The organism is Streptomyces sp. NPDC030165, from assembly GCF_055573595.1.
The window spans coordinates 18,103-58,693 of the sequence record NZ_JBVIBD010000026.1; the positions used below are offsets into that span (position 1 = coordinate 18,103).

The 40,591-nt window shown below is 70.3% G+C and carries 36 protein-coding genes and 3 pseudogenes; 14 read left to right on the plus strand and 25 right to left on the minus strand.

Features of this window, described 5'->3' with window-relative positions; all coding sequences use genetic code 11:
* Positions 1–358 precede the first annotated feature (358 nt).
* Both ACZ4Z1_RS35145 and ACZ4Z1_RS35150 read right to left on the minus strand, forming a co-directional pair.
* Positions 359–1,222, minus strand: a complete 864-nt coding sequence (locus tag ACZ4Z1_RS35145) for an IS5 family transposase (RefSeq protein WP_468490771.1) — start codon at positions 1,220–1,222, stop codon at positions 359–361.
* Complete coding sequence (locus ACZ4Z1_RS35150) at positions 1,206–1,463, minus strand: hypothetical protein (RefSeq protein WP_468490729.1); 258 nt, start codon at positions 1,461–1,463, stop codon at positions 1,206–1,208. The genes ACZ4Z1_RS35145 and ACZ4Z1_RS35150 overlap by 17 nt, the downstream gene beginning before the upstream one ends.
* A 194-nt stretch (positions 1,464–1,657) precedes the next feature.
* Between ACZ4Z1_RS35150 and ACZ4Z1_RS35155 the strand changes: the two genes are divergently transcribed.
* Together ACZ4Z1_RS35155 and ACZ4Z1_RS35160 are read left to right on the plus strand one after the other, a co-directional pair.
* Positions 1,658–3,088: a DNA-binding protein gene (locus ACZ4Z1_RS35155; protein WP_468490730.1), complete on the plus strand. Its 1,431-nt coding sequence runs from the start codon at positions 1,658–1,660 to the stop codon at positions 3,086–3,088.
* A 149-nt stretch (positions 3,089–3,237) separates the two neighbouring features.
* On the plus strand, positions 3,238–3,996 hold the full coding sequence (locus ACZ4Z1_RS35160; RefSeq protein WP_468490731.1) for a TnsA-like heteromeric transposase endonuclease subunit: 759 nt from the start codon (positions 3,238–3,240) through the stop codon (positions 3,994–3,996).
* Positions 3,997–4,317: 321 nt separating this feature from the next.
* Here the strand turns inward: ACZ4Z1_RS35160 and ACZ4Z1_RS35165 are convergent, their stop codons facing one another.
* The 3 genes from ACZ4Z1_RS35165 to ACZ4Z1_RS35175 all read right to left on the minus strand — a co-directional run bounded on the left by ACZ4Z1_RS35165 (position 4,318) and on the right by ACZ4Z1_RS35175 (position 7,439).
* Entirely contained in the window at positions 4,318–5,457 is a 1,140-nt protein-coding gene (locus tag ACZ4Z1_RS35165) for a PrpF domain-containing protein (RefSeq protein WP_468490732.1), read from the minus strand.
* Positions 5,457–6,365 (minus strand): isocitrate lyase/PEP mutase family protein, encoded by a 909-nt coding sequence (locus ACZ4Z1_RS35170; protein ID WP_468490733.1) that lies wholly within the window; start codon positions 6,363–6,365, stop codon positions 5,457–5,459. The genes ACZ4Z1_RS35165 and ACZ4Z1_RS35170 overlap by 1 nt, the downstream gene beginning before the upstream one ends.
* Positions 6,366–6,536: 171 nt before the next feature.
* A complete protein-coding gene (locus tag ACZ4Z1_RS35175; protein ID WP_468490734.1) occupies positions 6,537–7,439 on the minus strand; it encodes a LysR family transcriptional regulator in 903 nt (300 codons plus the stop codon).
* A gap of 116 nt (positions 7,440–7,555) precedes the next feature.
* Here ACZ4Z1_RS35175 and ACZ4Z1_RS35180 point away from each other — a divergent pair, with 116 nt between their 5' ends.
* Positions 7,556–8,968: an MmgE/PrpD family protein gene (locus ACZ4Z1_RS35180; RefSeq protein ID WP_468490735.1), complete on the plus strand. Its 1,413-nt coding sequence runs from the start codon at positions 7,556–7,558 to the stop codon at positions 8,966–8,968.
* Between the two features lie 208 nt (positions 8,969–9,176).
* Here the strand turns inward: ACZ4Z1_RS35180 and ACZ4Z1_RS35185 are convergent.
* From ACZ4Z1_RS35185 to ACZ4Z1_RS35220, 8 genes and pseudogenes are all read right to left on the minus strand, one after another.
* Positions 9,177–10,724, minus strand: a pseudogene (locus ACZ4Z1_RS35185) (reverse transcriptase/maturase family protein); the annotation flags it as partial.
* Complete coding sequence (locus ACZ4Z1_RS35190) at positions 10,618–11,073, minus strand: reverse transcriptase N-terminal domain-containing protein (RefSeq protein WP_468490736.1); 456 nt, start codon at positions 11,071–11,073, stop codon at positions 10,618–10,620. The pseudogene ACZ4Z1_RS35185 and the gene ACZ4Z1_RS35190, both read right to left, overlap by 107 nt.
* 984 nt (positions 11,074–12,057) lie before the next feature.
* Complete coding sequence (locus ACZ4Z1_RS35195; protein WP_468490737.1) at positions 12,058–12,297, minus strand: hypothetical protein; 240 nt, start codon at positions 12,295–12,297, stop codon at positions 12,058–12,060.
* Positions 12,298–12,525: 228 nt separating this feature from the next.
* The gene (locus tag ACZ4Z1_RS35200; RefSeq protein WP_468490738.1) at positions 12,526–12,993 is read right to left on the minus strand and encodes an NUDIX hydrolase; all 468 of its coding nucleotides are present in this window, start codon (positions 12,991–12,993) and stop codon (positions 12,526–12,528) included.
* 287 nt (positions 12,994–13,280) lie between these two features.
* The gene (locus ACZ4Z1_RS35205; RefSeq protein ID WP_468490739.1) at positions 13,281–13,787 is read right to left on the minus strand and encodes a hypothetical protein; all 507 of its coding nucleotides are present in this window, start codon (positions 13,785–13,787) and stop codon (positions 13,281–13,283) included.
* Positions 13,788–13,939: 152 nt separating this feature from the next.
* The gene (locus ACZ4Z1_RS35210; RefSeq protein WP_468490772.1) at positions 13,940–14,389 is read right to left on the minus strand and encodes a helix-turn-helix transcriptional regulator; all 450 of its coding nucleotides are present in this window, start codon (positions 14,387–14,389) and stop codon (positions 13,940–13,942) included.
* 474 nt (positions 14,390–14,863) lie between these two features.
* Complete coding sequence (locus ACZ4Z1_RS35215) at positions 14,864–16,942, minus strand: pectinesterase family protein (RefSeq protein WP_468490740.1); 2,079 nt, start codon at positions 16,940–16,942, stop codon at positions 14,864–14,866.
* 369 nt (positions 16,943–17,311) lie between these two features.
* Positions 17,312–18,079 carry an alpha/beta fold hydrolase gene (locus ACZ4Z1_RS35220; RefSeq protein ID WP_468490741.1) on the minus strand — a complete coding sequence of 256 codons (768 nt, stop codon included), beginning with the start codon at positions 18,077–18,079 and terminating at the stop codon, positions 17,312–17,314.
* Positions 18,080–18,224: 145 nt separating this feature from the next.
* Here ACZ4Z1_RS35220 and ACZ4Z1_RS35225 point away from each other — a divergent pair, with 145 nt between their 5' ends.
* The gene (locus ACZ4Z1_RS35225) at positions 18,225–19,130 is read left to right on the plus strand and encodes a LysR family transcriptional regulator (protein ID WP_468490773.1); all 906 of its coding nucleotides are present in this window, start codon (positions 18,225–18,227) and stop codon (positions 19,128–19,130) included.
* A gap of 401 nt (positions 19,131–19,531) precedes the next feature.
* Here the strand turns inward: ACZ4Z1_RS35225 and ACZ4Z1_RS35230 are convergent, their stop codons facing one another.
* Complete coding sequence (locus tag ACZ4Z1_RS35230) at positions 19,532–19,843, minus strand: helix-turn-helix transcriptional regulator (RefSeq protein WP_468490774.1); 312 nt, start codon at positions 19,841–19,843, stop codon at positions 19,532–19,534.
* Between the two features lie 405 nt (positions 19,844–20,248).
* Here ACZ4Z1_RS35230 and ACZ4Z1_RS35235 point away from each other — a divergent pair, with 405 nt between their 5' ends.
* Entirely contained in the window at positions 20,249–20,527 is a 279-nt protein-coding gene (locus tag ACZ4Z1_RS35235) for a hypothetical protein (protein ID WP_468490742.1), read from the plus strand.
* On the opposite strand, the gene ACZ4Z1_RS35240 is transcribed toward ACZ4Z1_RS35235, so the two are convergent.
* Entirely contained in the window at positions 20,504–21,253 is a 750-nt protein-coding gene (locus ACZ4Z1_RS35240) for a helix-turn-helix domain-containing protein (protein ID WP_468490743.1), read from the minus strand. The genes ACZ4Z1_RS35235 and ACZ4Z1_RS35240 overlap by 24 nt on opposite strands.
* Positions 21,254–21,259: 6 nt before the next feature.
* On the opposite strand from ACZ4Z1_RS35240, the gene ACZ4Z1_RS35245 reads away from it, so the two are divergent.
* Complete coding sequence (locus ACZ4Z1_RS35245) at positions 21,260–21,631, plus strand: DoxX family protein (RefSeq protein WP_468490744.1); 372 nt, start codon at positions 21,260–21,262, stop codon at positions 21,629–21,631.
* 67 nt (positions 21,632–21,698) lie between these two features.
* The gene (locus tag ACZ4Z1_RS35250; protein WP_468490745.1) at positions 21,699–22,841 is read left to right on the plus strand and encodes an NAD(P)/FAD-dependent oxidoreductase; all 1,143 of its coding nucleotides are present in this window, start codon (positions 21,699–21,701) and stop codon (positions 22,839–22,841) included.
* Between the two features lie 665 nt (positions 22,842–23,506).
* Here ACZ4Z1_RS35250 and ACZ4Z1_RS35255 read toward each other — a convergent pair.
* The 3 genes and pseudogenes from ACZ4Z1_RS35255 to ACZ4Z1_RS35265 form a co-directional block, all read right to left on the minus strand.
* Entirely contained in the window at positions 23,507–23,935 is a 429-nt protein-coding gene (locus ACZ4Z1_RS35255) for a DoxX family protein (protein WP_468490775.1), read from the minus strand.
* 415 nt (positions 23,936–24,350) lie between these two features.
* Positions 24,351–24,812 (minus strand): annotated as a pseudogene (locus ACZ4Z1_RS35260) (sigma factor); the annotation flags it as partial.
* The gene (locus tag ACZ4Z1_RS35265; RefSeq protein WP_468490746.1) at positions 24,809–25,168 is read right to left on the minus strand and encodes a VOC family protein; all 360 of its coding nucleotides are present in this window, start codon (positions 25,166–25,168) and stop codon (positions 24,809–24,811) included. The gene ACZ4Z1_RS35265 and the pseudogene ACZ4Z1_RS35260, both read right to left, overlap by 4 nt.
* Positions 25,169–25,516: 348 nt before the next feature.
* Here ACZ4Z1_RS35265 and ACZ4Z1_RS35270 point away from each other — a divergent pair, with 348 nt between their 5' ends.
* From ACZ4Z1_RS35270 to ACZ4Z1_RS35285, 4 genes are all read left to right on the plus strand, one after another.
* Positions 25,517–26,734, plus strand: a complete 1,218-nt coding sequence (locus tag ACZ4Z1_RS35270) for a cytochrome P450 (RefSeq protein WP_468490747.1) — start codon at positions 25,517–25,519, stop codon at positions 26,732–26,734.
* A gap of 44 nt (positions 26,735–26,778) precedes the next feature.
* Positions 26,779–28,290, plus strand: a complete 1,512-nt coding sequence (locus tag ACZ4Z1_RS35275) for a tryptophan 7-halogenase (RefSeq protein WP_468490748.1) — start codon at positions 26,779–26,781, stop codon at positions 28,288–28,290.
* Positions 28,291–28,434: 144 nt separating this feature from the next.
* Positions 28,435–30,516, plus strand: a complete 2,082-nt coding sequence (locus tag ACZ4Z1_RS35280) for an AfsR/SARP family transcriptional regulator (RefSeq protein WP_468490776.1) — start codon at positions 28,435–28,437, stop codon at positions 30,514–30,516.
* An 81-nt stretch (positions 30,517–30,597) separates the two neighbouring features.
* Complete coding sequence (locus ACZ4Z1_RS35285; RefSeq protein WP_468490749.1) at positions 30,598–31,581, plus strand: tetratricopeptide repeat protein; 984 nt, start codon at positions 30,598–30,600, stop codon at positions 31,579–31,581.
* Between the two features lie 354 nt (positions 31,582–31,935).
* Here ACZ4Z1_RS35285 and ACZ4Z1_RS35290 read toward each other — a convergent pair whose 3' ends face one another.
* From ACZ4Z1_RS35290 to ACZ4Z1_RS35310, 5 genes and pseudogenes are all read right to left on the minus strand, one after another.
* Positions 31,936–32,832 carry a methyltransferase domain-containing protein gene (locus ACZ4Z1_RS35290; RefSeq protein WP_468490750.1) on the minus strand — a complete coding sequence of 299 codons (897 nt, stop codon included), beginning with the start codon at positions 32,830–32,832 and terminating at the stop codon, positions 31,936–31,938.
* 188 nt (positions 32,833–33,020) lie between these two features.
* Positions 33,021–33,596: a restriction endonuclease gene (locus tag ACZ4Z1_RS35295; protein ID WP_468490751.1), complete on the minus strand. Its 576-nt coding sequence runs from the start codon at positions 33,594–33,596 to the stop codon at positions 33,021–33,023.
* 275 nt (positions 33,597–33,871) lie between these two features.
* Positions 33,872–34,231 (minus strand): hypothetical protein, encoded by a 360-nt coding sequence (locus tag ACZ4Z1_RS35300; protein ID WP_468490752.1) that lies wholly within the window; start codon positions 34,229–34,231, stop codon positions 33,872–33,874.
* Positions 34,232–34,493: 262 nt separating this feature from the next.
* On the minus strand, positions 34,494–36,002 hold the full coding sequence (locus tag ACZ4Z1_RS35305) for an aminopeptidase P family protein (RefSeq protein WP_468490753.1): 1,509 nt from the start codon (positions 36,000–36,002) through the stop codon (positions 34,494–34,496).
* Between the two features lie 112 nt (positions 36,003–36,114).
* Positions 36,115–36,472 (minus strand): annotated as a pseudogene (locus tag ACZ4Z1_RS35310) (hotdog family protein).
* Here ACZ4Z1_RS35310 and ACZ4Z1_RS35315 point away from each other — a divergent pair.
* Positions 36,430–36,996 (plus strand): SDR family oxidoreductase, encoded by a 567-nt coding sequence (locus ACZ4Z1_RS35315; protein WP_468490754.1) that lies wholly within the window; start codon positions 36,430–36,432, stop codon positions 36,994–36,996. The pseudogene ACZ4Z1_RS35310 and the gene ACZ4Z1_RS35315 sit on opposite strands and share 43 nt — an antisense overlap.
* A 25-nt stretch (positions 36,997–37,021) precedes the next feature.
* Here ACZ4Z1_RS35315 and ACZ4Z1_RS35320 read toward each other — a convergent pair whose 3' ends face one another.
* Positions 37,022–37,225 (minus strand): hypothetical protein, encoded by a 204-nt coding sequence (locus ACZ4Z1_RS35320; protein WP_468490755.1) that lies wholly within the window; start codon positions 37,223–37,225, stop codon positions 37,022–37,024.
* A 447-nt stretch (positions 37,226–37,672) separates the two neighbouring features.
* Positions 37,673–39,124 carry an amidase gene (locus tag ACZ4Z1_RS35325; RefSeq protein ID WP_468490756.1) on the minus strand — a complete coding sequence of 484 codons (1,452 nt, stop codon included), beginning with the start codon at positions 39,122–39,124 and terminating at the stop codon, positions 37,673–37,675.
* A gap of 130 nt (positions 39,125–39,254) precedes the next feature.
* On the opposite strand from ACZ4Z1_RS35325, the gene ACZ4Z1_RS35330 reads away from it, so the two are divergent.
* Positions 39,255–39,881 (plus strand): TetR/AcrR family transcriptional regulator, encoded by a 627-nt coding sequence (locus ACZ4Z1_RS35330; protein ID WP_468490757.1) that lies wholly within the window; start codon positions 39,255–39,257, stop codon positions 39,879–39,881.
* 438 nt (positions 39,882–40,319) lie between these two features.
* The gene (locus ACZ4Z1_RS35335) at positions 40,320–40,427 is read left to right on the plus strand and encodes a keywimysin-related RiPP (protein WP_468490758.1); all 108 of its coding nucleotides are present in this window, start codon (positions 40,320–40,322) and stop codon (positions 40,425–40,427) included.
* Positions 40,428–40,591: the final 164 nt, after the last annotated feature.

Consider the following 40,591-nt stretch of genomic DNA (forward strand, 5'->3'; position numbering starts at 1 on the left):
TCTTCCCCCCCCCCCCCCCACCCCCCCCCCCCCCCCCCACCACCCCCCCCCCCCCCCCCCCCCCCCCCCTCCCCCCCCCCCCCCCCCCCCCCCCTCGATGCGGGCCGCAGGTGCCCGCGGGCGGCTCAGGCCGGGCGAATCCGCAGGTAGCCCACGTGAAGTTCGCGGCTGGCGGCAGCCGTGCCATGAGCGCCGCGGAGACGGCCGCGGCGGGCGGAGCCTGGTGGATGAGGACCAAGGGCAGAATCAGCAGCGCCACGAGTGCGATAAGACGGTGTATGAGGGTGGCGCGTGCACCTGCGGCCTCATCGAGCAGCTCGGTGCCCCCTCCGAACGGGACGACTATTAGGGTCCGTCTTCAAAGGGATCTTGCCCAGAGCAGGAACGATGCGAGGGTGACCGCCGCTTCGTAGGAAGTGGCGGTCTTTTCGTATCTCGTGGCGATCCCGCGGAAGCCCTTGAGCCGGTTGAAGCAGCGCTCGATCAGGTTGCGTCGCCGGTAGGTCTCCCGGTCGAATCCTGGCGGTCGGCCGCCGTGGCGACCACGCCTGAGCCGGTGCCGTCGCTGGTCGGTCTTCTCGGGGATGGTGTGCGCAATACCGCGTTTTCGCAGGTAGGCCCGGAAGCCGCGGGAGCTGTAGGCCTTGTCTGCGATGACCTGGTCGGGCCTGCAGCGCGGTCGGCCCGGGCCGGTGCGGGGAACACGGATACGTTCCAGCAGAGGGCGGGCGCAGACACTGTCGTGGCACTGACCGGGCGCCACCCGGATCGCGAGCGGGCGGTCCTTGCCGTCGCAGGCCAGGTGGACTTTGGTGGTCAGTCCGCCCCGGGATCGGCCCAGGGCGTGATCGTCCGGTTCGTCCTGGCGATGACGCCCCCTTTTTCGGCCGGTGGCGGCGGCGTGCTGGTAAGCGCGGACGATGGTGGAGTCGATCTGCACCGGCCAGTCGATGTCTCCGGCCGCGTCGGCCTGGGCTTGGATCTGCTGCAGGGCCCGTGTGAAGACTCCGTCGAGGGCGTAGCGGCGGAAGCGGATGTACACGGTCTTCCACGGCCCGTAGCGTTCCGGCAAGTCACGCCACGAGACCCCGGTGCGGATCTTGTAGACCATCCCGTTGATGACCTGCCGGTCCCCCACGCGGGGCCGCCCCGTCGCGGCTCGGGGTATCAGCGGAGCGAGCAACTGCCATTCCTGGCCCGTGAGTTCATGACGACGTACCACGACACCATGATCCACCACCCGGGTGATCTTTGAAGACGAACCCTAGGACGCGGACCGGCCCGTCGATGAAGCCGTCACGACGGCGACGCTGCCAGAAGCCGACAGTGAACTTCAGCCGGTACAGGGCGGTGGTGGTCTTGCCGCTGCCGGCGGCACCGCGTACGACGAACACCCCCGGCTTGTGGTTGTTGATCACCGTGAGCTGCTCGCTCGTCGGCTGCGTCGGCCTGAGAACCTTCATCCGCGCGGTCCCTCCCCAAGACTCGCTCCCCTGTCCCCCCCTGAGGCCATGTTAGAAGCGCATGCCGCCAATTGGGCTGAAGATCAGACAAGCAGTCCGTCGCATAGTTCCGGATGGCGAGCACATCAGCCATTCGGGTGACGGTTGACCGATGTGTCTCTCCCCCATAGGCGGCAGATACTTGGCTGTCCGGCGTGGAGCAGCGGGTTGTCAACGAGCAGGGTGGAGTGCCCCATTACCTCGGCCTACTACGGACCGCTCCCCTGCAGGGAGAAACGACCTCGTCGCTGATCTGCCGCATCGCAATCCGCTATGGGCTGGAAGCGAAGACGTTGCGGTCCTGCTGGCACTGGCGCAACCACCAGCCCAAGCACGAGAGCGGGACCTGCCGGGCCGACGCCGAGGTGCTGCTGAACGCAGCCGGGCGGCAGCTCCTGGCAGGCCTGTGTGGCGTCAGGGGAGACGTGCTGGCGCGGGCGCTGCCGTCCTGGAGACAGGAGGACGCCAGGCTGCCCGCCAAAGAGGACGGTACGCCGGCGGCGGCGTGGCGGATCGGTGATGCGGTAGCCGGGCCGGTGGCATTCGGCTGCCGTTCATACGCCGCCCGGCGTACGGGGGCGGTCGTGCGGGTGGTGCGGTATGCCCCGCAGTGGGACCGGGTGTGCGCCCGGCACGGCCGGTGGCTCCTGGACGCGGACGCCGACCAGCCCCACGAGTACCTGAACGTGCGGCACCTGCCGGAAGTGGCCGCGGCGCAGCGGCGATGGACGGGGGTGACGCGGCGGGCCGTGCGGGCCAAGGCCGAGCCGGAGCGGGTGTTCGCGCTGGCGCAGGCGGTGGTGGCCCGGTGGTGGGAGCAGGCTTACGGCTGGGAGCGGGAGACGATCTGGCCGCGGCGCCTGCATCAGGTCGCGGGCGGGGATGCCGGCGGTGATCTGGAGCGGTGGCGGATCGTGGGGCGGGACGCGGTCGTCTTCCCTGACGTAGTGGCGGTGGCCGACGCACTGCTGGACCCGGCTATGGCCGAGCTGGTGTGGACCGACAGCGGCGCCGGACGACCGCGGGCGCTGCCCGCCGACGGGGCGTTCTGCCGGGTACTGGGCGAACGGCTGGGCCGGCCATGGCTGGGGCCGCTGGCCGCAGCGGACCACGGCGGGCCGCTTCTTCCGTGGATGGGCGGCGTCATCCGCCGGCGCCGCGGCGCCGGCGGGCCGCCCGGGTACGACAACGACCCGTGGTGGCTGCGGCAGGAGCACCGGGCGGCGGCCATGGCCGGGCAACTGCGGGTGCTGGGCAAGGAGCAGAAGGCATCCGGTTCGGGGACGATGTGGCGGGCTGCGGTGCCCGCCGAGCAGCGGATGCCGATCACCAGCACGCTCGACAGCGTCCAGGAGCAGTTGCTGCAGCTGCGTGGGGTGCACAGCGGGCCGACCGCCGATGTCGCCCGGCGGCTGCTGCGCGGCCTCGGCCACAGAGCCGGCCTGATCGAGAACGCCTGGAAGCGGACCGCTCTGGCGGCGGTGAACGGCGGCGTGCCCCTTCAGGAGGTGGCCCGGTGGGTGGGCATACCCGTCGAGGTGCTCAGGAAGGTGCTGACCGCGGACGGGCGGGAGGCGGGCGGCTGAGCACGGTGCGCCAGGGAGAGGTCGGCTGTTGGCTGATACGGCACTCGTTCGTGCCAGGAACACTGAAAACGGCTGTCCGGGCGGGCGGGAGCGGCTTGGCTGGCGCGGGTGACCAGCACAGGAGCAGCCCGGGGCCGGGCAGGGCGGGCGTGGACCAGGACGGCGGGTTCGAGGCGGTGTTCCTCGACCCGGTGGGACAGGCGGTGCAGCAGCGGTGGGTGGATGCCGCCATGACGGTGGCGTTCGAGGACCTGCCGTCGGTGTCGGCGTTCCCGGTGGTGCCGGGGCGGCGCTGGGGGCCGGGCCTGTGGTGGTCGGCAACGACTGGGCGGCACGTGGCCGCGGGGTCGAACGCGATGCGCACTCAGCTGATGGTGCTGGACCGTGATCGGGACGTGACGGGTCTGGCGGGGCGGCCGGTGCGGCTGCTGTGGTGTGACCGGCGCGGGCAGGTCCGTTCCTGGGTGCCGCAGCTCTTCGCCCGCTACCGCGACGGCACTGGCCTGCTGGCCGACTGTCCCAGCCGCCCCGATGCCGGCGGCGAACGCGCCCTGATCGCCGCCGAAGCGGTGGGCACGGCGTGTGAGGAGATCGGCTGGAGCTACCGGCGCCTGGCGCCGCTGGACGAGGTGCCGGCAGCGAATCTGAAATGGCTGGCCGGCTACCGACACCCGCGGCATCGGGGAAGAACGGGGCTGCTGGAGGCGGTGGTGGACGTATTCGAGCGGCCGCGGCCGCTCGTTGAGGGGGTGGCAGCGGTCGGCGATCCGGTTGAGGTGCTGCCCGTCGCGTTCCACGCCCTGTGGGCGGGACTGCTGGTGGCGGCGATGGATGTGCCGCTGCACGAACGCGTCCTGGTCGCTGTCCATGGCTGGAGCGGCCCAGGCAAGACGGGGAGTGCCGGGTGAGCGCGCGGCGCAATGCCCGGCCGGCGGTCAAGGTCGGGGCGCATGTCCGCTTCCGCGGCGTGAAGTGGCAGGTGGTCGCCCTGGTGCCGACTCGCACCAAAACGTCCTGCAGTTTTGCAGTTCAAGTCCCCGGCGTCTCGCACTCGCTGCGCCGCACGGCCCGACAAAGGCACACGCCAGAGCCCTGCCGCCAGAACACAGAGATGAGAGGCCGACGGACGCTGAGCCGCGAGTCGGCACCAGGCCCCCTCCGCACACCAACAAAACCCCCTCCAAGCGTCGCTTTCGGCCGCCGTCGACACGACATAGGGCCAGAGCGTTTTACGGGTAGAAGGCGCGACCCGCCATCAGCCGGCGCGCGGTCCGGCTGATCCCGAGCGACCGGAAGGTCACCTCCGGGCCGCTGGTGTCGTCATCGACGGTGACCGAGACGTCGGTGATCCCGGAGGGGTGGCCGACCAGCACCGCACCGGGCCGACGGGACTTCGCTGCGTCGTGGACGGTGGTGCCGCGGACGCGGGACGCGGCGGCGAGGCTGATCGAGGCGGTGACGGCGATGCTTTCGTGCAGACGGTTCATGAACATCAGGTGGAGCCGCAGGTCCATGTGCCCGGCCTCGGCTCGCTGTCCGTTCAAGGTACTGTACGAGAACGGCGGCGCGACGAGGCCGACGAAGGGCACCGCGGGGACGTCCGTGTCGCCGCGACGCCAATCGGAGCACAGGCCCATCAGGACGCAGGCCTTTCCGCGCGCCTCGCGTACGAGCGCGAGGAGATCGCGGTCGTCGTTGATTTCGGTGCGTTCGTCTCCGGTCAGTGCGAAGTCCTCGGCTCGCAGCCAGACGACCGGGTTGCCCGCGTCGACGATCGAGACGTCGATGACACGGCCGTCCTCCAGCGTGAGCTTGTCGACGGGGGCGCCGGTGGGGAGCAGGCGCCCGGTCATGGCGCCGATCGTGGCCGACCAGTCCATGACGATCTCGGCTCCGGTCCCTGGCACGCCCGGGATGGCCAGGTCGCCCGTCACCTCGGCGAGGCCGCCGGAGACCGGCACCCGCGCGACGAGGACCTTGCCGGTGTTGGTGTTGTGGATGCGGACCTCGGTCACGCCCTCGTGTGCGGGGACGAGGCGCTCGTCGATCGCGAACGGGCCCACGCCGGAGGAGATGTTGCCGCAGTTGCCGTTGTAGCTGACGCGGCCGCTTTCGATGTCGACCTGGGCGAAGGTGTAGTCGACATCGGCGTCCTCGCGGGTGGACGGCGCGACGATGGCCACTTTGGACGTGATCGGGCGGGAGCCGCCCAGTCCGTCGATCTGGAGGACGTCGGGAGAGCCCATGAGCCGGCGCAGCAGCGCGTCACGTGCCTGGCCGGCTGGGGGGAGGTCGCGTTCGTGGAGGTAGAGGCCTTTGCTGGTGCCGCCCCGCATGAGGACGAGGGGAACCGATGCCTGTCCGCCCATCAGGAGTCCTCCTTTCCCGTCGCCGGCCGGGCAGGAGACGGTGGTTCTGCGGTGACGAGCCGGTCGGGCCACTGGAGCCAGTCGTCCAGACCGACGGTGCCGAACAGCTCGGCCGGGCCGGCCGCGTCCCGGGGCGGCAGACCGGTCTCGCGCAGCCGGGTCAGTGCCGAGTCGACGGCCGCACTCGCAGCGGCGATGTTCACGAAGGGGTAGATGCCCAGCCGATAGCCCAGGCCGGCGTAGTCGGATGCCGTGAGCAGTGGGGTCCGGGAGTTGGCGATCACGTTGATCACCAGCGGGACGTCGATGCTGCGGGCGATCCGGTCGAGCTGGTGGCGGTTCTCGGGAGCCTCGACGAAGACCATGTCCGCACCGGCGTCGGCGAACCGGCGACCGCGGTCGATCGCTTCGTCCAGGCCGAGCGGGGTCAGGGCGTCGGTACGGGCGATGATCACGAGATCGTGGCTCCCCCGGGCGGCGACGGCGGCGCGGACCTTCCGTACGGCCTCTTCCTTGTCGACGACGGTCTTGCCGTTGAGGTGTCCGCAGCGCTTGGGGAAGACCTGGTCCTCGATGTGGACGGCGGCGGCACCGAGCCGGACGTGGGTCTCCACCGCGTGGCGGACGTTGAGCTCGTTGCCGTAGCCGGTGTCGATATCGACGATCAGTGGCAGCGAGGTGGCGCCTCGCAGGCGGACGACGTGTGCGGCGACCTCGCCGGCGGACATCAGTGCCAGATCGGGTCGGCCGAGCACGCTGACGGAAGCTGACGCTCCACTCACGTATGCGGCGGGAAACCCGGCGCGCTCCACCAGCGTGGCGGTCAAGCCGTCATAGACGCCTGGAGCGATGACCAACTCGTCGCCGTTGATCAGCTCACGCAGCAGGCGGGCGGGATGGGTGGTCAACTCCTCACTCCTTTCGTTACGAACGTCCCATTGAGCCCCGACGAGGCGCAGCCGGCTGCCGTACGGCGTGGGAAGCACGTCCTGCCGTACGGTGCGGGAAGCGTGTCCGACGGGCCCCACCAGCCTGCGGGCGCGGTAGCCGGCAAGGGAAATGACGGACGTTGGGCCGGTCTATGCGTCAGGCGCATGAGGGGTACGGAGGGTTCTCGTAACGAACGCACAGAAGCGGCGGGCGGCGGGGGTGGCCGGCCCGTCGGTGGCGGTGACGATCCCGACCTCCCGCTGCGCGCCGGTCTCGTGCAACGGGACTTCCACGGTGCCGGGGTGGAGCGCGGTTTCTGATCGGGACGCCGGAACGATCGCGATACCGGCCTCGGCCGCGACCAGGGCCCGCAGGGTGCTGAGCTCTGTGCCCTCCACGGCAAGCTGGGGCGTGAACGCCGCCTCGGTGCAGACTTGGTCGAGGATCTGCCGCACCCCGAACGCCCGGGGGAACGTGACGAAGCGCTCGGCCGCGAGTTCCCCGGCTGTGACCGCTGCCCGGGCGGCCAGCGGGTGGTTCTCCGGGACCAAGAGGATGAGCCGTTCCTCCAGCAGCGGAACCCAGCGGATGTCCTCCCCGGCCGGCCGGGGGCTGGTGAACCCGACGTCGAGGCGTCGGTGACGGACCTCGTCCACGACGATGTCGGCGGCGTTCCCCCGTAGCTGGAAGGCGGCCGACGGCGCGATCGTGCGGTACTTCCGCAGCAGCTCGGGGACGAGCCAGCCGCCCAGCGAGTGGAGAAATCCCAGGGCGATGGTGCCTGCGTCCGGGTCGAGGAGGGCCCGGATGCGCTGTTCGGCCGACGCGACCTCGCCGACCGCTCGTACGGCGTGCGCGTGGAACACCTCACCGTAGCGGTTGAGGCGCAAGCGGTTCTGCCGCCGGTCGAAGAGCCGCACGCCGAGCCGCCGCTCCAGCCGCGCCAGCGCGCGGGACAGCGTCGGCTGCGAGATGTTCAGCTTCTGCGCCGCCGCGGTGACATGCTCACTTTCGGCGAGGGTGATGAACCAGCTCAGCTCGCGTAACTCCATCCAGCGACCATACGCCGCGCGCATGAGCCGGCTCCCCTATGGTCATTTCACCGCGGCAGCCTCGGGCACCGATCCTCGAATGAGATGTCGGCACAGCGAGCAGAGGAGCCTTCGACATGACCCTCGAAAGCCGGAACCAGCGGTATCTGGCCGAGCTGGTGGGCGAGTTCGTCGCACGGACCGAAATCGGTGACGTCCCCGACAAGGTGCTCCAGCGCGCCCGCCACCTCGTGCTCGACGCCGTCGGGATCGCCTTCGCCTCCACCGCGTTCCCCTTCGCCGGCGTGGCCCGCGACGCCTTGGCGGCATTCGGGGCCGGGGACCACGTCGTGTTCGGCATGGCGGACCGGCTCACCGCGCGCGACGCCGCCGTGCTCAACGGCATCCTGATCCACGGCCTGGATTTCGACGACACGCACCTGCCCGCCGTCGCTCATGTCACCTCTGTGGTCCTGCCCGCCGCGTTGTCCGCCGCGGTCGCCTCGAACGCCTCGACGCGCGACCTGCTGCTCGGCTACGTCCTCGGCGTCGAGGTCATGGCCCGGGTCGGCATGGGAGCCGCCGGTGGCCTGCACGACGTGGGCTTTCATCCGACGGCCGTGGCCGGAGGGTTCGGAGCCGCCGTCGCCGCCGGAAAGATCATGGGTCTGGACGCCGGCGGCCTGGCCACCGCGCAGGGCATCGTCGGGTCACAGGCGGCGGGCCTGATGGAGTTCCTGGAGGACGGGTCGTGGACCAAGCGCTTCCATCCCGGCTGGGCCGCCGCGAGCGGACTGACCGCCGCGAGCTTCGCCAGGGCCGGCTGGAGCGGTCCTCCCGGCGTTTACGAAGGCCGCTTCGGCCTCTACGCCACGCACGTGCCGAGCCGGGACGCACGCCCGGCCGCCGTGTCCGAGGACCTGGGCGAGAGCTGGGAACTGCTGCGCACCGCCGTAAAACCCTTCCCCGTCTGCCATTTCCTCCACGCCTTCGCCGACGCCGCGCTCATCCTCCGCAACGAGCACGCCCTGCGGGCCGAGGACATAGCTGGGATCCGCTGCGCGATCCACCCGGTCCCGCGCAAGGTGGTGTGTGAGCCTGCCGGAGCCAAACAGGCGCCGCGCGACGAGTACGACGCCAAATTCAGCCTCCCATTCGCCGTCGCCGCGTCCTTGGTCCGCGGCCGGTTGACCCTCGACGAACTCGAAGCCGACGCCCGCTCCGACACCCGGATCCGGGAACTGGCCCGCAAGGTACAAGTTGACGACGATCCCGACAGCGCTTTCCCGTCGGCCTATTCCGGTTTCGTGGAGATCGCACTCACCGACGGGCGAGTGGTGCGCCACCGTGAGCAGTACAACCGCGGCCACGAACAGCGACCGCTCACCGACGAAGAGATCGTACGGAAGTTCCGCGGCACGATCGGACGTGTCGCCGACCGCGAAACGGCCGATCGCGTGCGACGTGCGGTACTGGCGCTGGGCGACAGCCGCCCCGCCTCCGGCTTCGCCGAGGCGTGCGGCGGGCCGGTAGTGACCGGCGGGGTGTGAGTGGTCAAGGTACAGACAGTGCCGCCTGGGCAGCTCATTGACCCTGCTCGTGTCCGGTGAGTGGTCGGGTCGCCCGGGGGAATCTCACCTCCGGGCTCCCGCAGAGTGAAGTAGGCCGCTGGCGAGGTGCCCGTGGCGCGGGTCCTTTTCCATCGGCCTCTTCCCGAACGGAACGTGCCAGTTTTCCCGGCATTCCGCTCTCTAGTGATCATTCCCGTGGTGGTGCGGTAGCTAGCCCGGCATGAATGTTTTCGTGGCAACTACGGCAGATCACACGTGTCTTGCGTCGCCGCATGGCCATGAGGTGCATCCAGTCGGGCTTGTCCCGGCGTCCGGGCCGGTTGAGATCGGCGAGCTTGCGGACGTGGTGGACCTCAAGGTTCGTCCGGGCTTCGCAGATCTCGCAGCACTGGGCGAGGAGCCTGTGGATCAGCTCGTTTCGCTTCGTGCTGGCCATCACCGGCTGGGCGTCGGTGAGGACGACCGTGCGCTGTCGTTTGAGCGGTATCCCGCCGAAGCGGGCGACCAGCGGCTTCCTGTCCCCGTCGCGTGGGACGGGGACCTGGATGCAGTGGCGTGGTCCGTCGGGTGTCTCGGTGGTGTTCTTGTACTTCCGAGCCATCTTCATGACCGTCGACCGATGCTTCCCGGCCAGCGTCTTCAACAGCGACGTCTCCATCACCCACTGGAGCTTGCCCAGACGGAACCCGTCCTGGGCGAGAAGGTAGTACTGGACGAGGCCCCGGTACTCGGCCTGGTACTTCGCGACGATCGTGAAGTCCTCATCGTGAAGCAGCGGACCACGTTGAGCCGGTTGCCCTTTACGCATGTAGAGCGCGCACTTCTGCCTGATCACCTGCTTGGGCGCGAACAGGCCGATCGCTCCGTTGACCGCCCGACGGTTCCGGGTGATCTTTGGGTCGGAGTGCTGGACCCGTATCCCGTAGCCGAGGAAGTGCGCCGCCTGGCTGGTGGCGTGGGTGATCACGGTCTTGGACTGGGAGAGTTCCAGCTTGAGCTCATCGCGCAGAAACCTCCCGATCTTTGCCTTGATCTCCTCGGCTTCGTGCTTGGGGCCGGCGAACCCCAGGAGCCAGTCGTCGGCGTAACGGACGTAGCGCAGTCGTCGGTAGTGCGGATCATTCGGGTCATGGCTCGGCAGGCTGCGGCGCCGGAGCCGAAGCGCCCGCACCGCCTCCCGGTCGCCGTGCCGTTTGGCCCGTTGGATCGCGTACTCAACGACCCGGTACGGCCGGTAAGACTGCCGACGCAGGCCCCGGTTGTACTCAGGCAGCAGAGACTCTTCGATGAACTGATCCAGCCGGTCGAGGTAGATATTCGAGAGGATCGGCGAGGCCACCCCGCCCTGCGGTGCACCGCTGAGCGTGGCGTGCCACTGCCAGTCCTCCAGATATCCGGCCTTGAGCATGTGGCTGATCAGCCGCAGGAACCGGCCATCGTGGATCTTCTCCGCCAGGATCGACAGCATCACGCCGTGATCGAGGCTGCCGAAGCAGTCGGAGATGTCTCCTTCGATGAACCAGTGCGTCCCCTTCCAGACGTCCACGACCTCGCTGAGCACGGTGTGGCAGCCCCGCTGGGGACGGAAACCGTGGGAATGGTCGGAGAACTGGACGTCGTAGTACGCCTCAAGGAGCAGGCGGACCACCTCGGCGACCAGCTTGTCCGACCATGGAGGGACCCCCAGTGGGCGCTTCTTTCCGCCTGCTTTGGGAATATGCACGCGCTTGACCGGCAGAGGCGTCCAGGTTTTTCGAGCGGTATTGCGCCCAGTCGACCAGTCTGGTCTTCGACTGGGGCAGCAGCGCCGTTCGCCCGTCCACTCCGGCGGTCTTGCGCCCAGCGTTGATCTCCGTCACACGCCGCACGCTCAACAGCGTGTTGGCGCGGGAACGGAGCATCAGTTTCTGCAAGTTGCGAACTCGTTTGAGATCGTCTTCCCGCGATGCCGTGAAGATTCTCTGCCTCAGACGCCGTACTTCGTCCTCGACGGCACACCAGTCGATATCGTGCCAGTCGGGAACGTCGTCCTCCAGTCCGTTCGCCATCACGTCCGCGTCGGCTTTCACCTGCGTGTTCGACATGGCGTCCAACTTGCCCTTCGGTTCCGGTGTCGTTCTCTTCGTCTCTCCACAGGCTCACCTGGCCTCCGTCAGCACCCTTTCGGGTCCGGGCATCAGCCCGTATCCGGCCGGTTTTGCGAGACGACCGGCGGAGAGCCGGTCATGGTGTCTCGTTTTCCCGCTGCCTTTCGGCCGCCGGCATTGGCTTCTGAGGCCATCCTGCGCCCGCTGGAGAATCGAGCCTTCCTTGCGGTCAGCTTGCCGAAGACGCCAGCGTCTTCGGACTCCAACGGGGTTGTCACGTTCCGCACGAGTGAGGTACGGCCGGGTCGGGTGCCCCCTATACCCCGAGGACGGCGGTGTTCTCCCGACCGGCTTAAGGTCCTCCGGTCGGCGCCTGCCGCTTCTCAACGGCCAGCCCTTGACCCCGCTGCAACGACCCATCTGCGGGGCTTCCGATCACGAGGCATCACCAGGGGTTCACGTTGTTCACCCTGTCGGCCTTCCCCGTAGCCTGTAACTCCCGGATGGAACGGGAGCCCTTGGGCCTGGAAACCTGAGCTTCGCACCCCGCCGTTACCAGCGACGCACGTCAGGCCGGGGACAGAACCTCGAACACTGATCCGTAACTACACCTTCGGCATCAGCCGACCTCCTTCGGTGAAGCTCACTCAACTCGTGCGACTTTCGTGTCGCACCCCCGGCTCGGAGTACTACGGCGGCTCCGCCCCGTCCCAAGCCGATCGGTGGTCGGTGCACCCAGCCCCAACTTGCCCGCCGACTGCGGGCATTGAGGGCAAGACTTGGGACGGTTCCCGTGTTCAGAGTGGTTCGCTCGTCGAAGTAGGAGCCCGACTATGCCCCTGCGGCTTCGCTGCGAGTACGCCGCAGACCTTCCTCGCAGCCTCCCTGGCACCACCCGGTTCAGGCTGCCCTCAGCTCCACCGTCCTGCTACGACGGGATCAGCGGCGAAGGTCTTTCACCTCCACTCGAACCACTGCGCCTCACGGCGCACCCACGTTGTCCCGGTACACATCCGGCAACACCGCCACGACCAGACCCTCTCGCCACGGCTGCACCATCGTCACCCAGCTGCCATGAGGCGCCGACACCTCGTTCGGTTCCGGCACAGCTCCTGCCGGGACGTCCGGTTCGGCCTCCGCGGCCGACAGCTCCGCCAGCACCTGCGCGACGGTCTCCCGAGTGATCTCCAGCCTCGGCAGATCCTCTCGTGCCTGCTCCAACCGGAAAGTCAACTCCGCAGCTTCAGCTTGGAGGTCCTCCACTCGCTGCCGAGCCGCGGCCTCCCGTGCCTGCGGCTCTTCCGGCAAAGACACCACGGCGCTCCACCTCCGCCCCGCCACGGTAGAAGTACGACGGCGCCACCACAGCGATCAGAGTCGTCGGACACCGGCACGTGGCGAATTCGTCCCCGAGCCCTGAGCGGGTACGAATGCTCGCGTCGGCCGGAATCAGTGCTGGATCAGGCCGCCGACCGGGACGGAAGCGACGTGGCCGGTTGCCGGAGCGCTCTGCGCCAGCGCAAGGCCGACGTCGACCAGCGATGATCGGCGCAGGCGTGCGATGTCAGGGATCGGAGTCCAGATCGACTCAGCGGTCTCACCATTCGGCTCGGGTCGGAGCCGACCGCCGGTGATCCGAACCCGGTAGAAGATGCCGACGTTCTGGTGCTCGGTGCCGGCACGGGCTTCGACCGCGGGGATCACCCTTGAATCCACACCCAGCAGACGTTCGACCACCGCTTCACAGCCGGTCTCCTCAGCGACCTCCCGGATCACCGCGTCGAACGGATCCTCCGCGTGCTCCACCCTTCCGCCCGGAAGCGTCCAGTTGGACCTGCCCACCGGGGGCACGTGACGGGTGAGCAGCACACGCCCGTCCTCGATGCACACGGCGTACGCCGCCAGACGGAAACTCATCCCCACACCTCCCACCAGACCCTACCCCGACGCGACGTCGGCGAGTTCGGGACTGACCAGCAGGAAGCGCTCCTGGTCGGTTTGGGAGGGGCGATCTGCGCCGCGGCTTCGGGAGTACGGGTGCAATGGACGGCGCGCAGGATGCCGTCGGCGCCGCACCGGTGGGGTCAGGCGCCGGCTATCGACGGTGGTGAGGCGGCAGCGGCCGCTGGTCCGGGTGCTCGGCACACCTTTCCCTGAGCGCGCAGTTCAGCTTGGCCGACAACGGCGCCGGTAGTAGGCGTACGTCAGGGCAAGCACCACGGACCCCACAGGGCAATCAGGCCGCTGACCGTGGAAGCCAGTACCTGCCACCACACGGTGGTGAACGGGCCGTCCGAGAAGCCCGCGATATGGAATGTGCAGAGCACCCAATCGACCAGCAGCGCGGTGAAGAGCATCCCCCCGAGCGTTCCGGGCACGATCACCGCGAAAGGCGGTATGCGCCTGCCGCGGAGCATCGGTACCCAGCCCGGTACGACCTCGCCCCACGGGCGGACCAGACCGCGGCACAGCAGCGCGAACATCTCGGACAGCAGGCTGAGCGCGCAGACGTAGGACACGTTGGCCCACCGGTCCCATGTCATGGGAGGAGCGTCGATGCCCATCATGAAGTCGAACCCGATGGGCAATCGCCACAGACACACCGGCAGACCGATGAGAGGTATCAGGCGGGCCATGCGCTCCGCCCAGAGCGGCACCGGCCGCTCGGTCCCCGCGGCCATCCTCGTCGAACTCGTTTCGCTGATTGCCATGGAACCACTGTTCCGGGCCCCCGGCGCGCAGGGATCATGCTGGCTCCTGATCCGCTTCCCCCATACGGCGGAGGCGCCGCCGTGAAGATCCACCGCGTGGCGGAATCCCCTGGGCAGGAGGGCGACTTCGCCAGACCAGCCGGACCGCACGCCTAGGAGTTTTCGGAACGTGGTGCCGACAGGCTGAGCTGCTCCACGATCCAGTCCACGATGGTCTCGTACAGAGCAGGTTCGTGGAGCGCTGCTCTGACGCGATGTCTGCCCCTCTCGCGGACTTGCTCTCGAGCTGCGGCAGTGAGGAATTCCCCAGTACCGCAGGCCGGACCCATTGCCGTACCCCCTTCGTCCGGGTCAAGAACGGAGACCAGGGCCTCGATCATCCGCTGGGGGGTGAAGTAGGCGGGCGCGTTCGCTGCGGGATGGAGGAGCGCGAGCTGGTCCAGCAGTCGGGCGTATGCCTCGCGCTGCGGCGGCCGCAATTCGGTCTGTCCCTTTTCCCAGTTGCCGACCGTGGCACGGCGGACGTTCAGGGCGGTGGCCGCCTGGTCCTGGCTCAGGCCGTGGGCTTTGCGCAGCCGTTCGCGTCCGGCCGGCGGAGGCAGAGAGGACTGGCCCGTGCCAGGGAGTCAACCGCATCGAACAGCTCGGACACACCATCACCTCCTCCCCCGCACTCCCTTCGAACAGACTTTGGGCGTACTTCGGGCGTACTTATGCCGTACAGGTGGCGTACAGCAGCGGTGATCGTCAACGGTAGGGGGCTCGGGGAGGACCGGTGGAGGACCAGGATGTGGTGCCGGTCGTGTTACCCGAAGGCCGGCATCAGCAGGTCTTGGCCACCCGCATCCTTCCGGTGTGGTCCCAAGGCGCTGTCGGGCAGGAGCGCCCCGTGATGGTGTTCGTCGCGGGTCAGCCCCGCAGCGGCAAGACCGTCTCTCCCTTCGAGGACGTGGCGCAGGCCGGGCGGCGACCGTTGTCCGTTGTAGCCACGGGCGGGGTGGGTGAGGTCTTCCGGGAGCAGGCCGCTCAGGCGCCCAGTGGGCGTCCCGGCTCAGACCCGCCCCTCGGGCCGGGGGTCAGGCGGCGGTGGGCTTCCAGCCGCCGAGCCAGTGCGCGGTCTCCTGGGCGGCGGCCTGGGCGTCCGTCAGGTGCGGGCGGTCACCGCTGGCGGCGCCGGCGCCCGGACCATCGTTGTGGTACTCGGCGAAACGGTCTTTCTTCCAGGAGAAGCCGCCCATGTCGGCCCAGGGGGCGGCCTCGACGGCCGCGCCGAGAATGCTGTCGCGGATGGTGGTCTGCGGGTCGAGGCTCGCGTCACCGCCGGCGTGCCAGGGGCGGCCGAGGTGGAAGCTGCGGGCCGACACGTCGCCGTCGATGGTGGTGCGGGTGATGAGGAAGCCCTTGCGGCCGGCCGGGGTGCTGGGCGCGGTGACGTATCCGGCCGAGGTGCCGTTCCAGCGTTTCTTCAGAACGAGGACGGACTTGTCGATGACCGCGGTGGCGCGGCCGAAGACGAAGTCCGTGTTGCCGATGACATAGGAGTTGGTCAGGTACACCCGGCCCGTCTTCTCCTTGGCGGCCGTGTCGAGAAGCAGGGTGTCCTGGTCGCCGCTGATGATGAGGGCGTCCAGACGGATACGGTCGGCGGCGGTGCGCAGCGCCACCGCCTGCTGGCCGTTCAGCCGCTGGTGCTTCGCCTCGTCGAAGTCGTTGGAGATGGTGAGGTTGCGGGCCTGGAAGTCGTCGGCCTCCACGGCGACGGTCGCGCTGCCGCCGGTGCCGTAGGTGCCCGAGCCGTCCGGCTTGGTCATCCCCGAGGCGTGGCCTTCGACGATGACGGTGTCCTTGCGGCTGCGGCCGGTGCCTTCGAACGTGACGTGCGGCTTGTTCGCCGGGACCTTGACCGTCTCCCGGTACGTGCCGGGCGCGAGCCGGATCACGACGCGCGAGGTATTGCCCGCCGGGACGGCGTCGACGGCCTTCTGCACGCTCTTGTACCGGCCACTGCCGTCCTTGGACACGGTCAGGATGCTGTGCGCGGCGGCGGTCGCGGCCCTGGCGCTCGCCGTCGTGCCGATCGTCTCCCGCGGCCCGGCCCCGGCCTTGAGGAGCGCGGGGAGGTCGGCCGCCTTGTCGAGGCGGTAGCTGTAGTACGCCTTCGGGTCGAACGCCGTGCCGCCGCTCTCGTTGCGGCCGCTGGTGCGGGAGAAGATGTTGCCGCGCTGGACGAGGGCGGCGGTGCTGTCCTTGGTGACGGGGTTGTTCACGCCCTCGAAGTAGCTGTTCTCCAGGACCATCTTCGTCCTGCCGCGCGCGTAGTTGCCGTAGGAGGACCTGATGCCGGTGCCCGGGTCGTCCTGCAGGAAGTTGTTGTAGAGGTGCGCGTGCGCGACGTTGTCGGTCGAGGGGTTGCGCTGCTCCGTCTCACGGAACCAGTTGTGGTGAACCGTGTGGTCCGCGGTTGTGTTCTTGGTCCAGCCGATGCCGAACGTCTTGTTGTTGTCGCTGAGTTTGTTCCAGGACACTGTCACGTAGGTGGTGTCCTTGCGGCTGTCGATCAGCCCGTCGGCCATGTGCCGCAGGTCGTTGTGATCGATCCAGACGTGGTGCGCGCCGTCCATCTGAATGGCGTCCCAGTCGTGCTCCTTGTCGTTCCAAATGCCGTGGTAGGAGTCCCGGATCGTGAGGTTCCGGATGATCACATTGTGTACGCCCTGGCCGAGGAAGAAGCCGCCGCCCGCGATCTGCCCCGAGGTGCCGGCACCGACGATCGTCTTGTCGGAGGCGACCTTGATCTCCTTGCCCTTGGGATTCATCGAGATCGCCGCGGCCACCACGATGACGTACGGCTCCCGGGCGGCCGCGTACTTCTCCAGATCTGCGAGGGTCCGCACGGTGACCGTCTTCCCACCCTTGCCGCCGTACGTCCCCTTCTGCCCGAGCGCGTGGACCGACGCGAAACCGTCGGCGGTGTCGTTGGCCCAGGCCGGCGCGACGGCCGCCGCGGCCTTCGGCTGCACGGCCTCTCCGAACACCCCGAACGCCGTGCCGTAGGCCATGGCCCCCGCGGCGGCCAGCGCCAGCGGGACCCCTGCCAGCAGGGCCGTCTTCTTTCTGCGGTGCCGCGCCTTGCCGTGGCCGTGCAGCTCAGTCATGCGTGTTGTCCCAATCCGTGCGTACGTAGGGGCACCCGTGAGGAACAGGGCTGCCCAACAGTTGCCGCGGAGTCGAGAATGGTTGCCGTCCCGCCGAAATACTTGCCTCCAGCCGCTGCGCCAGGGCACAGGCAGTCACCGGCCACTCCCCGGCTGCCCGGCGCGCCTCCCGCCAGGCGTGCACACCCCGTGCGGGCCCCGTCCGAACTGGGACACCACCTGCGGGTCGGGGTTGCCCCATCCGGCGTGGGCCGTCAAAGAGCGGACCCGGTCGGGGCGGAAGCCCGCGGTGGCGGTGGCGACGGCGGCGCTGAGTGAGTGCCTCGACGAGGCGGAGGCGGTCGAGGCCGGTGTGCCGGGTGGGCGGGCTCACTGGCGCAGGGCTTCGCGAAGAGCCTGGGTGAAGCGCTCGGCTTGGTCCTGCTGGGGCATGTGGCCGGCGCCTTCGATGACGGTCAGCCGGGCGTCGGGGATCAGGCCCACGCACTCCCGAGGGATGGCGAGCGGGACCTCGGTGTCCCGTTCGCCGTGCAGGAACGTGGTGGGCACACGCACCTGGCCCAGGCGGCCGCGCGGGTCGTAGGCGGCCTGGTCGGCGACGAGTTGGTCGATGAGGAAGGTCGCTTCCAGGACTTGGCGGACCGTCCAGTCAGTCATCGCGGCGCCGGCGCCGGGGCGATACCACTGCGGGATGAAGTCGGCGAGCGTGCCCGCCCGGTCTGCGCGCAGGTCCGCCAGCAGCTGATCCATCGCCTTCCTCTTCCCCGAGAAGTGGTGCATGCCGGCATCGACGGGGATGACGGCACCAATGGTGTCCGGAGCGGCCAGGGCGGCCTCGATGGCGAACGCCCCCGCGATCGACGATCCGATCAGCACCGGTTTGTCCAGTGCCAGGGCATCGATGAAGTCCAGGATGTCGTGAGTGATCTCGGCGATGGTGTAGCCGGTGGCGGGCCGGTCGGAGCGGCCGCAGCCCCGCCAGTCGACGGTGATCACGCGGTGGTCGGTCATCAGGTCGGCTGCCTGGCTGTCCCACACCCGACCACTGGTGCCCCAGCCGTGCAGGAACACCAGGGGCCGGCCGGCGCCGTGCTCCTCGTAGTAGAGCCGGATGCCGTTGACCGTCGCGTAGGTCATCTTCTCGTCCTTCCTCCCACGGGCCGGCCGGAACCGCCCGTACTGAGCTGCGCCGACGTAGGCAATTGCAGCGAAGGGGCCGGTGACGACCAAGGGGCGATCAGCTCCTAGACTGATCACAGATCGTGATGAATGCGAGATGCTCGTGGAACTGCGCCAGGTGCGTTACTTCGTGAGCGTGGCCGAGGAGCTGCACTTCGGGCGCGCCGCAGAGCGGCTGCACATCGTGCAGCCGGCCGTCAGCCAGCAGGTCCGGCGGCTGGAGCGCGAGCTCGGGCTGGACCTGTTCGACCGCACCACCCGTACCGTGTCACTGACCGCGGCGGGCCGGTCCTTCCTGCCACACGCACGCGCCATCCTGCAGGCTGAGTACGCGGCGACCGAGGCGATGGGCTCCCTGCGCACCGAACAGGAATCGACCTTGCGGCTCGGCACCAGCGTCGGGCTCGGCGCCCGCCTGGACGCCTTGCTGGGCGTACTGGCCGAGCGGGCTGACCAGCTCATGGTCGAGCTGGTCAGCGTGCCTCTGGAGACTCGACTCCAGCAGGTGCGCGCCGGAGAACTGGACGCCGCTCTCACCCGGGGCATCGATCACAGCCCGGAGTTGGAGCTGCTCCCCCTGTGGCCCGATGTCCTGGTCGCCGCGCTGCCCGCGCGGCACCCACTGGCAGCACAGCGGGAAGTCACCCTGACCGAGCTGGCCAGCCTCCCCCTCCGTATCGCATCCCGAGGAGCCAACCCATACCTGGTCGACACCGTCGTCGGCGCCTGCAGGACAGCTGGATTCGAACCTGTCATGGGCCCTGCTTTCACCACCGACCAGGACACTTTGGCCGCCATCGCCTCCGGCAGGCCGAGCTGGACGGTCTACTACGCGTCCCAGGCGCAGATCCAGCCGGCTCCCCGTGTCGCCTTCCGGCCCTTCGCCGGTCCCGCCCCTGCCGTCCGGACCTGCCTGGCCGTACGCCCGGATCCTCCGTCCCACCGGCTGACCGCGCTACTGGACGCCTGCCACGAACTGGAGCGGGCTGGCCAACCGGGACGTCCGTAGGCGAACGGCGTGGTCAAAGGGACCCGACCTGTAGATGAGCCGCACCAACTCCTGCGGCCTCCGGGAGGTGAAGCGGCCCTGCCGTTTCGCCGTGACCGACCCGATGCAGCGCGAAGGCCGCCCGGAGCGTTCCAGGCGGCCTTCGTCTTGGTTGACATCTGGGTACGTCTGTACGAACCCTCACTCCCAGAAGGTTTTGGCCCGCCAACTTTGCAAGCCAGCGGCGCGCCGGGGGCGCGGGATCATCGGGTGCGCGCGGAGGCGTGTACGACGGGCGCGGCGCGGGTGTGCAAATGTCCGGGTTTTGTATTGGGCCGTCGCATCTTCAACCACTGTGTGCCGGGTGAGCGGGCAGTGCGGTCCGCCCGGCGCTCCGGGCATCTCGTCCTACCGGCTCCGCCTCAGGCGGGGCTGTCCGCAGGAGGATGTTCAGCCAGCGGGGGTGCGCGACGCCGCCAGCCGGTCAGCCTGAGGTGTCGGTGGGGGGTGTGGCCGTCGCACAGGGCGGCGAAGAGTCGGTCAAGCGGGGCGCCCAGGGCGTGGGCGAGGGCGTGCCAGGTCTTGAGGGTGCCGAGGGTGCGGCCTTGCTCGATCTCGATGAGGGTGCGCCGGGCCAGGCCGCTCCGGGCAGCGAGTTCGTCGTACGTCCAGCGCCGCTCGGCCCTCAGCCGCACTGGTTGTATTGACCCGCAGCGCCGTTGCAAGTGCAGGATGTCCCCGCCGCAGGCCCACACGTACGCCAGCGTCACCGGCCAGGACGGCAGCATCACCGGCCAGGACGGCAGCATCACCGGCCAGGACGGCAGCATCACCGGCCAGGACGCCAGCCGCTGCCCGGCTGTCGCCTGGGACAGTGTCGTGGGCGAATACCCGGTCTGCCGAGCCATCTCCCGGTAGGTCGGGCTGCCGGCTTCTTGGCGCAGCGTGCGCAGTTCGGATGCGAACCGTTCAACCGGTCCTGCCTGCGGATCCACCGGCCTTTGCCTGCGTCCCACCGATGCCTCCCGATCAGCGCCGGGCCCAGCTCAGCACGGCACCCGGGCCGGTGGAAGCCGCCCTTCAAGCCAACCCGCCGGACGCCCGCCGGGGGCCGCAGGCCGATCGCGGCACTCCGCGACGTGGACTCCCGGCAGGAAGTCACCACCGTTGGCGGATTCACCTACGGCGTCGTCGGAGCGGACATTGATGTCTTCGGTGGCGGTGCACCGCTGTACGTTCTGGAGGACTGGTGTCCGGCCGCGGAATCCCAGTCCGTCTGGCTGGCACAGCAGCTCGACAGGATGCTCGACGCCCGTTTCGCCGTTGTTCCGTTCACCGGCCGCGATGACGAGTCTGCCGCGCTGCCTGGCGCGTCGGGCCGGCAAGGGCGTGCCCTACGCTTCAGCGCGTCGCAGTGAGGCAGGCGTACGCCCGATGAAGTCCCGCGCAGTACGGGTGAGGTGGGCCTGGTCGGCGAAACCTGCGGTGGCTGCGGCCAGGGCGGCAGTCGAATCCGGCAGGCCGGCGATCGCGGTGCGGAGCCGGCTCCACCGGCGCAAGCGGGCAAGCGCGATGCCCACGTCCTGCCGGACCAGGGCGCGCAGACGTGGGGCCGACAGGCCGACCGCGTTGGCGAGGGAGGTGATGGGCAGGTCCGGATCGCGCAACGTGCACAGGCGGATGGCGTGGGCGACTCTCGGATCGAGCGGGGTCGGGTGCCCGGCGCGTGCCCGCAACTCGGCGTATCCGGCGGCGAGGTCCACACCGGCGTCGGGGCCGTGGGAATCGGTGGTGCCGAGCGCGGCGACCAGGCGACGGACCTCGCCGGCATCGAGCCGTATCGGCTCCGGGCAGGAGGGCAGCAGCCAGGAGTCGATGAACAGGGCGATGTAGGGAGAGGTCGCCGCACAGCTGTGGGCCAGCTGGGGTGGAACGATCAGCCCGGGCGCCGCCACCATGGGCCGTCCCGGCTGGAGGAGTTCGGCGTGGCCGCCGATCGGCAGTACGGCCTTCCACGCGGGCAGCCGGTGCAGGGCGACATCGGACGGGCGGGATTCGGCGAACATCGTCGCTTCGGTGCCGGAGGCGAAGACGATGCGGCGATCGTTTTGTTCAAGTGCCCAGGCACGAGGTGAGTGGATCATCGTGCCATGCACGCTATCGCTGCCGTCGCCTTGGCGGTGTTCCTGGTCGGCACGGGGGTCATGCACTTTGTGGTTCCCGGCTATTTCCGCACGCTGGTGCCCGCATGGCTGCGCCGGGAGCGGCTCCTCGTGGCCGTCACCGGGGTGGCGGAGGTCGTGTCGGGTGCGCTGGTGCTCGTTCCGTGCACCCGGTCGGGCGGAGGCTGGGCCGCCGCCGTCCTGTTCACCTGCTACCTGGTGTCCCACGTGGACGCGCTGCGACGCGCGCGCCCTGACCGGCCCCGGCTGCTGGATCGGCCGGCCGGCGCGGTGGCTCGGCTGGTGGTGAACGTCCTGTACATCGTCTGGGCGGTCGCCGTGGCCGGATCAGCGGCCTGATGCCGATGTACGGTCGATCGTCCGAGGTGGCACCGAAGCCGCCCGTACTCCCAGAGGAAGTCATGCCATGAACCATCGCCTCGTCGTCGTGGGCGCCGGTTACGCCGGTCTGCCGGCGGCCAAGCGCCTCGCCCGCAAGCTGCGCCGCAGCGATGTCACCGTCACGCTGGTCAATGCCTCGGACCAGTTCGTGGAACGGGTCCGGCTCCATCAGGTCGCCGCCGGGCAACGATGGGCAGGGCCGTCGTTGCGGCAACAGCTCAGCGGTACACCGGTCCAGCTGGTCGTCGGACGCGTGACCGCGATCGACACCGCCGGCCGGACCGTGTGCATGGACGGCGCGCCCGGAGCCATCGGATACGACACCCTGGTGTACGCGCTGGGCAGCCGGGCGCGGCTCGACGAGGTCCCCGGGGTGGTCGAGCACGCCTACACTGTCGCCGACCTTGAGCAGGCGACGCGGCTGCGGTACAGAGTTGCCGAGATTGCGTCCGGAGGCACGGTGGCGGTGGTCGGCGGCGGGCTGACCGGCCTGGAAACCGCCTCGGAGCTGGCCGAGAGCTATCCCGAGCTGCGCGTCCGGCTGTTCACCCGTACCGATGGCGTTGGGTGCGGGCTCGCGCCGCGCGCCCGCAACCACCTGCGGCGCGCTCTGGAACGACTGGGCGTCTCGGTTCATCCGAGGACTGTCGTCGCGACGGTGCGGGAGGACGGCTTGGACACCCGCGACGGTACGTCGTTCGACGCTGACGCCGTTGTGTGGACCACCGGGTTCCGTGCGCCGGAGCTGGCCCGCGCGGCAGGCCTCGCCACGGACGAGAGCGGCCGGATGCTTGTCGACACCACCCTGCGCTCGGTCTCGCACCCTGAGGTGTACGCCGTCGGTGACGCGGCTGCCGGGGTGTCGGTGGGCGGGGCACCGAGCCGGATGTCCTGCCAGTCGGCCCTGCCCATGGGCCGGGGTGTGGCCGATGTCGTCGCGGCTCGGCTGACAGGCCGGGAACCAGGGCCCGTTCGGATCGGGTACGCCTTCACCAACATCAGCCTCGGCCGGCGTGACGGTGTCGTCCAGTTCACCCACGCCGACGACCGCCCGCGCAGGTTTGTCCTGACAGGACGCGCCGCGGCCGCCTTCAAGGAGACTGTCGTGCGAAGCACGGTACGTTCCGGGCCACGCGGCGAGCCGGGCAGGGCCGAATCGGGTTCCTGAGCCAGCCCGCCTACCGCAGACGATCGTGTGACCACACGAGGTCCGCTCACGCATGCGTACCAGCGCCTGGGGACGTTCACCTGTACGCGGCCGGGGAGCCGAAGTCGTCCGCCGACAGTCGGTGAGGAACGCGGCGGCGGCCGGAGAAGGCGAGACGCACTGACCGAAACCTTCAACCGGTTCTCCGACCTCAGCGGCATCCTCCTCGCCGTCTCGTGCGCGCCGCAGGACCACCAAGACTCCAGGACCTCCAGGACCTCCAGGACCTCCCAGAGGGTATCCAGGTCGAAGGCCCGCGCGCCGTAGACCGGCGGCCAAGCCGGGGGGGGCACTCCAGCACGTACCGCCCGCACCACCGTCAGGAGGCCACCCATGGGGTGGGTGGACCGCAGTACGCGCATCTGCTCCGTGCGGACGGCCACTACGGCCGCATGACCAACCTGACCCGCCAGCTCCTGGCGGAACGCGAACGCCGGCGACACCGCGAGGAGGAGGCGGTGCCCACCTGCGGCTCGTGCCAGGGCGGCCAGGTCACCGTCGAGACGCCCGACGGCACGGCCGGAAGGGTGCCCCCAGGGCACCGCTTCCCCTTCTCCCCCGGCACCACAGGCCCGCGGTCAGACGAGATGAACCGCAGCCTGCGGCGACGCGGGATCAGAACAGCGTCAGCCCGCTACAAGTCGCTGGGCTGGTGCCTTGCGCAGGAAGTGGCTGAGGGACAGCGGACCAGGGCCGGTGAAGACGAGGATCAGGAAGGCCCAGCAGAAGACCACCGCCGATTCTCCCCCGTTCTCCAGCGGCCACAGTCCGGCCGGCTGGTGCGCCTGGAAGTACGCGTAGGCCATGGAGCCCGAGCAGATGAGCGCGGCGGTACGTGTGCCGGCCCCGGCCATCACGAGGGCTCCCCCGACAAGCTGGATCACGGCTGCGTACCAGCCCGGCCAGGTGCCGGCTGCGACCGTCCCGCCGGTGCCCGCGGCGCCGCCGAGCACCCCGAAGAGGGATGCGGCGCCATGGCAGGCGAAGAGCAGGCCGATGACAGCACGGAAGACGGAGAGGGCGTACGGACGGGCCGAATCGAGGCGCTGGGTCACCTGGGCGAGCGGCATGCTGGACAGCGCGGCAGGTCTGTTGAACACGGCGGCCTCCTGAAAGCGGCGACGGCGGGGCCACCCCGCCATCTCCCACAGTCGCCGAACGCCCCGGCCCGCGCGTCGTCCAGCGGGCGTCTCGCACCGTACGACGCCGGGAGTACCACCGGGCCGCGCCACCAGGCGTCCAGCTCGGATGGTGCCCGGGGGGGGCCTGGTTCATTACGCCACCTCTCCGGCCGGATCGCTCCTGGGCGCGGTGGCAGCGCAACTGTTCGCTCCCGGCAGCCCGTCCGGAGCCTCGAGCGCGAGGAGCTTGGCCTCCCACCTGGTTTACCGAGTCAGTCGAAGACGCCGGTGAGCGCGACGCCGGACAGCCGGACGGACGGCTGCAATGACAGCCAGGCGGTGCGGGCCGCCTGGTGGCGTCGGTGGATTTGCCCTGGATCTGGCCGATTTCCTGGAACGGGACCGCGAACATGTCGTGCAGGACGAATGCCAGGCGTTCGCTCGGGGTGAGCGAGTCGAGCACGATGAGCAGGGCGAGGCCGACTGAATCGGCCAGCGCCACCTGCTCGTCCGGCGCGGGGCCGTCGTCGGGTGTCACCACGAGGTTCGCGAACTCTTGCTCGTAGGCGGTTTCGGGGTGGGCTCGGCGGGATCTCAGGAGGTCCAGGCTGATGCGGCCGACCACGGTGGTCAGCCGGCCGGCCAGGTTGCCGATGGTCGCCTCGTCCTGGCGGACCAGGCGCATCCAGGCTTCCCGGACCACGCCCTCGGCATCGGCGTGCGAGCCCAGCACGCGGTACGCGACGGCGCGCAGCCGGTCGCGCTGGGCTTCGAACGCCTCGGACACGAGGCCGGACGGGTGGGCGGTCACGGCTTTCGCTGCTGACGGAGCGAGACCCGGTTGCCGTCCGGGTCCACCGCCTCGACGCGGACCCCGAACGGATAGTCCACGGGTTCGGACTCTTCGAAGACGACGCCGCGCCGGCGCATGATCTCGAAATCCTTCCGCAAGTCCTCGGATTCGAGGATCAGCGGACCGGGCGCGCCCGCGCCACCCGGCTGTCCCGCGGCCGGCGCATGCGACCACAGGATGATCTGGGCCGGGCTGCCGGGCACGCCGCCGGCGACGAACTGCCCGAGCTCCGTCATCGGCGCGGCGCCGGTGGCGATCTCCGTCAGGGTCCGGGTGGTGATGTCGAGCGGTAGTCCGTCCAGCGGCCCGCCCACCAGATCCGCGTACGTTCGGCCCGGTTGCGCGTCGTCGAAGTCCGTAGTGGGTCCGGGGGCGGATACCGGCGCGGATGTCCGGTGCCGTGCACGCCATGTTCACCGGCGCTGATGAGTTTGCGCGTGCCGCCGGTTCCGGCGTCGGTGCCCGGGAACTGTTCCTGTAGCCGACGCGACGCCGGTGCCCAGGGTCAGGAAGCAGCGGCCCGGAGCAGTCACCGTCCGCGGCGACGGGCCCGCCCGCGGGCGGCGGAGCGAGACGCGACGCCCGGTCCCTACGGCGAGAGACATTCCGCACCGTCACCGGCTTCGACACCTGTAGGACGTCCCGAGCAAGGCGATGAACCGATGCCACCCGCACCTGACACGGCCACACCGGGGCCCGAGGAAGAGCCCCAGCCGTTCCCGATGCCCGCGCCGGGCGGCATGGGTCCGCCGCCGCAGTATCCGGCGCTGCGCGACAGGTGCCCGGTCGCCAGGGTCGCCACCCCGTTCGGCGCTCCTGCCTGGTACGTCACCCGCTACGACGACGTGCGGGACCTGCTGGCCGACGACCGGTTCACCCGCCCGACCATCAACGACTGGCCGCTCGACCCGGGCGCCACCACCGGTGGCTGCCCCGGCCTGGTCACCATGATGGAACTCGACGGGGCCCGGCACACGGCGCTGCGCCATGCGCTGGCGGAGCCGTTCGGCACCCGTGCCACGCGGCAACGGCGCCCGGCCCTCCGCGCCACCGCCGACCGCCTGCTGGCGCAGTTCACCGGCGCCGGGCCACCCGGCGAGCTGGTGAGCGGCTTCCTCGAGCCCTTTCCGCTGCTGGTGATGTGCGAACTGGTGGGCATCCCCTACGAGGACCGGGCCCTGTTCCTTCCTCCGGCCGACGCCGCGCTCGGCGCACTGATCACCCTGCCGGAAGGCCGTGCGGCCACCCGCCAGTTGCGCGCCTACATGGAGTCGCTGCTGGCAAGCCGCCGCCGCGCGCCGGGCGATGACATGCTCACGTTGCTTGTCCACGCCTGTGACCGGGCAGTGGTGGACGAGGAGAGCGTGCTGGCCTTCGGGCTGTCGATGCTCGTGGCCGGTTACCGCACCAGCACCATGTTCCTGGCCAACGCCGTGCTGGCCCTGCTGACGGAGCCGGATCGCTACGCGCGGCTGCTGCGCGACCGGTCGCTGCTGCCCGCCGCGGTCGAGGAACTCCTGCGCTTCCTCCCCGTGCAGAACGGCGTCGTCGTCCTCCAGGCCCGGCAGGACGTCACGCTGCACGGACGGACCGTCCGTGCCGGCGAGGCCGTGCTGCCCGTACTGGCCGCGGCGAACCGCGACGAACGCGTCTTCGCGGAGGCCGACCGGCTGGTGCTGGACCGGCCGGCCAACCCGCACCTGGCGTTCGGCCGCGGCCCGCACAACTGCCTGGGCGCCCATCTGGCCCGTACGCAGATGAGCGTGGGGCTGGAAGCGCTGCTGGACCGGCTGCCCCGGCTCCGCCTGGCCGGGCAGCCCCCGGCCTGGGAGGACCACTCACCCGTCAGGTCACCGCTCACTCTCCCGGTGACCTGGTGACCCACCCGGCCCCGTATGCGCACGGCGGCGAAAGGAACCGCATCATGAACGGACCCGTGAAGCCCGAGGAGTTCGACGTCGTCGTGGTCGGCGGCGGCCCCGGCGGTTCGACCACCGCCGCCCTGGTCGCCATGGCCGGGCACCGCGTACTGCTGCTGGAACGCGAACACTTCCCGCGTTATCAGATCGGCGAGTCCCTCCTCCCGTCGACCATCCACGGCATCGGCCGTCTCCTGGGCGTGGATCACGCCCTGCGCGAGGCCGGCTTCATGCGCAAACGCGGCGGTACCTTCCGCTGGGGCAGGGCCCCCGAACCGTGGACGTTCTCCTTCGCCGACTCGCCCGGCCTCGGTGAATCCATGGGATACGCGTACCAGGTGGAGCGGACGCGGTTCGACGCGCTGCTGCTGGACCGTGCCCGGCAGGTCGGGGTCCACGTACGCGAAGGGTGCACCGTGCGGCGCGTCCTTCGCGCGGACGGCCGGGTCCACGGCCTGGTCCACCGGACACCGGACGGCTCGGAGGCCGAGGTCCGCGCCCGCTACGTCGTCGACGCCTCCGGCAACACCGGCCGCCTCCACACCGCGGCCGGCGGGGAGCGGGTGTACTCCCCGTTCTTCCGCAACATCGCGGTCTTCGGCTACTTCGAGAACGGACGCCGACTGCCCCCGCCGAACCAGGGCAACATCCTGTGCGCCGCCTTCGACTCCGGCTGGTTCTGGTACATCCCGCTGAGCGACCGCCTCACCAGCGTCGGCGCCGTCGTCCACCGCGAACACGCCGCCCAGGTGCAGGGCGATCCCGAACAGGCACTTGCCGAACTGGTGGACCAGTGCGCTCTGGTACGGGAATACCTGGCCGACGCCCGGCGCGTCACCGAGGGGACGTACGGCACCGTGCGGGTCCGCAAGGACTACTCCTACTGCGACACCCGGTTCTGGGCGCCGGGAGTGGCCCTGGTCGGCGACGCCGCGTGCTTCATCGACCCCGTCTTCTCCTCCGGCGTGCACCTGGCGACCTACTCCGCCCTGCTCAGCGCCCGCTCGATCAACACCGTACTGAGCACCGGGATGGACGAACGACGGGCCTTCGACGAATTCGAAACCCGCTACCGCCGCGAATACACCGTTTTCCACGACTTCCTCGCGGCCTTCTACACCATGCAGGCCTCGAAGGACACCTACTTCTGGCAGGCCCGCAAGGTGACCGGCGGACAGGCAGGCGCGATGGCCTCCTTCATCAACCTGGTGGGCGGGCTGGCCTCCGGCGACCGGGCACTCACCGACGCCGAACGGGTCGCCGGCCGTCTCGGCACCGCCGCACGGGTGCTGGACGAGTCCGTCCACTGCTACCAGGCGGACGTCGCCGGCGACCCGTGGGACGAGAGCCCGATGCTCGGCGAGACGTTCGCGCAGAGCGACCTGCTCGCCGAGCAAGGAGCCACCGGAAGCGGCTTCGCGGAACAGGCCCCTCAGGTCCCGGGCGGCCTGGTCGCCACCGCGGACGGCCTGCACTGGGCGGAACCGCACCAGGCCCCTGCCGACGGCACGCCTTGACGCGCGCCGTCCCCGACCTGGCGGGCCACCACCTCGCCGCGGACCGACCGGCCGACCGGACCGACCGGTCCTCTGCCCGGACGGCCACGCCGCGCTTCCCGGGACATCGGATGTCCACCGGTCCGGGATACTGGGCTGGTGGGGATGCGTATAGCGGTGCTCGGGCCGGTCCGGGCCTTCGACAGTGACGGGACGCCGGTCGGCATCGGGGGCGCACGACTGCGCATGCTGCTCGGCCGGCTGGCGTTGGCGGCGGGCGACATGGTGTCGCCCGCCGCGCTCATCGACGGCCTGTGGGGCACGCGTCCTCCCGCGGACGCGCTCAACTCGCTGCACGCGTCGGTGTACCGGCTGCGCAGGGCCTTGCCCGACGGCGGGTTGCTGGAGTCGTCGGGGGCGGGCTACCGGCTCGTGGTGCCGAAGGAGCATGTGGACGCCGCTCGCTTCGAAGCGCTGGCGGCGCAGGGCGGGCAGGAGCTCGCCACGGGGTCGCCCCAGGAGGCGGCTGCTCTGCTCGGTGAGGCGCTCGCGCTGTGGCGGGGGCCCGCACTGGCCGACGTGCGGGAGGCCCCGTTCGCCGGTACGGCCGTGGCGCGGCTGGAGGAACTGCGTGTCACGGCGTTCGAAGACCGCTGCGATGCACAGTTGCGGCTCGGTCACCACACTGGGGTCCTGGCCGATCTGGAGGCGGCGTCGGCGGACGACCCGTTGCGGGAACGGCTGGCCGCGCTGCGTATGCGCGCCCTGCACGCGGCGGGCCGGCAGTCCGACGCGCTGGCCGTGTTCGAGGACGTACGCGGCAAGCTCGCCGACGAGCTGGGCGTCGATCCCTCGGCCGGGCTCCGGGAGGCTCACCTCGACGTGCTGCGCGGCGACGAGAAACCGCCCGCCATACGGTCCGGCCCGGCGCCCGGGCGGCTGCCCGCGCGGCTGACCTCGTTCATCGGCCGGGACGGCGAACTGGAGCTGCTCGACGGGCTGCTGGCCGCGTCCCGGCTGGTCACGGTCGTCGGGCCCGGCGGCGTGGGCAAGACGCGGCTGGCCGTGGAAGCGGCGTCCGGACACCGGGCCCACCGGCAGGGCCGGCTGTGGCTCGTCCCGCTGGCCGGGGCGCGCGGCTCTGACGGGGTGGTCGACGCGGTGCTGGGCGCGCTCAGTGCGCCGAACGCACCGCGGCCTCCCGGTGGCAGCCGTACGGAGCCGATGGACCAGGTGGTCGGCCTGCTCGGCGGGGACGAGACCGTGCTCGTCCTGGACAACTGCGAGCATGTCGTCGATGCGGTCGCCGAGTTCGCGCAGCGTGTGCTCGAACGTCACCCCCGGCTGACGGTCCTGGCCACCAGCAGGGAACCGCTGGAGGTCATGGGCGAATCCCTGTGCCGGCTCGGGCCGCTGCCCCTCCCCGCCCAGGGCGCGGACCCTGCCGAGGCCGCCGCGACGCCCGCCGTCCGGCTCTTCGCCGACCGGGCCGCGGCCGTACGGCCCGGCTTCACGCTCGACGGGCTCACGATGGGGGCGGTGGGCGAGGTGGTACGCAGACTGGACGGGCTGCCGCTCGCCCTCGAACTGGCCGCCGCCCGGCTGCGGTCGATGAGCGCCGAGCAGATCGCGCGGCACCTCGACGACCGGTTCCGGCTGCTGTCCACGGGCAACAGGGCGGCGCAGCCGCGCCAGCGCACCCTGCACGCGGTCATCGGATGGAGCTGGGAGCTGCTGACCGGCCACGAGAAGACGCTGGCACGGCGTATGGCGCTCTTCCCCGCACCGACCGGACCCGAGGCCGTCGAGGCGGTCTGTTCGGACGGCACACTGCCCGCCGGGGACGTCCCGTACGTACTCGGTTCGCTGGTCGACAAGTCCCTCGTGGAACGAGCCGGGGACAGCTACCGGATGCTGGAGAGCGTCCGGGCGTACGCGGCGGAGCAACTTCTCCAGGCGGGCGAGCGGGAAGCGGTCCGGGACCGCCTCGTCCGGTACTTCGCCGACGTGGCCGAGGAGCACGAGCCGCTGCTGCGCTCCGCCCGGCAGCACATCTCGTTCGCGTTCCTCGCCGCCGAGTACGACAATCTGGTGTTCGCGCTGCGGACGGCCGTCGACGAACGGGACGCGGACGCCGCGGCCCGGCTCCTCGGGCCGCTGTACTGGTACTGGAACTCCCTGCGCCACGACACACGGGCCGAGGCCCTGATGGCCGGCGTGTGCGCACTGGGCGACGCGCTGCCCTAGGACGCCCGGGCCGCCTTCACCGCGGTCCACCTCCTGACCGGCACCGGCGGGCCGGCCCTCGACGCCGAGCGGGTGCGCACCGTGATCGAGGACTGCGCGCGCACCGGCGCCCTGGAGCGCTATCCGATGCTGCTCCTGGTGACGCTCCCGACGGGCCGCCTCCTCGGCCTGGACGAGCTGGTCGAACGGCTGATCCACGAGGCGCGCGGACGCCGGGACCGGTGGGCCGTCGCCTGTACGTACCTCGGGGAAGCCTTCACGCATCACGACCGCGGCGACTGGGGCGGGCTCGCGAGCGCGGCGGCCGGTGCCCTTCGCGAGTTCGAGGCGGCGGGCGACCGCTTGTGCACGGCAATGACACTGGCCGGTGTGGCCCAGGTCCACTCCGTCCAGGGGGAACACGAGGAAGCGCTCGCCGCCTATCAGCGCGGGCTTGCACTCGTACCCCAGGACGAGGCCCAGTACCGGCTCGGGCTCGCCACCGAACGGATGCGCGGCGGCGACATGGCGGGCGCGCGGCACGACATCGACCGTGCCGAGCAGGCCGCCCGGGACCGGGGCGACAACTTCCTGCGGATCGGGGTCCTGGCCTGCCGGGCCGATCTGCACCGGCGCGCCGGAGAGCCGGAACGCGCCGAGCAGCAGCTGACCCGGATGGCGGCGCTCGGCCGCGAGACGTCCCTGCCCGAGGAAGCGGTCGCGGACTGGATCGCGCCCGCGAGACTGGCGATCCTCCTGGCGGCCGGCGATGCCGTACGGGCGCGTGAACTGCTGCCCGGAGCCGTTCGGGCGGCCTTCGCCCACCGGAACCTCGCTCCGGCCGCCCAGCACCTGGCCAGGCTGCTGCTCGCGGAGGGCGACCCGGCAGGCGCGGCCACCGCGCTCGGCACGAGCCAGGCCATCCGCGGCGCCTTCGACGCCGGCGACCCGGAGCTGCGCGAACTCGCCGCCGAACTGGTGCGGCGGCTCGGCCGCGCGGAGTACGACGCGGCGTACGGCCAGGGCGCCACCATGCCGCGGCAGAAGGCACTCGACCGCCTGAGCCCGGCCGCCGACGGCGTCTGACAGCCGCCCGCCGGGCCTGTCAGTACGTGATCAGAGCGCTGTCATCGCCGGTCGGCACTGTCTTCCCCGTGCCGAACAGCGGGCGGACAGCCGGGGAGGAATGCTTCGCCGTCGTCCCGTGGCTTGCCGGCCCGCGGTCCGTCGACCCCAAGTTTGCTCCCGCACGCGCCGCCGGCCTTCACGCTCTCCCCCCCCCGTGGTGGAACCAGCCCTGGCCCACCGACCGGCAACGCGCACACCACACCGCCCCTGCCGCCATCACGGCAGGCACATGCCTGGATCCCGAAGCCGGCTTCCGCGACCCCGACGACCGCACTCGGTGGCCGTGCGCGTGCCGTGTGCCGGAACCGCCGGTCAGGGGGTGCGAATGCGCTGTCCGTCGGGTCCGGCGGTGACCTGGTAGTCATTCCACAGGGGCCAGCCCAGTTGGCTGTAGGGACGGCGCTCGCGCTGGCCGCGCACCTTCATGAAGTCCAGGCCTCCCACCATCCGGCCGGTGGCGTTACCCTGGCCGTCGCACACCAGCCGGCACAGACCGTCGCAGTGGAACGGCGTGTCCATCGGCGTGACGATCACGCCGCCCGGGCGGACCTGGCGCAGCCAGGCCTGGGGGATCTCGCGGACGGCGGCGGTGGACAGGATGCCGTCGAAGGGCGCCGCCTGTTCGTAGCCCTGTTCACCGTCACCGGTGACGACGGTCGGTGTGATGCCGAGGTGGGCCAGTTTGCTCTCGGCCTGTTCGGCAAGAGCCGCGTCGATCTCGACGGTGACGAGATTGGCGGCGCCGACGCGGTGGGCGAGCAGGGCGGCGTTGTAGCCGCTGCCCGTCCCGATCTCCAGGATCCGTTCGCCGGGCCGCGGGTCGAGGTGGTGCAGCATGCCGATGACGGCGGCGGGACATGAGAGGGAGCTGGTGAAGTCGCCGCAGTCGCTCGGCCCGTCCTCGGGCCGGATCTCGCCGAAGGCGATCTGGGTGATGAGCGGGGCCAGCGGCCGGTAGATCCGCTTGAGCCATGCCTGGGGCCGCTCGGTACGGTCCAGCACGGCGAAGCGGCCGTCCCGCTGGGCGGTGGTCCAGTAGCGGTCGGGGACGAAGTGCTCTCGCGGGGTGTCGAGGAAGGCCTGCCGCAGCCACGGGCGGTCCTCGAAGTAGCCCGGCCCGTAGGTGTCGATCGTCGCCGCGCACTGCCGGCGCAGCTCGGTCGCGTCCAGCCGTCGAGGGGGAATGTCAGCGCTGGTCTTCGTCGTCATCGTCGTCTTCGTCGCGCTGCGGCGCGGGGTTGCCCGGGTCGCCGGGGCTGGAGAACGGGCCGCCGACCTGACCGTCGCCCTCCTGACGGTGTCCCATGGCGTCTCTTTCCCGCTGGAAGTGGTCGTAGCCAAGTGTCCTCGCCCCGCTGCGTGAGCGCCAGATCCCGCGGCACTCGCCCGGGTGCGGCTCAGTCGTCGGGGTCGATCTTGCGGTGGTTGCCGGACCGGCCGATGTCCAGGTCCAAGAAGGCCGTCAGCGGCGTTCCGCCGTTCCAGAATCCGAGCAGGTTGGCGTCGATGAGCACCAGGTGGTGCTTGGTGGCGAAGGCGCGCGCCTGTCGGGTGAAGACGCAGGAGGCGACGAAGACGGGGACGTCGGCGCCGTGCTCGTCGCGGGCGGTGCCGTTGAAGGTTTGCAGGTCGCGGCTGCCGACCGAGCGGTGCTTGGCGTAGCGCTTGCACTGGATGACCAGCTTTCTGCCGTCGGGCAGGAGAGCGATGACGTCCGCGCCCAGGTCGCCGGCGCCGCCGACCCGCTGCACCTGGGTGCAGCCGTCCCGGCGGCACAGCCCGGCCACGTACTCCTCGAACTCCTGGCCGTTCATCTTCCACACCGCCGCCAGCGAACGGCGGGCCTGGCGGCGCGCCTCCTCCTGCCGGCGGGCCTGCTCGGCACGTGCCTCACGCCGCCCGGCACGCACCAGGCCCGCGACGACCACGACCACCGCCACACCGGCCACCGTCAACAGCACCAGCGTCACCATCCGGGTCCCCTTTGACGAAGCACACGCTGCCGCCTTCCCTCCCCCTTGCGCAGAGAAGTATCCGCCCGGTCTGCCGGTGCCCGCTCGCGCAACGGAAGACGTGAGCCAGCACGTCGAGGATCCGAACAGGTCCCGCCGTGGCGGCCAGACCCTTCCGCCGAGGGGACGGCCGGTGGCGAAGGCGTAGCGCGCAAGCGCGTGAGTGTTGCTGCCGGAAGCCTCGGGCTGCGCCGGACGCGCACAGATCCGTGTCAGATCGCGCTGCCTGCGGTCGGTCAAGGGAGGGTCTCGTCGTCGGTCGGCCGGGTCTCTGCCCGCAGTTCGTCTGCCGCACGGCGCAACTGTTCGGTGAAGCGCAGGTACCGGGCAGCCTGCCGCTCGTGATCGCGGGCCGGTTCCTCCTGGATGTCGGCCGGCGCGCTCACCGCGGCGGCCGCCTGCTCGCGTAGCGGGCGTTCCCGTTTCTCCAGGTCCTGCCGGGGTGAGCGCCCTTCGGCTGCCTGCCGGGCCGCGGAGGTGGCCGTCTCCCGCCCATCGGACAGCCGCTCGCGCTCGTCGACAGCTCGCTCACGCTCGTCGTGGCGTGCCGCGGCGCCCTCGGAACCGGGCCCGTGGTCCTGCGGTTGCGTGCCCACCTCGGTGGTACAACCCGTCAGAAGGCTCAAGTCGCAGGCGGAACGGAAGGGAGTACGGGCTCAGACCATGCCGCTGCGGTTCAGGACGACTCGGCCGGAGGCGGCGGTCGCGATGACGACGAGCCGGACATCGCCAGAACCTCACGGCACACGGCGCCCGCCAGGTTCGCACGCCGGCCGGACGCTGCGCGAGCACACCTCCGCGCAGCGTCCGGCGGACATCGACCGTGCGTGAGCCCCACCCGGGCTCCCTGCCCCGGCGTCAGTCTCCCGCGGTACCCGACACCCGCGCGATCCACTCCTCCACCTCGTACGAGCCGCGCGGCATCGCGGCGGACAGGTTTTCGTAGCCGTCCTCGGTCACCAGTACGTTGTCCTCGATGCGCACCCCGATGCCGCGGAACTCCTCCGGTGCCAGCAGGTCGTCCGCCTTGAAGTACAGGCCCGGCTCGACCGTGAGGACCATGCCTGCCTTCAGCTCGGCGTCCATGTAGTCCTCGCGCAGCAGCAGTTGGCAGTCGTGTACGTCCATGCCCAGGTGGTGGGAGGTGCCGTGGACCATCCAGCGGCGGTGCCAGCCGCCGTGGTCCGGGTCGAGGGTCTGCTCGAGCGTGACTCCCTCGGGGAGCAGTCCCCACTCGTGCAGGCGGCGGGCGATGACCTCGTTCGCAGCGGCGTGGATGTCGCTGAACTTGTTGCCCGGCTTCACCGCTTCCATGCCGGCCTGCTGTGCCTCGTGGACCGCGTCGTAGATCTTGCGCTGTACGTCGGTGAAGCGGCCGGTCACCGGAAGGGTGCGGGTGATGTCGGCGGTGAACAGGGAGTCGATCTCGATTCCGGCGTCGATGAGGATCAGGTCACCCGCGCGGACCTTGCCGGTGTTCTTCGTCCAGTGGATGGTGTTGGCGTGGTCGCCGGACGCGCAGATCGACTCGTATCCGACGCCGTTACCCTCGTGCCGGGCGTACAGGCCGAAGATTCCCTCGATCCAGCGTTCACCGCGCCCCTTGCGCACGGCTTCCGGCAGGGTCGCGATGATCGCCTCGAATCCCTCGTGGGTGGCGGCGATCGCCTTGCGCATCTCGCCGACCTCCCACTCGTCCTTGACGATCCGTATCCCGGACAGGTGGCGGGCCAGTTCCTCGTCGGCCTTCTCCTGCTGTTCGCCGGACCGGGACGTTCCCGCCTGGGCGCGGGTGGTGTCGACGAGCTCGGTGAGCTGCGGGTCGGCCGACCGGACCACGCGCAGCCGGGCAGCGGCGTCGTCCTTGGCCAGGTCGGCGGCGAGCGAGTCGATGTGGCGGGCGGTGAGGCCGAGTTGCGACTCGATGTCCGCGACGGTCGGGCGGTAGCCGACCCAGAACTCCCCGTACCGGGAGTCGGTGTAGAACTCCTCGGTGTCCCGCGGGGCCGGCGGGCGGAAGTACAGGATGGCGCGGTGTCCGCCCTCGGGGCCGGGGTCCAGTACCAGGACGCTGTCGGGCTCGGCGTGTGCGCCGAGCCCGGACAGGTGGGCGAAGGCGGTGTGCGGCCGGAAGGTGTAGTCGGTGTCGTTGCTGCGTACCTTCAGGCCGCCGCCGGGGATGACGAGCCGCTCGCCGGGGAACCGCTGGGAGACGGCCGCCCGTCGGCGGGCCGCGTGGTCGGCGACCTCGGCACGGGGTGTGGGCGAACGGTCGTCGGCTGCCCATCCGGAGGCCATGAACTCGCGGAACTCGGCGTTGGTGGGGGTGCCGCGGTGGCCGGCCTTGGGCTGATTCTCGCTCGTCATGCCGGATATCCTGTCAGATCGACCGGCCATTCGAACCTCTGTCGTGCACACTGGTGTTCGCGCGGAAGCGGTGTCCGGGAGGGCTCTCGGGAACGGGGTCCGCTCCCCCGAATCACGGGTTTTCCGGTGGACTGGTCTCCTCGCGGCAGCGGACCATGAAGGACCGCTCGAAGACGATGACGGGCCGGGACCGGGACAGCCGCTCGCCGAGGGTCCGGCTCGTCGCGTAGAGGGTGTCGCCGACGAAGACGGGGCCCTTCAGGCGGACTCGGCCCCGCCCCGGTCGGCCACCGCCCGCGCCGTAGTGCTGATCGAAGTGGAGCGGGTGTTGGTTTCATTGTCAGCGGGGTCAGCCAGGTGTTGTCGGCTTCGGAGAGGGTGCGGCCCGGCCAGTGCCGGATCACCATGCCGGGCTCGAAATCGGCTCGTGCGGCTCGTCGGAGCCGTCGGCGATCAGCGTATTCCGGCAGGTCTACGGCTGTACGAATTCCTGCACCACGCTGGTGCCGCCGTCGACGGAGAAGCACGGACCGTTCTCGAGGCCGCGGCCGACGATACGGCGGACATCCGCACGGCCTGCGGAGTGCGCGACCTCGACGGCGGTTGCGCGAACGGCTACGGAGCCGGCAAGTGGGCGGGCGAGGTGCTGCTGCGCGAGGCGCACGACACGTTCGGTCTGCCGGTCGCCGTGTTCCGCTCGAACCTGATCCTCGCGCACCCGCGCTGCGGGGGCCAGCTGAACATCCCGGGCGTGTTCACCCGCCTCTTGCTGAGCCTGCCGGCGGCCGGAATCGCCCCAGGCGGCTTTTACGCCCGGGGCACCGGTGACGGCAGCGGGCACTACAGCATTCGCTGTTCCCCCTGCCGCACGCCTTCGCAAGGCCGGAGAAACCCCTGCCTGGATCCGCCCTGCCGGCAGACGAATTCCGCGCGGCAGTGCGGGCCGCCGCCCTCAACAAGGAGAACGACATTCCCCCTTTGCCGCAGGACCTGATCGCCCCGCCACAAGCATTCCGCGGTCAGGCCAGGACGGGCATGAACCCGCCGTGAGCAGTGCCGGATCCCAGCAAAGCGGCCCAGTCGAGGCTCTCGGGCAGTGCGTCGAGAGAAAGGACCACCGCGCCACCGGCCTGCTCGGCGTCCGTGCACCAGTCGGCCATCTCACCCGGCTCGTCGGCTTCACCGGTCTCGACGATCACCGGCGCGACGAGGGCGGGGATCATGAGGCCGGCTCCTGCGGGCCCGTCCACGACACACACGGTGAGTCTGGGAACGATGCTCCAGCCAGCACACTGTGGGACCGCCCCGTCCGGCGCGGTCAGGGTCGGCAAAATGTCGTGTACGGGAGCGTCGGACAGCAGGAGTACGGGGGTAGCCCCCCGAATGAACAGGGTCTTCTCAGGTTCCAAAAGCACCAGACCACTCTTCCAGGCTGTCGCGGCGGCTGGAACGGCGGGGCGGCCGCGATATACGCAATCAGGCTGTTACCGCGAAGGCGTCACGGACGTGTTCGGCGCTGCGGCCATCGGGCAAGTGGAAGTGCCGCGAAGGGGCTGGGCGGGTCCGGATTCGGGGATGCCGGGAGTACCGGACTCCATGCACGGCGTGGTTCGCCCACTCGCTCCGTGCATGACCCGTGAAATCCCGGCTCCCGGCTCCCGGAGCACTCCTCAGTGGTCCGCGTGATTCCCTGCCCACACCGGCGGGGTCCGGCCCGACCACGGGCTTGCCTGTTCGAGTTGCCCGGCGAGGCGGAAAAGGCGGCCTTCGAGCCCGTATCCGGCGGCGAACTGCATACCGACCGGGAGTCCCGTCTCCGGGTCGGCCGTCACAGGCACGGACATGGCGGGCGTGCCGGCCACGTTGAACGCCGCGGAGAACGGCGAAAGATCGAAGAGGCGGCGAAGCCAGCCAAGGCCGTCCAGTGCCTCCACACCCTTCGCATGAGTGCCCAAGGGTGGGGGAAGCTCCGGCGTGGTCGGGGTGAGCAGTATGTCGTGGGCGTCGAAGTACCGTGCCAGGCTCCGGGCGATCCGGTTGCGGATTTCGAGGGCGGTGACGAACTGGGCGCCGCTGACCCGCTGCCCGTAGTGGTAGCCGGCAAGGGTGGGCGGCTCCAGGGTCGAGGAGTCGATGGGCCGGTCGAGGGCGGCAGCCAGCCCGTCGATCGAGGCCGTGAGATTCGCCGTCCACTGACGGGCGCTGGCCAGGACGAACTCCTCCCAGTCGGCCCCGAGGTCGACCTTGACCTCCGCCACCTGGTGGCCGAGGGATTCGAGCAGACGTACGGTGCGGGAGAGCGCGTCGGCCACTGGTGTGGTCGTGCGGTGCCCGCCCCAGGCCTGGGTGAGGACACCGATCCGCAGCGAGCCCGGGTGGCGGGTGACTTCCTGCGCGTACGGCCGGGACGGCTCCTGGGCGAAGTACGGGTCACCCGGCTCCGGGCCGCGGATCTGGTCGAGCAGTGTCGCGCTGTCGCGTACCGTGCGGCTGACGCTGCCGTGCACGACCAGGCCGTTGAAGAGTTCGTCGAAGCAGGGGCCCACGGAGACCCGGCCGCGGGTGGGCTTCAGCCCGAACAGGCCGTTATGGGCGGCGGGGATGCGGATCGATCCGGCGGCGTCGGTGGCGTGCGCGATCGGGACCACGCCGGCGGCGACAGCCGCGCCCGCGCCCCCGCTGGATCCTCCCGCGCTGCGCGCCAGGTCCCACGGGTTGCGGGTCGCGCCGTACAGCACGGGTTCCGTCGTGTTGCTGTAGGCCATTTCCGGTGTCGCGGTACGCCCGAACGTCACGAGCCCGGCGCGACGGAAGCGCAGCATCAGGGAGGAGTCGGCGCCCGAGACGTTACCGGACGCGAGACGGCTGCCCAGCTCCATCCGCTTCCCGGCCATGGAGACCGCGATGTCCTTGATCAGGAAAGGGACTCCGGCCAGCGGTGCGCTGCCGGGGCTGGGCTCATCGTCGGCCGGCCATGTCTCCACGATGGCGTTGATCTGCGGATTGACCGCCTGGGCGGCCTGGCGTGCGGCTGCTTCCAGTTCGGCGGGGGTCACATCGCCTTTGGCCACCAGCTCGGCGAGCCCGACCGCGTCGTAGCTCACGTACTCGGCAATTCTCACTGTCACTCCCAACGGAAAGAGCGATACCTTCGAGTACCGAACGATACCGATCGGTATCGCATGGCACGGACTGGTACCGTAGCAGGGGAAGTGAGTGGCCCCACAGCGGACCGGACGTCACGGAGTAGTCATGGCAGCAAGCGCCGGCAGGCCGAGCAGAGTGGCGAAACTGCCGCCTCGTGAGCGCATCCTGGACGCCGCGGAAGAGCTCTTCCAGAGCGAGGGGATCCAACGGGTGGGCGTCCAGACGATCGCCGAGCGGGCCGAGACCACCAAAATGGCGATCTACCGGCACTTCGAAACCAAGGACGCGCTGGTCGCGGAGTGGCTGCGGATCGTCGCCGCCGACTACCAGGCGGCCTTCGACCGGGTCGAGGCCGAACACCCCGGCCGGCCCAGGGACCAGATTCTCGGCCTGGCCCGCTTCATCGCCGAGGGATTGCCGGCGATCTCGCACCGGGGCTGCCCGTTCATCAACTCCATCGCCGAGCTGCCCGACCGCTCCCATCCCGCACGGCAAGTGATCGAGAAGCACAAGGCCCACCAGACCCGCAGGCTGGTCGGCATGTGCACCGAGGCCGGGCTGCGCGATCCCGAGCAGGCCGCAGCCGCGATCACCTTCGTACTGGAAGGCGCCCAGGTCAGCACACAGAACGGAAGCATCGATCAGGCGGGGGACCGTCTGATGGGAATCGTCGAGGGGATCCTGGCGCAGCACCGCTCCCCCCTCGTCGCATCCCGGGCGACAACCGGCTGACCGCTCCGCACTCGCGTCCCCCATACCGAGAATGAACAACACCTGTCTCGGTGCCACCGTGGTGAAAGCACCTCCCGCCGTGCCGTCTCGCCGCCAGGCCGAGCGAGTTACGGGGGACGGCGACCCGACGTGCCGGGCCCGCAGACCGGAGCGTGACGATGCCCGGGCCGTACACGGGCATCATGCGGCCGGCGCCTTGGAACCGGTCCGTGTCACAACTGGGAGCGCGTGGCATCGCACCGCGTCGTGGCAACTGAAACGCACGCCCCCGGCGCACTCCATGTCACCGTGAGCGGATCATTGTGATAATGCTCCCGGCACTCTTACGGTTGCGGCGCGGCATCAACCGCTCACGGGAGCGAAGGCGCAAATGCATTCGCATTGCGTCGGTCCGGTCCCGTGATCCGCGTGATCCCCCAAGGGAAAAGGAGTGCGACCATGACGTACGAGCGTCCCACACTCACCAAGGTCGGCGGCTTCCGCAAGGTGACGGGCATCAAGAACACCGGTCCCAAGGATGTTCTCGGCGGCAAGCAGTTCCTGTGACGCGACCGGTGCGGAGCCGTTGAGCGGACCCGCACCGTGGCCCGGGGCGGGGCGGCCCCCCCCCCGCCCCGCCCCCCGTCAGACAAACCCATCCCCCAGTCCCCCCCCCCCTCCCCAAACCCCCCCCACCAAAAACCACAACCTCGGAAAAAGCCCCCTCTCCT

Excerpts from the sequence above, each read along its gene's own strand:
- ACZ4Z1_RS35150 (WP_468490729.1), bottom strand. The coding sequence starts at position 1,463 with ATGAAGGTTCTCAGGCCGACGCAGCCGACGAGCGAGCAGCTCACGGTG.
- ACZ4Z1_RS35165 (WP_468490732.1), bottom strand. The coding sequence starts at position 5,457 with ATGGGCGGACAGGCATCGGTTCCCCTCGTCCTCATGCGGGGCGGCACC.
- ACZ4Z1_RS35175 (WP_468490734.1), bottom strand. The coding sequence starts at position 7,439 with ATGGAGTTACGCGAGCTGAGCTGGTTCATCACCCTCGCCGAAAGTGAG.
- ACZ4Z1_RS35180 (WP_468490735.1), top strand. The coding sequence starts at position 7,556 with ATGACCCTCGAAAGCCGGAACCAGCGGTATCTGGCCGAGCTGGTGGGC.
- ACZ4Z1_RS35190 (WP_468490736.1), bottom strand. The coding sequence starts at position 11,073 with ATGTCGAACACGCAGGTGAAAGCCGACGCGGACGTGATGGCGAACGGA.
- ACZ4Z1_RS35200 (WP_468490738.1), bottom strand. The coding sequence starts at position 12,993 with ATGAGTTTCCGTCTGGCGGCGTACGCCGTGTGCATCGAGGACGGGCGT.
- ACZ4Z1_RS35205 (WP_468490739.1), bottom strand. The coding sequence starts at position 13,787 with ATGGCAATCAGCGAAACGAGTTCGACGAGGATGGCCGCGGGGACCGAG.
- ACZ4Z1_RS35215 (WP_468490740.1), bottom strand. The coding sequence starts at position 16,942 with ATGACTGAGCTGCACGGCCACGGCAAGGCGCGGCACCGCAGAAAGAAG.
- ACZ4Z1_RS35220 (WP_468490741.1), bottom strand. The coding sequence starts at position 18,079 with ATGACCTACGCGACGGTCAACGGCATCCGGCTCTACTACGAGGAGCAC.
- ACZ4Z1_RS35240 (WP_468490743.1), bottom strand. The coding sequence starts at position 21,253 with ATGATCCACTCACCTCGTGCCTGGGCACTTGAACAAAACGATCGCCGC.
- ACZ4Z1_RS35245 (WP_468490744.1), top strand. The coding sequence starts at position 21,260 with ATGCACGCTATCGCTGCCGTCGCCTTGGCGGTGTTCCTGGTCGGCACG.
- ACZ4Z1_RS35250 (WP_468490745.1), top strand. The coding sequence starts at position 21,699 with ATGAACCATCGCCTCGTCGTCGTGGGCGCCGGTTACGCCGGTCTGCCG.
- ACZ4Z1_RS35270 (WP_468490747.1), top strand. The coding sequence starts at position 25,517 with ATGCCACCCGCACCTGACACGGCCACACCGGGGCCCGAGGAAGAGCCC.
- ACZ4Z1_RS35275 (WP_468490748.1), top strand. The coding sequence starts at position 26,779 with ATGAACGGACCCGTGAAGCCCGAGGAGTTCGACGTCGTCGTGGTCGGC.
- ACZ4Z1_RS35280 (WP_468490776.1), top strand. The coding sequence starts at position 28,435 with ATGCGTATAGCGGTGCTCGGGCCGGTCCGGGCCTTCGACAGTGACGGG.
- ACZ4Z1_RS35290 (WP_468490750.1), bottom strand. The coding sequence starts at position 32,832 with ATGACGACGAAGACCAGCGCTGACATTCCCCCTCGACGGCTGGACGCG.
- ACZ4Z1_RS35295 (WP_468490751.1), bottom strand. The coding sequence starts at position 33,596 with ATGGTGACGCTGGTGCTGTTGACGGTGGCCGGTGTGGCGGTGGTCGTG.
- ACZ4Z1_RS35305 (WP_468490753.1), bottom strand. The coding sequence starts at position 36,002 with ATGACGAGCGAGAATCAGCCCAAGGCCGGCCACCGCGGCACCCCCACC.
- ACZ4Z1_RS35320 (WP_468490755.1), bottom strand. The coding sequence starts at position 37,225 with ATGATCCCCGCCCTCGTCGCGCCGGTGATCGTCGAGACCGGTGAAGCC.
- ACZ4Z1_RS35330 (WP_468490757.1), top strand. The coding sequence starts at position 39,255 with ATGGCAGCAAGCGCCGGCAGGCCGAGCAGAGTGGCGAAACTGCCGCCT.
- ACZ4Z1_RS35335 (WP_468490758.1), top strand. The coding sequence starts at position 40,320 with ATGACGTACGAGCGTCCCACACTCACCAAGGTCGGCGGCTTCCGCAAG.